This window comes from Pseudomonas sp. NFX15, assembly GCF_049132105.1.
In the GTDB taxonomy this organism is placed as follows: Bacteria; Pseudomonadota; Gammaproteobacteria; order Pseudomonadales; family Pseudomonadaceae; genus Aquipseudomonas.
Map to the genome: position 1 here is coordinate 1 of NZ_JAFMPV010000040.1, position 46,557 is coordinate 46,557.

Genomic DNA, 46,557 nt, shown 5'->3' on the forward strand with positions numbered 1-46,557 from the left:
GCTCGCGATGGTGTGTCAGCCACATAGGTGTTGACTGACACTCCATCGCGAGCAGGCTCGCTCCCACACAAAGCTCCCCGCCACAGTTTGAATGTTCAAGTGCTCAAGTAACGCCCGATCAGCGCGATCCCGCTGACCAGCACCAGCCACGTCACCAGACGCACGAACGCTTCGCGGGACAGGCGCATGGTCAACCTCCGTCCCGCCCACAACCCCAACGCCATGGCAGGCAGCAGACAAACCGCCAGCACCAGCAACGGCCAATCGGCATACACACCAGCAATGGCAAACAGGCTCAAACGCACCACCGTGCTGCAACTGATCAGCGCACTTTGGGTCGCCCGGGCCGCCTCCTTGGGCAAACGACTGTTCAGGTAGATCGCATACAAAAACCCACCGCTGCCAAACAACGCACCGAACAGCCCTCCCACCGTGCCCATCGGCAGCGCCCACGCGGCAGACAGGTGCGCAGGACGGGTATTTATCCACAGGCTGTAAATCGCATAGGCGCTGATAAACAGCCCCATCAGCAACAGCAGCAGGTCGGACTTGAGGTTCAGCAGGAAAATCACCCCCAGCGTGCAGCCCACCGCCATGCACGGCAGCAACCGCAGCAGTTCCGGCTTGGCGACATCACGCCGTGAAGGCAACAGGTTGCCGAAAGCCGCTACGAAATCGAGCAACACCAGCAACGGCACTATTTTCGACAGCGGCATGAACAGAATCAGAATCGGCCCGGCCACCAGCGCGGTGCCAAAACCGGCGATGCCGAACACGATGTAGGCCAGGGCGATGGCGGCGCCGATGATCAGCCAGTCCATGGCGCTGAAGGGCCATTGGTTCAACAACTCAAACACACTCATCCCGATATCTTCCTTGATTGACCTACTGCCACTTTACCTCCTGTAGGAGCGAGCCTGCTCGCTCCTACCAGGGAATTGTGTTGAGTCGTGGAGATTGCCGGGCAAATGCCTTTAAACTGCGCCCCATGATTAAAGATCCCTTTTCCAGACTCGGCCTGGACCGTGAGGTCCTGACGGTCAGCCAGCTCAATGGCCGCGCGCGGGTGTTGCTCGAAGACGTGTTCAGCAACATCTGGGTCGAAGGCGAAATCTCCAACCTCGCCCGCCCGGCGTCGGGCCACGTGTATTTCACCCTCAAGGACAGCGGCGCCCAGGTGCGTTGCGCACTGTTTCGACAGAACGCCGCGCGGGTTCGCCAGGCGTTGAAGGACGGGCTCGCGGTCAAGGTGCGCGGCAAAGTCTCGCTGTTCGAGGGGCGCGGTGATTATCAGCTGATCCTCGATACCGTAGAGCCAGCGGGCGACGGCGCGTTGCGCCTGGCCTTCGATGCCTTGAAGGAAAAACTCAGCGCCGAAGGCCTGTTCAGTGCCGAACGCAAGGTGCCGTTGCCCGCGCATCCGCAGCGCATCGGCATCATCAGCTCGCCCACCGGAGCGGTGATCCGCGACATCATCAGCGTGTTCCGCCGCCGCGCACCGCAGATACAGCTGACCCTGATTCCCACTGCCGTACAGGGCCGCGAAGCGACCGCGCAGATTGTCCGCGCCCTGAAGCTGGCCGATGCCCGCGGTTTCGACGCGCTGATCCTGGCCCGAGGCGGTGGCTCGCTGGAGGACCTCTGGTGCTTCAACGAAGAAGCTGTTGCCCGTGCCGTAGACGCTTGCGTGACGCCGATTGTCAGTGCCGTCGGCCATGAAACCGACGTGTCGATCAGCGACTTCGTCGCCGACGTTCGCGCGCCGACACCCTCCGCCGCCGCCGAATTGCTCGCGCCGGACTCCAGCGACCTGGTGCGCCGGGTCGAAAGTCTGCACCGCCGTCTGGTGATGCGCATGCGTGACCGCTTGGTGCGCGACCGCCTGCGCCTGGAGGGCATTTCCCGACGTTTGCGTCACCCCGGCGAGCGCCTGCGCCAGCAAGCACAGCGCCTGGACGACCTGGACATGCGCATGCGCCGCGCCTTCGAGCGCAGCCTCAATACTCGTCGCGAACGCCTGATCCGCCTGGAAACCCGTTTGGCCGGGCAGCATCCGGGCCGGCAACTGGCAATGCTGCGCCAGCGCCTCGACAGCCTCGCCGAACGCCTGCCACGCGCCATCCGCGAAGGACTGAAGAACCGTCGCCTGCAATTGCACAGCCAGATGCAGACGCTGCATGTGGTCAGCCCGCTGGCGACCCTCGGCCGTGGTTACAGCATTTTGCTGGACGAGCGCGGCAATGCGATCCGCAACGCCGCGCAGACCCACACCGGCCAGCGCCTGAAGGCCAAGCTGGGTGAAGGTGAACTGCAAGTGCGCGTCGAAGACAATCACCTGACGCCTGTCACCCTCTCTTTACTGGATTGATCCATGCCGCGTTTTCTCGCTCCACTGCTGTTGCTGTGCCTGACCCTCAACGCCCACGCCGACAGTTTCATCACCCGAGCCTTGAACAAACCCGTGCCGGGCGGCGTTGCCGTGGTGGACCTGGGCGCGTCCGCACAAGCGCCAAAAGCCACGTATCAAGGCAAACCCGTTTTGGTCGTGAAAGAACAGAACAACTGGCTGGCCATCGTCGGCCTGCCGCTGACGGTCGGGCCCGGGGCCCAATCGGTCAGTAGCAGCGGTCGCACGCTGAATTTTACGGTTGGCAACAAGAAATACCCGGAGCAGCACATCACCCTGAAAAACACGCAGCAGGTCAATCCAGACCAACAGAACCTCAAGCGCATCGAACGTGAACTGGCCGAGCAAATCGCCGCCTATCGCAGCTTCAGCCCGAACACGCCAAGCAATCTGCTGCTGGACAAACCGGTGAATGGGCCGCTGTCGAGCAAGTTCGGTGTGCGACGCTTTTTCAACGGTGAAGAACGCAATCCCCACTCTGGCCTGGACTTCGCCGTGCCAGCCGGCACGCCGATCAAGACCCCGGCCGCCGGCAAGGTGATCCTGATCGGTAACTACTTCTTCAACGGCAACACAGTGTTCGTCGACCACGGCCAGGGCTTTATCAGCATGTTCTGTCACCTGTCGAAAATCGACGTGAAGGTCGGGCAGCAACTGGCGCGGGGCGGTGTGGTTGGCAAAGTCGGCGCGACGGGGCGAGCGACCGGGCCGCACATGCACTGGAACGTCAGCCTGAACGATGCGCGGGTTGATCCGGCGATTTTCATTGGTGCGTTCCAACCCTGAGTCCTCGCCGAGGCTGATGGCCCCTTCAGGAGCAGGCTCGCTCCTGCAAGGGATTGCACTGAACCGGTAGGAGCGGGCTTGCCCGCGAAAGGGCCATTCCAGGCACCAGAAACCTTTGGCCATGGCGTCTACCCAATTGCGCCCCTCTCAAACCTCGCGCAAACAACACAATCAACAAAACCATTTTCAGCAATAAAATCGCGAGAAACACCCGCACACGAGTATTCCTCTCAATTTTTTTCGACTGCTTGCCAACCTCCCCCCTCGCGGTTAGGGTTGAAGGCATGAAAACCTCTCACACCCTCATTCAGCTCCGGCAGCACCGCAGCCTGTGCCTCGTCAGTGCACGACTGCCAGGTTGAATCGTGGTGCCTCGTCCTCAGCGTCAATCCAAGCACTTTTGATCCACCGGCAGGCCGCCTTTTTTCGGCCCACACAATAAGGATTTCCCGATGAGCATGCTCAAAGACCCGTCTTCGAAATACCGCGCGTTCCCGACCATCGACATCCCGGACCGCACCTGGCCATCGAAAACCATCACCGCCGCGCCGATCTGGTGCAGTTCCGACCTGCGCGACGGCAACCAGTCGTTGATCGAGCCGATGGACGCGGTCAAGAAGCTGCGTTTCTGGAAAACCCTGGTGCAGGTTGGCGTGAAGGAAATCGAAGCCTCGTTCCCGGCCGCTTCGCAAACCGACTTCGACTTCGTCCGTACCCTGATCGAAGACAATCACATCCCGGACGACACCACCATCCAGGTGCTGACCCAGGGCCGTGAAGACCTGATCGAGCGTACCTTCGAATCCCTGCGCGGGGCGAAGAAAGCCATCGTTCACCTGTACAACGCGACCTCCCCTTCCTTCCGCCGTATTGTCTTCAACCAGGACAAGGCCGGGATCAAGGAAATTGCCGTCAGCGCGGCCAAGCTGTTCGTCAAATACGCGGCCATGCAGCCGGACACCGAGTGGACCTTCGAGTACTCGCCAGAGACTTTCAGCGCCACTGAAATGGAGTTCGCCAAGGAAGTCTGCGACGCGGTGATCGAGGTCTGGAACCCGACGCCTGAGCACAAGATGATCCTCAACCTGCCGGCCACCGTCGAATGCGCGACTCCGAACATCTACGCCGACCAGATCGAATGGTTCGGCCGTCACATCAACCGCCGTGACAGCGTGATCATCAGCCTGCATACCCACAATGACCGTGGCACTGGTGTTGCCGCCACTGAACTGGGCCTGATGGCTGGCGCCGACCGTGTCGAAGGTTGCCTGTTCGGCAACGGCGAGCGTACCGGTAACGTTGACCTGGTGACCGTGGCCCTGAACATGTACACCCAGGGCCTGGACCCGCAACTGGACTTCTCCGACATCGACGGCGTACGCAAAGTCGTCGAAGAGTGCAACCAGATCCAGGTGCACCCGCGTCACCCGTACGTCGGCGACCTGGTACATACCGCGTTCTCCGGCTCGCACCAGGATGCAATCCGCAAGGGCTTCGCCCAGCAGAAATCCGATGCCCTGTGGGAAGTGCCTTACTTGCCGATCGACCCGGCCGACATCGGCCGCAGCTACGAAGCGGTCATCCGCGTCAACAGCCAGTCGGGCAAGGGCGGTATCGCCTACCTGCTGGAGCAGGAATACGGCATCAGCCTGCCGCGCCGCATGCAGATCGAGTTTAGCCAGGTCGTGCAACGTGAAACCGACCGTCTCGGACTGGAAATGACTGCCCAGCAAATCCACGCGTTGCTGCACAGCGAATACCTGCAAGCCAACACCCCGTACGCGCTGGTCAGCCATCGCCTGCAGGAAGAAAACGGCAACAGCGCCGTGGAAGTCGAAGTGGCCAGCAAAGGCCAGGGCGAGACCAACCTGCACTGGCGCGGCAAGGGCAACGGCGCCCTCGAAGCCCTGGTGGCCGGCTTGCCGGTACCGGTGGAAATCATGGACTACAACGAACACGCCATCGGCGCGGGCACCAATGCCAAGGCCGCGGCCTACATTGAGCTGCGAGTGAACGGTGAACGTGCGGTGCATGGCGTCGGTATCGACGAAAACATCACAACCGCCAGCTTCAAGGCCCTGTTCAGCGCGCTGAACCGCTCGCTGAGCCAGCCGGAAGCAAAAGCGGCGTAAGCGGTAGGCCGAAATGCAAAAGGCCCCAAGGTGCGAACCTTGGGGCCTTTTTGTTTGCCTTCCATTTTTGTGTCGCCTGTCAGTACCTCATCGCGAGTAGGCTCGCTCCTACAGTGACCGTGCTCACACCGATCCAATGTAGGAGCGAGCCTGCTCGCGAAAGCGGTCTGTCAGGCAACAAAAAGCTCAGGTGAATTCAAAGGTGTCGGCATCCAGATTCGCCGGAAACCGCTGCCGATACGCCGCCAGTTCCGCCGCCTCCAGCGTCACCATGAACACCCCGTCCGCCTCGCCAGCGCTGAGCAGCGTCTCGCCCTGGAAATCCAGCACCTGGCTGTCACCGGTGTACGCAAAGCCCTTGCCATCCGTGCCGATGCGATTGACCGCCGCTACATAACACAGGTTCTCGATTGCCCGTGCAGGCAACAAACGATTCCAGTGTTGGCGTCGAGCCCCCGGCCAGTTCGCGGTGTACAGCAGCAAGTCGGTATCTTGGGCATCGCGGCTCCACACCGGGAAGCGCAAGTCGTAGCAAATCAGCGGCCGCACGCGCCAGCCCTTGAGCTCGAACTGCACCTGGCGTTCACCCGGGGTGTAGTGGTTGTGCTCACCGGCCATGCGAAACAGGTGGCGCTTGTCGTAGTGCCACACTTCACCATCCGGGCGCGCCCACAGCAGGCGATTGCGATGACTGCCATCGGCGGCCTGAACGATTACGCTGCCGGTGATGACGGCATCGAGCTTTGCAGCCTGCACGCGCAACCATTTACTGGTCGGCCCGTTTTCCGCTTCCGCAAGCGATTCGGACTCCATGGAAAAACCGGTGGTGAACATCTCGGGCAGGATGATCAGGTCGGCGCCACGAGCCTGTTCCAGCAAGGGTTCGAAATGCTCCAGGTTGGCCTGACGGTCGTGCCAGGCCAATGTGGTCTGGATCAGCGCCACCTTCAGATTGGGCAATGCACTCAGATCACGCATAGTTTTTCCGCTGCTTCACGCAGGGTCTCCTCACGCTTGGCAAAGCACAGCCGCACCAGGCGCTGGCCTTGTGGCGGCGTCTGGTAGAACACCGAAATCGGGATACTGGCCACGCCATGCTCGCGGGTCATCCACAGGGACATCTCGACGTCATTGAGGTCCGGGCGAATCTGCGAGTAATCGAGCAACTGGAAATAAGTGCCGGTCACCCGGGTGAAACTGAAACGCGACGGCGTCAGCAGGTCGCAGAACAGGTCACGCTTGGCCTGATAGAAATCCGGCAGTTCTTCGACGTGCTCAGGGTGCTCGGCCATGTAATCAGCCAAGGCGTATTGCAGCGGTGTCACGCCACAAAAATTCACGTACTGGTGCACCTTGCGCAACTCCGCCGTCAGGGCCGGCGGCGCGACCACGTAGCCGGTTTTCCAGCCGGTGACGTGGTAGGTCTTGCCGAACGAACTGACCACGAAGGCGCGCTGATACAGCTCTTCATGGGCCAGCACGCTGACGTGGGGCACGCCGTCATACACCAGGTGTTCATAGACTTCGTCGCTGATCACATAGATATCGCGATCACGGATCAAGGCTGCCAACTGGTCAAGTTCGGCACGGCTGATCAGCGCACCACTGGGGTTGTGCGGAGCGTTGAGAATGATCATCCGCGTGCGCGGACTCAATGCCTGGGCCAGCTTCTCGAAGTCGATGCTGAAATCATTCAGGCCCAGTTGCACATGCACGCAACGACCGCCGGCCAGCTCGACCGAGGGTTCGTAGCTGTCGTATGCCGGGTCAAACACGATGACTTCGTCACCGCCGTGGATAACCGCCTGGATGGCGCAGAAAATCGCCTCTGTCGCGCCCGGGGTGACTGTCACTTCCGTATCCACATTCACCTGCACGCCATAACTGCGAGCAATTTTCGCCGCAATCTGTTGGCGCAACACCGGCAACCCGGTCATGGGCGAATATTGGTTATGGCCACTGGCGATATGTCGGCCGACCGCATCGCACAAGGCTTGCGGGGCCGCGAAATCGGGAAAACCCTGGGACAGGTTGATTGCCCCGGTTTGCGCCGCGAGTTGAGACATCTGAGTGAAGATAGTGATGCCGACATTCGGCAGCTTACTGGTGATCATCGGTGATTCCCTGCTCTACACCCGGCTCTACGACGGCGCGGGAGAGCCCGAGGATAGCCCATCCGGCGCCCATAAAAAAAGGGCGCATAAAGCACCCTTTCTTCAACTCGATCCCACAGGGAATCCGGCAAGGCCTTGGATCAACCAAAGCTGCTTCTATTTTTTGTCGCGGCGTTTTTTGTCGGCCTTTTTGTGGTGCGACATCATGCGACGCTTCTTGTTGACCTGGCGGTCGGTCAGCGTGGTTTTCTTGCCTTCGAACGGGTTCTCGCCGCCCTTGAACTCGATGCGGATCGGCGTACCGACCAGCTTCAGCACACGGCGGTAAGTGTTCTCGAGGTAACGCACGTAAGACTTCGGCACCTTCTCGATCTGGTTACCGTGAATCACGATGATCGGCGGGTTCGCGCCACCCAGGTGCGCATAACGCAGCTTGATCCGGCGGCTGTTGACCATCGGCGGCTGGTGCTCGCTGACCGCATCTTCGAGAATCTGGGTCAGGCGGCTGGTCGGCCAGCGGGTGACCGCGGACTTGAACGAGTTCTGTACCGACGCGTAGAGGTTGCCCACGCCAGTGCCGTGCAGGGCCGAGATAAAGTGGATGTCGGCGTAGTCAACGAAGAACAGGCGACGTTGCAGCTCGACCTTCACGAAGTCGCGCTCGCTCGGTGTCATGCCGTCCCACTTGTTGATCGCGATGACCAGCGCACGACCCGACTCAATGGCGAAGCCCAACAGATTGAGGTCGTGATCCACCACGCCTTCGCGGGCGTCCATCACGAAGATGACGACGTTGGCGTCTTTGATCGCTTGCAGGGTTTTGACCACGGAGAACTTTTCGACTTCTTCGTGGATCTTGCCGCGCTTGCGCACACCGGCGGTGTCGATCAGCGTGTACTTCTCGTCGTTACGCTCGAACGGGATGTAGATACTGTCGCGGGTGGTGCCGGGCTGGTCGTAGACGATTACCCGGTCTTCACCGAGCATGCGGTTGACCAGGGTCGACTTGCCGACGTTCGGACGGCCGATGATGGCGATCTTGATCCCGTCTTTTTCGCTTGGGCCAGGAATTCGCTTGGCTTCCTCGCCTTCGGCGACGATTTCCTCCTCGCCTTCTTCCAGCTCATCGTCATCTTTCGGGAATTCACTCAGTGCCGCTTCCAGCAATTGGGTGATACCACGGCCGTGGGCGCCGGCGATCGGAATCGCGTGGCCCATGCCCAACGGGGCGAATTCGGCGCGGGCCATTTCCGGGTCGATGTTGTCGACCTTGTTGGCGACTACGTGGGAACGCTTGTTTCGTTTACGCAAATGCTCGGCGATCATCTGGTCGGCGGCGGTGAAACCGGCCTTGGCATCTACCAGGAACAGAACGACATCGGCTTCTTCAATGGCCAGCAGCGACTGCTCGGCCATTTTTTCGTCCATACCGTGCTCGTCACCGGAGATACCACCGGTGTCGATCAGAATGTAGGAACGCCCTTGCCACTTGGCCTCACCGTACTGGCGATCACGGGTCAGACCGGACAAGTCGCCAACGATGGCGTCACGAGTCCTGGTCAGGCGGTTGAACAAGGTGGATTTGCCGACGTTCGGTCGGCCCACCAGGGCGATTACGGGAACCATGCGGCTCTCCACTTCGTTATTTCAGAAAATACAAAAGCCGCTGCGAGGCAGCGGCTGGTGCTCGGGGCAATCACCGCGTGTTTTTTTGCAGGAGCGAGCTTGCTCGCGAAAAACGCATAGACACCGCGTTTATTCAGGGTGCCAACGTCATCGTTAACGTCCATCGCGAGCAGGCTCGCTCCTACAGTTTCACAAACAGTGAAGCTGCCTGGGGTGTTAACCCCAAGCATAGTTGTTACTTGATGGTCAGGGCTTCCAGTTTGCCGCTGTTGCCATACACATAAATCGTGTCACCCACCACCAGCGGACGGGCGCGCAGGCCGTCGCTGTCGATGCGCTCGCGACCGACGAAACGGCCGTCCACCTGACTCAACAGGTGCAGGTAACCTTCCAGGTCACCGACTGCAACGTAGCTGGAGAACACTTCCGGGGCCGACAGTTGACGACGGGCCAGCGAATCGTTGCTCCACAAGGCTGTGGTGGAACGCTCGTCGACGCTTTCAACGGTACCGGAAGACAGGCTCACGTAGACGTTGCCGAAACCTTGTGCAATACCGGCGTAGCTGGAGGCATCACGCTGCCACAGCTGACGGCCGCTTTGCAGGTCCAGCGCGGCAACACGGCCCTGGTAGCTGGCGACGTAGAGCGTCTCGCCCGACAGCAGCAAGCCACCGTCGATATCCACCACGCGCTCCAGCTCCGAACGACCTTGCGGGATCGCTACGCGCTGTTCCCATACCGGTACGCCGTTGGAAATATCCACGGCAACCACTTTACCGGTCGACAGGCCAGCCACCGCGAGACGGTTGGTCACGATCGGCGCACTGGTTCCACGCAAAGTCAGTACCGCAGGGGTACTGTCGTAGATCCAGCGACGGTTGCCGGTAGAGGCGTCCAAGCCGATCAGACGATCGTCCTGGGTTTGAACCACGACAACATCACCGTTGTTGGCCGGCGGTGCGAGGACTTCGCTGGACACACGAGCGCGCCACTTTTCTTCACCGTTGATCGCGTCCAGGGCAATGATTTCACCCTTGAGCGTACCAATCGTGACCAGACCGTAGCCAACGCCAACCGCGCCGGAAACAGGCAGATCGAGCGATTTCTTCCATTTGACGTCGCCCGTGTTGCGATCCATCGCCATCACCACACCGGTGACGTCGGCTGCGTAGATGGTCTCGCCATCGATCGCCGGAACCAGCATGTTGTAGGTTTCGCCCTGACCGTCACCGATCGAACGACTCCACTCTTTATGCAGAACCACTTCTTCCTTGAAGTCGACCAGTTCAGCCGGTGGCAACTCTTTCTTGCTGTTGCTGCTGCAACCCGCGGCCAACAAGGCCAGAGCCAGCAATGCTGCATGTTTCCAACGAATCACGTCACGCATCCCCTTTGGCCAGGTCGTCCAGCTTGATTTGTAGGCCACCGACCGCCGCTTCATCCGACAGTGCCGCCTTGGCTTTTTGATACGCTGCGCTCGCCTCGTCGGTACGACCCAACTGCACCAGCAGGTCGCCCTTGAGCTCTTCGCGCGTGGCCAGGAACGCCTTGTCGGCATCGCCATCGAGCAGCTTCAGCGCTTCGTCGGCCTTGTTCTGCGCACCCATTACTTGAGCCAGGCGCTGACGAGCGATTTCACCGAGCGCCGGGTTGGCCGGTTTGTCGACGATGGCTTTGAGCTCGCTGGCGGCGTCGTCCAGTTTGCCGCTGTCGACCGCCACCTTGGCGACGAACAGGCTGCCGTACTGCGCGTAGGCGCTGCCGCCGAACTCGCTGTTGAGCTTGCCAGCCAGGTCAGCGACACGGGCTGCATCAGGCTTGCCGTCAGGCGTCAGCGTGGTTTCCAGCAATTGCTGATAGAGCATCGACGCGCCTTGCGACTGGTTGCTCTGATACTTGTGGAACGCTTGCCAGCCGAACACGATGACCAGCGCCAACAGGCCGCCAGTGACCAGGGGCTTACCGTTGCGTGACCACCATTCCTTCAAATCCGCCAGCTGTTCGTCTTCGGTACTCGACACCCCAATACTCCTTAATTGCTAATTCGGCTGTTTAGACAGCTTCAACCCTGCACGACGCAGGTGGCCAGGTGAGCGGCAAGCGCATCCCAGGCAATGCTTTGTTGTTCGCCCTGGCCACGCAGGGGTTTGAAACCTACCACTTGCTGGGCCATTTCGTCGTCACCGAGGATCAGTGCATACAGCGCACCGCTCTTGTCGGCTTTCTTGAACTGGCTTTTGAAACTGCCGGCGCCGGCATTCACTTGCAGGCGCAGGTTTGGCAACTGGTCACGTACACGCTCGGCCAGGGTCAGGCCGGCGAGCTCAGCGGCTTCGCCGAAGGCGCAGAGGTACACGTCGACCTGACGGGAGATCTCTTGCGGGATCTGCTCCAGGGTTTCCAGCAGCAGTACCAGGCGCTCGATGCCCATGGCGAAACCTACGCCAGCGGTCGGCTTGCCGCCCATCTGCTCCACCAGGCCGTCGTAACGGCCACCGGCGCAGACAGTGCCCTGGGCGCCGAGCTTGTCGGTGACCCATTCGAATACGGTCTTGCTGTAGTAATCCAGCCCGCGAACCAGCTTCGGGTTGATCACGTAAGGAATACCGGCGGCATCCAGGCGAGCCTTGAGGCCCTCGAAGTGCACCCGGGACTCTTCGTCAAGGTAGTCGGCCATTTTCGGCGCATCGACCAATACCGCCTGGGTGTCGGCGTTCTTGGTATCAAGAACCCGCAGCGGGTTGGTTTTCAGGCGACGCTGGCTGTCTTCGTCGAGCTTGTCCATGTGCGCCGAGAGGTACTCGACCAGCGCTTCACGGTAGCGACCACGGGACTCGCTGGTGCCCAGGCTGTTGAGTTCGAGCTTGACCGCATCGCGGATGCCCAGCTCGCCCCACAGGCGCCAGGTCAGCACGATCAGCTCGGCGTCGATGTCCGGACCGTCAAGGTTGAACACCTCGACACCGATCTGGTGGAACTGGCGATAACGGCCTTTCTGCGGACGCTCGTGGCGGAACATCGGGCCGATGTACCAGAGTTTCTGGACCTGGCCGCCGCCGGTAATGCCGTGTTCCAGCACCGCACGCACACAGGCCGCCGTGCCTTCCGGGCGCAGGGTCAGGGAATCGCCGTTGCGATCGTCGAAGGTGTACATCTCTTTTTCGACGATGTCGGTCACTTCACCGATGGAACGCTTGAACAGCTCGGTGAACTCGACGATCGGCATGCGGATCTGCTTGTAACCGTAGTTATCCAGCAGGCGTGAAACAGTGCCTTCGAAGTGACGCCACAGGGGAGTCTGTTCGGGCAGGATGTCGTTCATGCCACGAATGGCTTGCAGAGACTTGCTCACTTTAAATCCTTAAATTCGTTCGGCGCGTCGTCGGGATCAGCCGCGCGCAATAACGGCAGCGTCAGCTTCGACCTTTTCGGCCGCTTTCTGACGGATCAAGCGTTCAAGCTCATCCACCAGATTGTCATTGGTCAGCTTCTGCGACGGCTTGCCGTCGATGTAAATCAGGTTCGGCGTGCCGCCGGTCAAGCCAATATGGGCTTCCTTGGCTTCACCCGGGCCGTTGACCACGCAACCGATGACCGCGACATCCAGCGGCACCAGCAGATCTTCGAGACGCCCTTCCAGCTCGTTCATGGTCTTGACCACATCGAAGTTCTGCCGCGAGCAGCTCGGGCAGGCAATGAAGTTGATGCCACGGGAACGCAGGTGCAGGGATTTGAGAATGTCGTAGCCGACTTTCACTTCCTCGACCGGGTCGGCCGCCAACGAGATGCGGATAGTATCGCCAATCCCTTCGGCGAGCAGCATACCGAGGCCCACGGCGGATTTCACCGTGCCGGAACGCAAACCACCGGCTTCGGTGATACCCAGGTGCAGCGGCTGGACGATCTCCTTGGCCAGCAGGCGGTAGGCTTCGACGGCCATGAACACGTCGGAGGCCTTCACGCTGACCTTGAAGTCCTGGAAATTCAGGCGTTCGAGGTGCTCGACGTGACGCAAGGCGGACTCGACCAGCGCGGCTGGGGTCGGCTCGCCGTATTTTTTTTGCAGGTCTTTTTCCAGGGAACCGGCGTTAACGCCGATGCGGATCGGGATCCCGCGGTCACGGGCGGCATCGACCACCGCACGCACACGGTCTTCGCGACCGATGTTGCCCGGGTTGATCCGCAGGCAATCGACACCGAGTTCGGCGACGCGCAAAGCGATCCGGTAGTCGAAGTGAATGTCGGCTACCAGTGGCACTTTGACCAGTTGCTTGATCTTGCCGAAGGCTTCGGCGGCGTCCATGTCCGGGACGGAAACCCGCACGATGTCGACGCCGGCCGCTTCCAAGCGATTGATTTGCGCAACCGTGGCCGCGACATCATTGGTGTCGCTGTTGGTCATGCTCTGCACAGCGATAGGCGCATCGCCGCCAACAGGCACGTTACCGACCCAGATCTTGCGGGATTCGCGACGCTTGATTGGAGATTCGCCGTGCATGACTTATTGACCCAACTTCAGGCGAGCAGTCTCGCCACTGGTGAACGGAGCAACATCGACCGACTGGCCGTTGTAGCTGACCTGTGCGCCACGGGCATAGCCCAGGCGCACGGCGAACGGCGGCTTGCCATTGACAGCCAGGCTGTCGCCTTTACGCTTGAGACCACTGAATAGCACCTTGCCGCCACCGTCGGTCACTTGAGTCCAGCAATCGGCGACGAACTGGATCTGCACCTGGCCCTGGCCGGCAGCCGGAGCCGCTGGCGCCTGGGCTGGAGCACTCGATGCAACCGGTGAAGTCATTACCGGAGCCGGCACGGCTGGAACGGCCGGGGCTGGCGTTGCCGGTGTCGCGACGACTGGCGCCGTGCTGTGAGCAGGTGCGGTCGGTGCGGGTGCCACGGGTGCAGCCGCCGGGGCCGCTGGCTGGGTTTCAGCCGGTGCCTGCTCCGGTGTTTCAGCTTGTGGCAACGCGAGGGCGGTGCTGGTTTCAGCCTGACCTTGCGCGACAGCCTGGTCTTCCGGCTCGTCCAGCGGATGAATCTGCGTCGTACCGTCAGCGCCTTCGACTTCAACGTGTTCCGGGGCCAGGCCAATCAGGTCCTTGTTGCGCATCGAGGTCTGGTCCTGCCACCAGACAAAGCCGCCACCGATGACCGCAATCAGCAACAACAGGCTGACGATACGCAAAATGGTGTGGGAAACCCGCACCGGCTCTTCGATTCGACCCAGGCTGTGGACGTTGCTGCCCTGGGAATCGGTACCGGTGGATTGGTCGAATTGCTGGACCAGCACGGCCTGGTCCATGCCCAGCAACTTGGCATAGGCGCGAATATAGCCACGGGCAAAGGTGTGCCCAGGCAGCTTGTCGAAAGCGCCGGCTTCCAGATTGCTCAGGGAGGTGGTGGTGAGGTTGAGCTTGAGGGCCACTTCGGCCAGCGACCAGCCATTGCTTTCGCGAGCCTGGCGCAAAGTTTCACCGGGGTTAACGCGATTCGCTGCTACAACTTCGGGATGCGCCGCTTTCATCATTGCTCCGACAGGTATTGCTGATATTCCGGCGTACCGGGATAGAGTCTTTTTAGTTGCAGGCCTTTACTGGCTGCCTTGTCGCGATCTTCAAACACGGTTGCCAGCCGAACGCCGAGCAATAGACTACGTGCATTTTGCTCGGCAAGCAGGCTAAAACGATCGTAGTACTCACGCGCGGGCACATAATGCCTGTCTTCGTAAGACAACTCAGCCATTTCCAGCAATGCGCGCGGTTGTTGACGGTTCAGTCGCAGGGCTTTTTCCAGTTGCTGCTGGGCCAGGTCACGCTCGCCGAGCATCGAAGCGGTCATGCCCAGGTTCTCGAACACTCGCGAACGCTCAGGATACAGGCTATCGGCGGCGGCTTGTTCGAAGCGTTCGTAGGCTTGCTTGTAACGTTTTTGCTCGAAAAGAAAACTGCCGTAGTTATTGAGGATCCGCGCATCGCCGGGTTGCGCAGACAGCGCCTTGCGAAAATGTTCGTCGGCCAACTCCGGCTCCATCTCGGCCTGGAACACCAGGCCCAGCGCCGCATTGGCATCCGGGTCGGCGGCGTCCAGTTCCAGCGCCTTTCTCAGCGGGACCTTGGCGCGCTCGGTCATGCCCTGCTGCAAGTACCCGATCCCCAACTGAACGTATGCCTGCCGCGCTTCATCACGGCCCTTGCTGGTCTTCATCGGGTTGTAGTCACCCGAAAGCACGCAGCCAGCACACAGACTGGCCAACAGCAAAAGCAGCGCGAAGCGCAGGGGCATAGAGATCCTCTCTTAATTGTTGTTCGCAGCGCTCGAAGCGGCATCGCTGTCGGCGTTCAATTCACGCACGGCGATGTAACGTTCGCTGCGACGGGTGCGATCCAGCACCTGCCCTACCAATTGACCACAGGCAGCGTCGATGTCTTCACCACGGGTGGTACGGACAGTGACGTTGAAACCGGCGTGATGAAGCTGATCCTGGAAACGACGAATGGCGTTGTTGCTAGGACGCTCGTACCCCGAATGCGGGAACGGGTTGAACGGGATCAGGTTGATCTTGCACGGGACATTCTTGAGCAACTCGATCATCTCCACAGCGTGCTCAACCTTGTCGTTGATGTCCTTGAGCAAGGTGTATTCGATGGTCAGCACGCGCTTTTCGCCAAGACTCGACATATAGCGCTGGCACGACTCGAGCAGCATCTTAAGCGGATACTTCTTGTTGATCGGCACCAATTGGTTACGCAATGCGTCATTCGGTGCGTGCAGGGACAACGCCAGGGAGACGTCGATGTGCTTGGAGAGCTCATCGATCATCGGCACCACGCCGGAGGTCGACAGGGTCACACGGCGCTTGGAAATGCCGTAGCCCAGGTCGTCCATCATCAAGTGCATGGCCGCGACGACGTTGTCGAAGTTCAGCAGCGGCTCACCCATGCCCATCATCACCACGTTGGTGATGGCACGGTCGACGGTTGCCGGGACGCTGCCAAAGGATTTGTTGGCAATCCACACCTGGCCGATGACTTCGGCGGCGGTGAGGTTGCTGTTGAAGCCTTGCTTGCCGGTGGAGCAGAAACTGCAATCCAGGGCACAGCCTGCCTGGGACGAAACGCACAAGGTGCCACGTTTGCCCTGGGGAATGTACACGGTCTCGACGCAGCTGCCGGACGCCACGCGCACCACCCATTTACGGGTGCCGTCGCTGGAGATGTCCTCGCTGACCACTTCCGGACCACGGACCTCAGCAACAGCCTTGAGCTTTTCGCGCAAGGCCTTGCTGACGTTCGTCATGGCGTCGAAATCATCGACACCAAAGTGGTGAATCCATTTCATTACCTGACCGGCACGGAAACGCTTCTCCCCGATTGAGTCGAAGAATTTTTCCATTTCCAGCTGAGTCAGACCCAGCAGGTTAGTTTTTACAGTCGATGTAGTCATGGATTCACCTTCACTCTTAAGCCAATGCTTAGCGAGTGGTTACTTCAGTAGCTGCGAAGAAGTACGAGATTTCGCGAGCGGCAGCGGCTTCGGAGTCCGAACCGTGTACAGCGTTGGCGTCGATGGAGTCAGCGAAGTCAGCGCGGATGGTGCCGGCAGCAGCTTCTTTAGGGTTGGTAGCGCCCATCAGCTCACGGTTCAGAGCGATAGCGTTTTCGCCTTCCAGAACCTGAACGACAACCGGACCGGAGATCATGAAAGCAACCAGGTCGCCGAAGAAACCACGAGCGCTGTGCTCAGCGTAGAAGCCTTCAGCTTCAGCTTTGGACAGTTGCTTGAGTTTCGAAGCTACAACGCGCAGGCCAGCTTTTTCGAAACGAGTGGTGATCTCGCCGATAACGTTTTTTGCAACTGCGTCAGGCTTGATGATGGAGAAAGTACGTTGAACAGCCATGGTGTAACTCCAGAAACGGTAATTTACGAAAAATTAAACCCGCGAATTATACGCGGGTTCTCGGGTATTGCCTAACCTGCGGCGTGGCTCAGTCGCGTTCTTCGATCCAGTGGGCCTGAATGGCCTCCAGGATCTTTTCGCCACAATGCTCAGGCTTGTCGTCGAACTCGGGCAATTCCATCACCCATTTGCGCAGATCGACGAAGTTGACCGACATAGGGTCCACGTCGGGCTTGCTGTCGGCTAGCTGGATCGCGATCTCCAGCACATCAGTCCACTTGAGTTTCATGACAATTCCTTGAATCAGTGCGGTGCTTCGGCGGCGTGGTTGAGCGAATACTTCGGAATCTCGACGGTCAGGTCTTCAGTACCGACCTTGGCCTGGCAGCCCAGGCGGGACTCACGCTCAAGGCCCCAGGCCTTATCAAGGTAGTCTTCTTCCAGTTCGTCGGCCTCTTCCAGCGAGTCGAATCCCTCGCGGATGATGCAGTGGCAAGTGGTGCAGGCGCAGACGCCGCCACAGGCACTTTCCATCTCGATGTGATGTTCGTGGGCCAGTTCGAGGATAGAGGTACCGGTCTCGGCCTCAACAACCATGCCATCAGGGCAGAACTTCTCGTGTGGCAGAAAAATGACCTGCGGCATCGTTATTCCTCAATCTCATTCAGGTTGCGGCCCGCCAGCGCGGCTTTCACGGTCGAATCCATGCGACGGGCGGCAAAAGCGTCGGTCACTTGCGACAGACGCTTGGTCTGCTGCTCGATGGCGTAGCCATCGGTACCTTTCATCAGTTCGATCAGTTCCTGCACCTGCAGGTCGATGACCATGCGCTCTTCGGCATCGAGCAAACGCTCACCATCAGCCTCCAGAGCACCTTGCACCGCCTCGACCAGGCGCTGCGCATCGACCTGCTGCTCACGCAGTACGCGGGCAACCTTGTCGTCATTGGCGTGCTGGAACGAATCCTTGAGCATCTTGGCGATTTCGCCGTCGGTCAGGCCGTAGGACGGCTTGACCTGAATGCTGGCTTCAACGCCCGAACCCAGTTCGCGAGCGGAAACGCTGAGCAGACCATCGGCATCGACCTGGAAGGTCACGCGAATCTTCGCCGCACCCGCCACCATGGCCGGAATGCCGCGCAATTCAAAGCGTGCCAGGGAGCGGCAGTCGCTGATCAGTTCGCGCTCGCCCTGCAACACATGGATGGCCATGGCCGACTGGCCGTCTTTATACGTGGTGAAATCCTGGGCGCGGGCGACGGGGATGGTGGTATTGCGCGGAATCACCTTTTCCATCAGGCCGCCCATGGTTTCCAGCCCCAGGGACAACGGAATCACGTCCAGCAACAACAGCTCGCCGCCATCACGCTTGTTGCCAGCCAGGGTATCGGCCTGGATCGCAGCACCAATGGCCACCACTTGATCCGGATCGATTTCAGTCAGCGGCTGACGACCGAAGGCTTGGGCAACGGCTTCGCGAACGCGAGGCACGCGGGTCGAACCACCCACCATGACCACGGCATGCACGTCTTCCAGTTCGATGCCGGAATCACGCACCGCGCGGCGACAGGCTTTCAGGCTGCGAGCAACCATCGGCTCGATCAGCGCATCGAAAGCTTCGCGAGTCAGCTCGGCTTTCCAGTCGCCGTGTGCCACTTCGACCGACGAAGCATGGGTCAGCGCTTCCTTGGCAGCGCAGGCCGTTTGTAGCAATTGACGCTGCGCACCCGGATCGAGGTTGGCGGACAGGCCGGCGCCCTCGATGATCCAGCCAGCAATGGCGTGGTCGAAGTCATCGCCGCCCAGGGCGCTGTCGCCGCCGGTAGCCAGGACTTCGAAGACACCGCCGGTCAGGCGCAGAATCGAAATATCAAAAGTGCCGCCGCCCAGGTCGTAGATCGCGACCAGGCCTTCGGCGTGCTGATCCAGACCGTAAGCCACAGCGGCAGCAGTCGGCTCGTTGAGCAGACGCAGCACGTTCAGGCCGGCCAGCTTGGCCGCGTCCTTGGTGGCTTGACGCTGGGCGTCGTCGAAATAGGCCGGAACGGTGATCACCGCCCCCACCAGCTCGCCGCCCAAGGTCGCTTCAGCGCGCTGACGCAGGACCTTGAGGATGTCGGCAGAGACTTCGACCGGGCTTTTCGGACCCTGGATCGTGTCGATGAACGGCATGTGCGACTCGCCACCGACAAAGCGGTACGGCAGTTGGTCGCCCAATTGCTTGACGTCGGACAGACCACGACCCATCAAGCGCTTGACCGACAGCACCGTGTTCAAGGGATCGGTAGCGGCCGCCAGCTTGGCGGATTCGCCCACCTCGACGCGATCGGCGTGGTAGCGCACGGCAGACGGCAGGATGACCCGCCCTTCTGCGTCGGCAAGCGGCTCGCAAAGACCACTGCGCAATGCAGCGACCAGCGAATTGGTAGTGCCCAAGTCGATCCCCACAGCCAGGCGACGCTGGTGTGGTTGAGGACTTTGGCCGGGTTCGGCGATCTGCAGTAGGGCCATCGTTATCAGGACTTATCTGTATATCAGGCGTGCGACCGGAGCGGCACTGGGTTAATCGTCGAGGCGCTCTTCTAACTGGCGCACTTCGTAGGTGAGCTTGTCGAGGAACTGCATGCGCCGCATCAGGCGTTCGGCCTTTTCGCGTTGCGCGGCATCGTTCCAGCAAGCTGCGAAGCTTTGGTTCAGCTCATCTTGGGCAGCCTTCAGGCGACGCTTGAAGACGGCAACGCCCTTGAGGTCGGCGCTGTCTTGCAGGTCTTCGAGCTCTTCACGCAGCTCCATCTGCTGCAGAAGGAACTCCGGATCATGCACCGTGACCTCCAGCGGCAGCTCGCCACCATTCAAGGCGAGCAGGTAACGCGCGCGCTTGGGTGGGTTCTTGAGCGTCTGGTAGGCCTCGTTGAGGCTCGCCGATTGCTCTAGCGCCAGCCGTTGCTCACGCTCGGAAGCGTCGGCAAAGCGGTCCGGATGAACACTGCGCGCCAACTCACGGTAGCGCGTAGCCAGCTGGTCGAGGTCCAGATCGAAACTCGGTTGCAGCTCGAATAAAGCGAAATGACAAGGAGTACCCACGACAAGCCTCAGATGTTGAAGCTTTCGCCGCAGCCACATTCACCGCGTACGTTGGGGTTGTTGAACTTGAAGCCTTCGTTCAACCCTTCCTTGACGAAATCGAGCTCGGTGCCGTCCAGGTAGGCCAGGCTTTTCGGGTCGATAATCACTTTCTCGCCGTGACTTTCGAACACCTGGTCCTCTGCAACCACCTCGTCGACAAACTCCAGCACGTAGGCAAGGCCGGAACAGCCCGTGGTGCGAACACCCAGACGAATCCCTTCACCTTTGCCGCGCCCGTCGAGGGAGCGCCGCACGTGTCGAGCAGCCGCTTCTGTCATGCTGATAGCCATCGGTGACTCCTTACTCGTCGCCAAAACTCGAAAATCAGATCAAGCCTTTCTTCTGCTTGTAGTCGCGAACGGCGGCCTTGATGGCGTCTTCAGCGAGTACCGAGCAATGGATTTTCACTGGCGGCAGGGCCAGTTCTTCAGCCAGCTGGGTGTTCTTGATGGTTTCCGCTTCGTCCAGGGTCTTGCCCTTCATCCACTCGGTGGCGAGGGAGCTGGAAGCGATGGCCGAACCGCAGCCGTAGGTCTTGAACTTGGCATCTTCGATGATGCCGGCTTCGTTGACCTTGATCTGCAGGCGCATCACGTCGCCGCACGCCGGAGCGCCAACCATGCCGGTGCCGACATCAGGATCTTGCGCATCCATCTTGCCGACGTTGCGCGGGTTTTCGTAGTGGTCGATGACCTTTTCGCTGTAAGCCATGATTCTCAATCCTCACTCATCAGGGCCGCTCTTGAAGCCCTGTAGTTGCGCTGCGTGTACCGCCGCGCCGCTACAGGAACTGTATCCGGCGGCTTCTATAGTTAGTGTGCCGCCCACTCGATCTTCGAGATATCGACGCCGTCTTTGTACATGTCCCACAGCGGCGACAGAGCGCGCAGCTTGGTTACGGCCTCGCAGACTTTCTGCGCGGCGTAGTCGATTTCTTCTTCGGTAGTGAAGCGGCCGAAGGTGAAGCGGATCGAGCTGTGTGCCAGTTCGTCGTTGCGGCCCAGGGCGCGCAATACGTACGAAGGCTCAAGCGACGCCGAGGTGCAGGCCGAACCGGACGAAACCGCCAGATCCTTGAGCGCCATGATCAGCGACTCGCCTTCAACGTAGTTGAAGCTCAGGTTCAGGTTGTGCGGAACGCGGGCGGTCAGGCTGCCGTTGACGTACAGCTCTTCCAGGTGCTCGACCTGCTTGTAGAAACGGTCGCTCAAGGCCTTGATGCGCACGTTCTCGGCAGCCATGTCTTCCTTGGCCACACGGAAGGCTTCGCCCATGCCAACGATCTGGTGCGTCGCCAGGGTGCCAGACCGCATGCCGCGTTCGTGGCCGCCACCGTGCATGGTCGCTTCGATGCGTACGCGAGGCTTGCGGCTCACGTACAGCGCGCCGATGCCTTTAGGGCCGTAAGTCTTGTGGGCTGAGAACGACATCATGTCGACCTTCAGTTTCGACAGGTCGATATCGACCTTGCCGGTGGACTGAGCGGCGTCGACGTGGAACAGGATGCCCTTGGCGCGGAGCATTTCGCCGATGGCGGCGATGTCGTTGACGGTGCCGATTTCGTTGTTCACGTGCATGACCGACACCAGGATGGTGTCGTCACGCAGTTCGGCTTCGATCATTTCAGGCGTAACCAGGCCATCGGTACGCGGCTCGATGTAGGTCACTTCGAAACCTTCACGTTCCAGTTGGCGCATGGTGTCGAGGACAGCCTTGTGCTCAATCTTGGTGGTGATCAGGTGCTTGCCCTTGGTGGCATAGAAATGCGCCGCACCCTTGATCGCCAGGTTGTCGGACTCGGTGGCACCGGAGGTCCAGACGATCTCACGCGGGTCGGCGTTGACCAGATCGGCCACCTGACGACGGGCGTTTTCGACGGACTCCTCGGCTTTCCAGCCGAACACGTGGGAACGGGACGCCGGGTTACCGAAGTTTCCGTCGACCAGCAGGCATTCACTCATTTTTTGCGCAACACGCGGATCAACCGGGGTGGTCGCAGAGTAATCAAGGTAAATCGGCAATTTCATGGACTATCTCCTAAATCAGGCTGGCTGGCGTGCCGCTAGCTCTTCGGCTGTCATTCGACGGCGGACGCTTCAATCTTGTCCAGGCGTGGCACCTTGCTGTTGCAACGGCGCTGGTCCTGACGCTGGGCTACTTCTTGTACCTCACGGCGAGTCACAAGATCAGCCAAGCTGATACCGCTCAGAAATTCGTGAATCTGCAGGCTAAGGTCGCACCACAAGTGGTGAGTCAGGCAAGTGTCACCGGAATGGCAATCACCCTGCCCCTGGCATTTGGTGGCATCAACCGATTCGTTCACCGCATCGATCACCTGGGCGACCTGGATGCCCTGCATGTCGCGGGACAATTGGTAGCCGCCGCCCGGACCGCGCACACTGGACACCAGGTTGCTGCGGCGCAGCTTGGCGAATAGCTGTTCGAGGTAGGACAGGGAGATGCCTTGGCGCTCGGAGATATCGGCCAGAGACACGGGCCCGTGCTGCGCGTGCAACGCCAGGTCTAGCATGGCGGTCACGGCGTATCGGCCTTTTGTAGTCAGTCGCATGGACAATTACCACGGAGTTCGGAATGGGGCGAGTATGCAATTCCCGAGTATTTAAGTCAACTATAAGACCTAGTGCTTTAGTCGGGTTTACCCGCAAAAGAGCGGCCGCATCATAGCAAAGGCTGGCTGCAAACAGCCAGTAGTACCGAGTGATCGTTCATCGCGAGCAGGCTCGCTCCTACAAGGGAATACATTTCGAATGTAGGAGTGAGCCTGCTCGCGAAACGGACTGACGAGGTCTAGCTGACCTGGCTCTGATCCTTGTCCTTCACACAAGCGAAGTCTTCTTCGCGCAGTTCAGGCAGATCTTTGGCACAGTAATTACTGCCCAGATCCTTCAGCGCCCCGCACATCCCCTCCAACCGCCCATCGACTGCTTGCAGATGATCGAGCAACTGGTTAATGGCGCGCGCTACCGGGTCAGGCATGTCTTCCGTCACGCCGTAGGCATCAAAACCGATCTTCTCGGCCATGGCCTTGCGCTTGGCATCCAGCTCAACATCAGGCTTGACGATGATCCGCCCCGGAATCCCCACCACAGTGGCGCCCGGTGGCACTTCCTTGGTCACAACGGCATTGGAACCGACTTTGGCCCCGGCACCGACAGTGAACGGACCGAGCACCTTCGCGCCCGCGCCAACCACGACGCCATCACCCAGCGTCGGGTGGCGCTTGCCCTTATTCCAACTGGTGCCACCCAGGGTCACACCCTGATAAATAGTCACGTCATCGCCGATCTCGGCAGTTTCACCAATCACGATGCCCATGCCATGGTCGATGAAGAACCGACGCCCCACCCTGGCACCCGGATGAATCTCGATCCCGGTCAACCAGCGGCCGAAATTCGATACCAGCCGCGCCAGCCACTTCAGGTCCGCCCGCCACAACATCGCCGACAAACGGTGTATCCAGATGGCGTGCATACCCGGGTAGCAAGTCAGGACTTCAAAAGCGTTACGCGCCGCCGGGTCTCGGTGGAATACGCTCTGGATATCTTCACGCAAACGCTCGAACATCATTAATCCTTCCGCTTAAGAAGCTCACCACGGGCCGCTTTTTGGGTTTCCGTGAGAATGCCACGCAATATATTCATTTCCGCCCGACTGACCGAGCTGCGTCCGTACAACCGGCGCAGGCGCGCCATCAAGTGCCGCGGCTTTTCCGGATCGAGAAATTCGATGGCCACCAGGGTTTGCTCCAGGTGCTCATAGAATCGTTCCAGCTCGTCCATGGTCGCCAGCTCAGCGCTTTTGACCGAAGCCACTTCTTCTTTCTCGACCTTGCTTGGCTGCCCTTGGGCCGCCAGCCAGGACATGCGCACTTCATAACTCAACACCTGCACCGCCGCCCCCAGGTTCAGCGAACTGAACTCAGGGTCGGATGGGATGTGCACATGATAATGACATCGCTGGAGTTCGTCGTTGGTCAGGCCGGAATCTTCACGACCGAACACCAGGGCGATTTCTGCACCTTGCCCGGCTTCCTCGACCACTTTCGCACCGCATTCGCGGGGATCGAGCAGCGGCCATGGAATCCGCCGGTCGCGGGCACTGGTGCCGAGTACCAGGTTGCAGCCGACCAAGGCATCTTCCAAGGTGGCGACGACTTGCGCGTTTTCAAGGATATCCCCGGCACCGGACGCGCGAGCATCGGCTTCGTGATGCGGGAACAGACGAGGCTCGACCAGCACCAGCCGCGACAGCCCCATGTTTTTCATGGCCCGCGCAGTCCCGCCGATATTGCCCGGATGACTGGTATTGACCAGGACGACACGAATGTTTTGCAACAAGGGAGGCGCTCTCGAACACTTAAATAGGGAGCAGAATCTTACAGTTCATCCTACCGTTAAGCTATGAAAGCGAACGTTGACCTTCACCTGTAGAAACTTTCTGATAGAATGCCCGGCTTTCTTTAACAACCTTAGGTGACACATCCATGCAGCCCATGCTGAATATCGCGCTGCGCGCCGCCCGCAGCGCCAGTGAATTGATCTTCCGCTCCATCGAGCGCCTGGATACCATCAAGGTCGACGAAAAAGACGCCAAGGATTACGTATCCGAGGTGGATCGCGCCGCCGAACAGAAAATCATCGACGCCCTGCGCAAGGCGTACCCGAACCACTCGATCCTGGGTGAAGAGACCGGCATGCACGCCGGCACCGGCATCGAAGGCGAAGAGTACCTGTGGATCATCGATCCGCTGGATGGCACCACCAACTTCCTGCGCGGCATTCCTCACTTCGCTGTCAGCATCGCCTGCAAATACCGTGGCCGCCTGGAACACGCTGTTGTTCTGGACCCGGTTCGCCAGGAAGAATTCACCGCCAGCCGTGGTCGCGGCGCTCAACTGAACGGTCGTCGCCTGCGCGTCAGCGGTCGCACCAGCCTGGACGGCGCCCTGCTGGGTACCGGCTTCCCGTTCCGTGACGACCAGATGGACAACCTCGACAACTACCTGGGCATGTTCCGCGCTCTGGTCGGCCAGACTGCCGGCATCCGCCGCGCAGGTTCGGCAAGCCTGGACCTGGCCTACGTGGCCGCCGGCCGTTTCGACGCGTTCTGGGAGTCGGGCCTGTCCGAGTGGGACATGGCAGCAGGCGCCCTGCTGATTCAGGAAGCTGGCGGTTTGGTGAGCGACTTCACCGGCGGTCACGACTTCCTTGAGAAAGGCCACGTCGTTGCCGGCAACACCAAATGCTTCAAGGCAGTATTGACGGCGATCCAGCCGCACCTGCCAGCTTCGCTGAAGCGCTAAGCTTCCAGCGGCAGAAAAAAGCACCCCGCAGGGTGCTTTTTTTTTAGCGCTGTATCAGTAGATCACTGACCCGGTTCATTCTGGGACAAGATCAACTTGCCTTCTTTATCCACCGGAATCTGGTTGCCCGGATCACGATCCATGCGCACCTTGCCTTCCTTGCCATCCAGCGAATAACGAACGTCGTAACCCACGACCTTGTCGCTGATGTCATTCACGGTGCTGCAGCGCCGTTGCATCGTGGTGGTGGTATCACGCTCCTGCATGCCTTCCTGCACTTTGTTGCCGGCGTAACCACCGCCTACCGCACCGGCGACCGTGGCGAGCTTCTTGCCGTTACCACCGCCAACCATGTTGCCCAGCAAACCACCGCCGACGGCGCCGACGACCGTGCCGAGGATCTGGTGCTGATCTTTTACCGGCGCTTGCCGGGTTACAGCGACGTCCTTGCACACTTCACGTGGAGTCTTGATTTGTGTCTTGACCGGCTCAACGGCGAGCACTTGCGCGTACTCAGGACCGTTATTTTTAACCAGGCTGTAGGTGGCCACAGCACCCCCGGCAGTTACACCGACAGCACCCAGTACCGCACCAACCAGCATCGACTTGTTCACATGAACCTCCTGACCATCACATGCGGAACGTGCCCGCGCTTCTCCCAGCCTTGGAGCACAAAAAAAGGCGCGAGTTCAACTCGCGCCTTTTTTGGACTACATCAGTGGGGAAAATTTCCCTCAAGGACGGTCGTCAACTTCCTTCTCGGTGTTGGCCGGAGGAATCAGATCCTCAGTGCTCAGGTTCAGCCAGATCAGTACCACGTTGGCGATGTAGATCGACGAGTAAGTACCCGCCAGAACACCGATGAACAGCGCGATGGAGAAGCCGAACAGGTTGTCACCGCCAAAGAACAACAGCGCCGAAATCGCCAGCAAGGTCGAGATCGACGTCGCCATGGTCCGCAGCAGGGTTTGCGTGGTCGAGATGTTGATGTTCTCGATCAGGCTGGCCTTGCGCAGTACACGGAAGTTCTCACGAACCCGGTCAAATACCACGATGGTGTCGTTGAGCGAGTAACCGATGATTGCCAGCACCGCCGCCAGCACCGTCAGGTCGAAGGTGATCTGGAAGAACGACAGGATACCGATGGTCACGATCACGTCGTGGATCAGGGACACGATCGCACCGACCGCGAACTTCCACTGAAAGCGGAACGCCAGGTAAATCAGGATGCCGCCCAGCGCCATGAGCATGCCGAGGCCGCCCTGGTCGCGCAGTTCTTCACCCACCTGCGGACCGACGAACTCGACACGCTTGACGGTCGCCGGGTTGTCGCCGCCGACCTTCTGCAAGGCATCGGCCACCTGATGACCCAGTTGCGGGTCTTCGCCAGGCATGCGCACCAGCAGGTCAGTGGTCGCACCAAAGCTCTGCACGATGGCTTCGTGGTAGCCCGACGAAGTCAGCTGCTCACGCACTTTGGTGACGTCGGCTGGACGCTCGTAGGTCAGCTCGATGAGCGTACCGCCGGTGAAGTCCAGGCCCCAGTTCATGCCCTTGTGGAAGACGCTGAAAATGGCCAGCGCGGTAAGGAACAATGTGACGCCGAACGCAAAGTTGCGAACGCCCATGAAGTTGATTGTACGTAACATGGCAGCCCCTTAAATCCACAACTTCTTGAAGTCACGACCGCCGAAGATCAGGTTGACCATCGCGCGGGTCACCATGATGGCCGTGAACATCGAGGTAAAGATCCCGAGGGACATGGTCACTGCGAAGCCCTTCACCGGGCCGGTGCCCATGGCAAAGAGGATGCCGCCGACCAGCAAGGTGGTCAGGTTGGCGTCGAGAATCGCGGTGAATGCCCGGCCGAAGCCTTCATTGATTGCACGCTGCACGGTCATGCCGGCGGCGATCTCTTCACGAATCCGCGAGAAGATCAGCACGTTGGCGTCGACCGCCATACCCATGGTCAACACGATACCGGCGATACCCGGCAGGGTCAGCGTTGCACCCAGCAGCGACATCAGGGCCAGCAGCATCACCATGTTCACCGCCAGCGCGACGGTGGCGATCAGGCCGAAGAAGCGGTAGATGGCCATGATGAACAGCGACACGAACAGCATGCCCCACAGCGACGCATCGATACCCTTGGTGATGTTGTCAGCACCCAGGCTCGGGCCAATGGTGCGCTCTTCAGCGAAGTACATCGGTGCGGCCAGACCACCGGCGCGCAGCAGCAGCGCCAGTTCGGACGACTCGCCCTGACCGTTCAGGCCAGTGATGCGGAACTGAGCACCCAGCGGCGACTGGATGGTCGCCAGACTGATGATTTTCTTCTCTTCCTTGAAGCTCTGAACCGGCACGTCTTTCTCGACGCCATCAACCACTTGCTTGGTGTAAGTGGTGACCGGACGCTGCTCGATGAAGATCACCGCCATGCTGCGACCGACGTTCGAACGGGTCGCACGGTTCATCAGCTCGCCCCCGTGACCGTCCAGACGGATGTTCACTTCCGGCGTACCGTGCTCACCGAAACCAGCCTTGGCGTCGGTTACCTGGTCACCGGTGATGATCAGGCCACGCTCGATCTGGGCAGGTGGACGCTTGCCTTCACGGAACTCGAAAGTTTCGGAAGTGGCTTTCGAAGCACCCGGCTCTGCGGCCAGACGGAACTCAAGGTTGGCCGTCTTGCCGAGGATACGCTTGGCTTCTGCGGTGTCCTGAACGCCTGGTAGCTCAACCACGATGCGGTTGGCGCCCTGGCGCTGAACGATGGGTTCGGCAACACCCAGCTCGTTGACGCGGTTACGGACCGTGGTCAAGTTCTGCTTGATGGAGTATTCACGGATTTCCGCCAGCTTGGCCGGGGTCATCGCCAGACGCAGCACCGGCTGGCCATTGAGGTCCGCCGGAACAATGTCGAAATCGTTGAAGTTCTTGCGGACGATCGCACGAGCCTGTTCGCGGGTTGCTTCATCGGAGAAGCCCAGCTGAATGGCACCGTTAAGCTGCGGCAGACTGCGATAGCGCAGCTTCTCTTTACGCAGCAAGCTCTTGACGTCGCCTTCGTAGACTTTCAGGCGTGCGTCGAGGGCTTTGTCCATGTCCACTTCCAGCAGGAAGTGCACACCACCGGACAAGTCCAGGCCCAGCTTCATCGGGTGCGCGCCGAGGTTGCGCAGCCATTGCGGGGTGGTTTGTGCCAGGTTCAACGCAACGACGTAGTCATCACCCAACGTCTTGCGCACAACGTCCTTGGCCGGCAGCTGGTCTTCAGCCTTGGTCAGGCGAATCAGACCGCCCTTGCCGTTGGCAGCCAGGGTGGCAGCCTTGACGTTGATCCCGGACTCGCGCAGCGCCGTGCCGACACGATCCAGATCCGCCTGATTGACCAGCAGCGCAGTGCTTGCACCGCTGACCTGAATGGCCGGGTCATCAGGGTAAAGATTGGGAGCGGAATAAATCAGACCGATCGCCAGCACCGCCAGGATCAGAATGTATTTCCACAGAGGGTATTTGTTCAGCATCACGCCGCCCGCTTATGACGCGGGGCGCCTTGCGCGCCCCGTCGATTGAGTATGAAGTTGAAACTTAGATCGCTTTGAGCGTGCCTTTTGGCAGCGTGGCAGCGATGGCGCCTTTCTGGAATTTCATTTCGACGGTGTCGGAAACTTCCAGAACAACGAAATCGTCTGCAACTTTGGTGATCTTGCCGGCGATGCCGCCAGTGGTCACAACTTCGTCGCCTTTCTGCAGGCTGCTCAGCAGGTTTTTCTGCTCTTTGGCGCGCTTGGCCTGTGGACGCCAGATCATCAGGTAGAAGATGACCAGGAAGCCGACCAGGAAAATCCACTCGAAACCGCCGCCCATTGGGCCGGCAGCAGCAGGTGCAGCGGCGTCAGCCATGGCGTTAGAGATAAAAAAGCTCATTTAGCACTCCAGTTGCAAATGTTGAATCTTGGGGTCAGAAAACTCAGTCCAAAGGCGGCACGGGTAGCCCGCGTTTGGCGTAGAAGGCATCGACAAAGGCGGCCAATGTACCCTGTTGAATAGCCTCGCGCAAACCAGCCATAAGCACTTGATAATGACGCAAGTTATGGATGGTATTGAGCATGCTCCCCAGCATTTCGCCGCACTTGTCCAGGTGATGCAGGTAAGCGCGGGAGAAGTTCTGGCAGGTATAGCAATCGCAGGTCGGATCGAGCGGCGAATCATCATGGCGATGGAACGCGTTTCGGATCTTCAGCACGCCGGTATCGATGAACAGATGCCCATTGCGGGCATTACGGGTTGGCATCACGCAATCGAACATGTCCACACCGCGGCGCACACCCTCAACCAAGTCTTCCGGTTTGCCAACGCCCATAAGGTAACGAGGTTTGTCAGCCGGCATCATCCCCGGCAGATAATCCAGCACCTTGATCATCTCGTGCTTGGGCTCGCCCACCGACAGACCGCCAATGGCCAGGCCGTCAAAACCGATCTGGTCCAAGCCCTCCAGGGAGCGCATGCGCAGGTCCTGGTGCATGCCGCCCTGCACGATGCCGAACAGCGCGGCCGTGTTCTCGCCATGGGCTTCTTTCGAACGCTTGGCCCAACGCAGGGACAACTCCATGGAAATGCGCGCGACGTCTTCATCCGCCGGGTACGGCGTGCATTCGTCGAAGATCATCACGATGTCGGAACCCAGGTCACGCTGGACCTGCATCGACTCTTCCGGGCCCATGAACACTTTCGCGCCGTCGACCGGGGAGGCGAAGGTCACGCCCTCCTCCTTGATCTTGCGCATCGCGCCCAGGCTGAACACCTGGAAACCGCCGGAGTCGGTCAGGATCGGGCCTTTCCACTGCATGAAATCGTGCAGGTCGCCGTGCTTCTTGATCACTTCCGTGCCCGGGCGCAGCCACAGGTGGAAGGTGTTGCCCAGAATGATTTCAGCGCCGGTCGCCTCGATATCCCGTGGCAGCATGCCCTTGACCGTGCCGTAGGTGCCCACCGGCATGAAGGCCGGGGTCTCGACGGTACCGCGCGGGAAGGTCAAACGACCGCGACGAGCCTTGCCATCAGTGGCCAGCAGCTCGAAAGACATACGACAGGTGCGACTCATACTGTTTCCTCTGGGCCCGATTCTTTAGGGGCAGTCGGCGCAGGATTACGCGTGATGAACATCGCATCACCGTAGCTGAAAAAGCGGTAACCGTTCTCCACCGCGGCCTTGTAGGCCGCCATGGTCTCGGGGTAACCGGCGAACGCCGAAACCAGCATCAACAGCGTGGATTCGGGCAAATGGAAGTTGGTGACCAGGGCATCGACCACATGAAACGGCCGGCCCGGAAAGATGAAAATGTCGGTGTCGCCACTGAACGGCTTGAGCACGCCATCGCGCGCGGCGCTTTCCAGGGAACGCACGCTGGTGGTCCCCACGGCCACCACACGGCCACCGCGAGCGCGGCAAGCGGCCACGGCATCGACCACGTCCTGGCCGACTTCCAGCCATTCAGTGTGCATGTGGTGGTCTTCAAGCTTCTCGACGCGCACCGGTTGGAAAGTGCCAGCGCCAACGTGCAGGGTCACGAACGCGGTCTCGACGCCTTTGGCGGCAATCGCCTCCAGCAGCACCTGATCGAAATGCAGCCCCGCCGTCGGCGCCGCCACCGCGCCCAAACGCTCGGCGTAGACGGTCTGGTAACGCTCGCGGTCGGCGCCCTCATCCGGGCGGTCTATATAAGGAGGCAGCGGCATGTGCCCGACGCGGTCGAGCAGCGGCAACACTTCTTCAGTGAACCCAAGCTCGAACAACGCATCGTGGCGCGCCAGCATCTCGGCCTCGCCACCACCGTCGATGAGGATCTTCGACCCAGGTTTGGGCGACTTGCTGGAACGCACGTGGGCCAGCACGCGATGACTGTCGAGCACCCGTTCCACCAGGATTTCCAGCTTGCCACCGGAAGCCTTCTGGCCAAACAGCCGCGCCGGAATCACCCGGGTATTGTTGAACACCATCAAGTCGCCGGGGCGCAAATGCTCCAGCAAATCAGTGAATTGACGGTGTGCCAGGGCGCCGCTGACCCCATCGAGGGTCAACAGGCGACTGTTGCGACGCTCGGCCAAAGGGTGGCGGGCGATCAGCGAATCAGGGAGTTCAAAAGTAAAGTCAGCAACGCGCATGATGGGGTGTCGTCTAGCAGGGCCCGGAAGTCTAGCCGAAATAGTGAAAATTCTCTATGTACCTGATTGACCGGCGGTAATCTCATCTCTATACTCCGCGGCCATTGAGCCCTGATGGCGGAATTGGTAGACGCGGCGGATTCAAAATCCGTTTTCGAAAGGAGTGGGAGTTCGAGTCTCCCTCGGGGCACCAAAATTAAGAAAGGTCTTGCTTAGCAAGGCCTTTTTTTTCGTCTGTAGAAAAGCACCTGACACCCCACCGACCTGTAGGAGCCGGCTTGCTGGCGATGCTTTTGCTCCTGCTTTTCTCTTCCACGCCACCCGCACCGCCGGAACATTTCACAAGGATTCCCCCCATGGAATTGCACCTGGAAACCGTCGCCCTCTTCTCCCTCAAACTGGCTTATGAGTCGGAAGGTTCAAGCCCGATTTTGCGGGATGATTTGGTGATGGGGGATTACCAGCGGGATGTGTTTGAGTTGCTGGTGCGGCGGGGGGATGTTGAGGCGATTCAGGTGAAGGTGGATGAGTGTGTGGGGTTGGCGTTGGAGGCTGTTGGGGGTGTGGATAAGCCATTGGGGCGGGAGTTGGGGAGGTTGGCGGGTGAGGTTTCCAATGCTCAGACGATGGAACAAATTGATGCTCCGCTTATCGCGCTCAAGGGTTATCTGAAAGACATCCTCTGACTCATTGAGTCTCACGCAAGCCTGCCCTTGATAGGTTCCAAAATCCGCAAGGGAATGCCCCAACCACGCTCCATGCCGCAATTACCGACAACACCAGAGCCCCAAGAAAGGCATCGGCTGCGCCTCAGCTACTATTACTTTACGCGCCTCAGTCATCACGATACTGTCTGCCATAGCAAATCGCCATAGTGTTGCCTGCCTTACAGAACTACGCTGGCAGATTGATAAGGACAGTGATGACTCCGATCACTACAAAATGATATTTCAATGTAGTCATGAGTGGTAGGTTTATGGAAGAACTTGATGTTGGGCGCTTTCTATCTGTCGCTAAAGCAGATTTAGAATCATGCCTAGATGTAGTTGAGCACAGCGAGTTAATTGGCGAAATCTCTGCAAACATGCGCATACATCACATGCGGTTTGACGGCAATGGTCGCCCAGCAATAAAAGCGCTGGCAGAGGCGCTTTATCAATACATCATCGAATATTGTATATCTTGTAAGAATAGACCAGAACAACTGAACACGAGACAAGCAGCCAAACTTACCAAAGAAGCTAGAGAACTTTTTCGACACCCAAATATTACATCCACCACTCCCGACACTAGTGGAGAGGCTGGAGAAGCTCTATTATTTTTTCTGAGCGAGGCCATACTCGAAGCTCCACAAGTCGTAGCCAAAATGGAGCTTAAAACCAATCGTAGAGATGAAGTTAAAGGCTCTGATGGCATCCACATGAAGTGGAATAAGGCTGATGAGATAGTAGACTTTTACTTTGGCGAGTCAAAGATGTATCAAGATGTGAGTCGCGCGGTGACTGCTGCACTTGATAGCGTGGACGGTTTTCATGATGGAAAAATGTACAAGCATGAATTCAACATGGTCACAAAGCACTTTAAGTATGCAGATGAAAAAATTCGCGAATCCGTGGCTGACCTGATCAAGTACGGAGAGCCGGGCCCAGGAGTTAGACTCAATCACGCTTGCTTAATAGGCTACGACTGGCCTGAATATCGCGGAGACCCTACTGCAAGCACGAAAAAAAACATTGAAGACTTCCGAACCAAGCTACTAAAAGACAGCAGCCGACTGGCTAAAATACTCAACACAAAATTCGAAAAGTTCGAAAAAAAACACCTAAGATTTGAAGTATTCTTCATTCCTTTTCCTTCAGTGCAAGAATTTCGTAACGCCTTCAATGAGGCTCTAGACTGATGAACCTCTCAGAAAAAGAATTCCTCTTCCCGCTAACTAAACTTTACCGTAGTAGCGCGCTGGGCTTATTCTCCCAGCAAAGCGAGCAAAATGACATTTTATCTGAACTTGACTGCAATCGTTTAATTGGACTTGCATCGGCACTTTCGACATCAGATCTTAGTGACGACATAAATCTGTCGTATGAAATCATTACAAGACTTTTAGAAAAATATTCAGAAACCCTACCTAAAATCAACGGGGCAGCCGATCTAATTTTTTCACGAATAGGTAATTTCCCAGGAAGATCACTTCTGCGTACAAGATATACGAATGGAAATAGCCCAGAGATCCCCTTTAGTCTTTCATTGGAAAGGCTTGCTAGAGAGGCAGAAAACTCTGTCAGCAACGAAACGTTACTAACGAACTTCCAATACAAACTCTATTCTTCTTTGAGTGGGGAGCGCTCCTTAAGCGTCTCCGCGCCAACCTCCGCTGGGAAGTCATTCGTCCTGAATATGGACCTCATGCGGAGACTTTCCTCTCAATCTGACAAATGCATTGTATACATCGTACCCACAAGAGCTCTCATCTCAGAAGTAACCTCCAGGATCAGATCTACCGTACGCAATCAAGGAATAAATGACGTAATCATCCGATCAGCTCCCTTTCCATTAGAAAAACATCTTAGATCAAAGAGCGTAGTATACGTACTAACTCAAGAGCGCCTTCTAAGCTTGCTAAAACCTGAGAATGATGTAATTCGAATCGATTCAATATTCGTTGACGAAGCGCATGAGATACACAAGGGCAAAAGAGGCATTGTATTACAAAACGCTGTAGATCTAACCTTAAGACGATATCCCGGCGCGTCAATATTTTTCGCAAGCCCACTCATAAAAAACCCAGGCTACTTCCTCAATCTATTTAACAGATTGGATAACGGTTATTTTTTTACTGAGCAAATATCCCCAGTATCACAAAATATAATTTTAGTCTCCCAGGTAGCTAGGAAGCCAAAACATGCGAACTTTCAATTACTTGCTCGTTTTGGCACTATTGACGTAGGCAATTATGACCTCGGAATAACGTTTCGCCCCCCGATCTTACAACGAAGATCGGCGTTCGCAAAAATTATAACCAAACAAAACGAATCGACAATCATATTCTCAAACGGGCCTGCTGACGCGGAGGATCTAGCCAGGTCGTTAGCCAAATCACTAAAAGAAATAGAAATCTCCGAAGAAATTAAAGACTTTATATCTTTTATAAAAACCGAAATTCACGAAGAACACCCATTAATTATAACCTTACCAAGAGGGGTTGCCTTTCATTATGGCGACTTACCTTCCATTATTAGATCAGGTGTAGAAAACCTGTTCAAATCAGGTGAAATCAAATATATATGCAGCACTAGCACGCTTTTACAAGGGGTAAACCTTCCGGCTAAACACATTGTTATTGAGAACCCTAAAAGCGGTTCCGCTCCAATGCATCGCCCCGACTTCTTGAACCTCGCGGGCCGAGCAGGGAGACTCCTCAAAGAGTTTCATGGAAACGTTTGGTGCCTAACACCTGATCTATGGGAAGAACCGTCATACACTGGAGATGGATTACAGGAAATCCAATCTTCCATGTCAAAAATAATGGAGGATGGAGGAACATTAATCCACGACCTAATGAACGGCAAAGTTGTTAATGAAAACCGAAAAGAGTTAGCCGAGGCGGGACTAGGAAGACTTTTTCATGAAAGCCAAGAGAGTACGGCGGCGGAAATCGTCAAGAAATACGAATCTACCAACAACTCAATCGAACTGACCAAAACATTAAGCATTGTAGAATCGCTTGAAATAAGCCTTCCTTCACGCATTCTCGACACTCATCGAGCCTTGAGACCTGATCATCTTCAAGCCTTATACAATCGATTTATGGAGGAAATTGACGTTAGCGAACTTGTGCTTATTTCACCTTATGAAAAGGGTGGAAAATCGCGCATGGACAAAGCTATAGAACTAATATGCGAAGCATTTGACTGGCAACTCAGTGAATTGCAACGTCTATGGTACGGCGGACTAGCTCACAAATGGATAACAGGAATTCCTATTAGTCAATTAATCAGAGATCGCGTTATTAGAGTTCGCAAAGAGGACCCAATGGCAAAGGCCTCCCCGATAATAAGAACCGTACTTTCTGTAATCGAGAAAAAAGTCAGGTTTAGCCTAGTTAAATATTTCAGTGCATATGAAGACATACTACATCAGGCAATGATCGATAGATGCCACCCAGAACAAACAATCAAAATAGCCCCCTACCACACCTTCTTGGAATTCGGTTCATGCGATAAAGTAAACCTGAGTTTAATGGCTCTAGGTTTTTCTAGATTCACTGCTCTTCGCCTAAAAGGCAGACTCAACTGGGCAGATTCTTCAGAGCCCGAAGACTATCTTGAAATACTAATAAAACAAGACATTTCAAAACTAGGCCTTCCAAAAATGTGCCAGCATGAGATTGAAGATATTCTAGGGCTAAAACAGGGATAATGCAGCGTCATAGAGAAAAAGAAAAAAGAAAAAAGAAAAAAGAAAAAAGAAAAAAGAGGCCAGATTTATTTTAAAGGAAGTAAATCTTCTCTCTTTTTCTTTTTTTCTAAATTTCAAGACAAGCAATTTTGCGACATAATTTTACTTGCGGCATGATTTTAATTTGCCATCCCAATATGATGGCGTGTTATTTATATATTAACGACAAAAAACCAATATGCAGTTCTGCATCCCCCATCAATACAGAGAATGACTTAGTGGCTTGGAACTCAGAAAATGGTGTTTGGCAAACACCTACACAATTGTGGAACGTTGAATCAGACATTCCAGAAAACGCCCCTGAAAACTGGCTTAGCAAAGCTGGCGGAGACTATTACATTGGAATGTCATTTCACATTTCTCCATTTACTATTATTGACGGAGATGGGGTCTTACCACCCAACCTTAAATATCAGCCGTCTGACTTTTACTTATCCCGAACTCACGACCCATATAACAGCTGGGGCGTTAATGCAATTAAAAGAAAATTTCTGAAAACCGACCCCATGAATTTCTGGAGTTGGCTTCCAGGAATCACCGTCTATGACCGTAATACAAAATATAGTTTACCAGCAGAAGACCTCAGCGCCTATGCCGGCACTGAGTGGGCAGACAATGACGCTAGAGTATTTCATGGACTGCATGATGACGAACTAAGAGACAAACTCATAACCAAATATATTCAGGCAATAAATGATATCACTGGCCCACGCTTTTCAGGCTGGCCATTCGGTCAGCGACAACTTAAAGATGCCGCTTTCATTTGGATTCATCACCAGAGCAAAGAAATTCATCGTATTTTGCTTGCCTCATCAATACAGTCTGGCGATAAATTCTCTTACTTCAATAAAAATCTATATGATCCAGGAGATCAATTGGGCTCTTGGGCTAACGCCCCAAGCTCTTGGGATTGCAGGCAACCATTAAGATCTTTATACAAATCAAAATTATTAAGCGCTGATGGTTTCCATGAGATCGCTCTAGTAGCTGCTATTTCTGCAGTCGAAACAGCATTTTTTGAGATCGTCTTATACCTAGAAGGTGGAGATGTTCAAGGAGCAAAATCAAAGATAACAAGCCATACATTTAGAAATCGTGCAAAGATATTAATTTCGTCTTATGGCTACACACTCCCAAACTCTATTTATACCGATCTAACTAAAGCCTACAAAGTCAGGAATTCGATTGCGCACGAACTAGCAAATCAAACACAGGAAAACATCTCCGACCACATTAAAAATTTAGAAAATGTAATAATCTGGTATTATAATATTTAACCCAACCAAACATATAATACCAAGACTAATCGCAACACAAAACCACAAAGAAGCTGGCAGTTTTATATTCACCCAAACAATAATTCCGCCCCACTTTCAACCGGAGAAAACCCAATGGAGAGTTGAGGTGCGTCTGAAGTTTGCGCTGGAGAAACAGGGAGCTCCCCTTACACCACACCCAATATTCCCCCTACCTTTTATACGTCACCGGAAACCAGTTCCAACTGAATCGATTTTAGCGACTCAGCGCTGCTAAGTGCAACACAAGAAAATGCTTTCATTTGCAATTCTTCGAGCTGATTCTGTATTCGTTCGCAGCGCTTTAAATTCTCAGAAGCGTACTTCCTGCGCCGTAAGGTTTTCAAATTAAGATTAATAATAAAGATCGAAGACATCACACCTGACATTGCCGCGCTGATGGCTACCCCAGCATCTCCCCGAACAGCATGCCATCCATGATCAAACATAGCGACACCAAACCCCATTAACTCAAGCGACAACTCTGCGACTTCAAATGTATAGTCTGTCGCCGTTTGCAATAAATCAAAGGAGTCTCTAGAACACTGCGCTTTTTCATTTGCATCCGTAGACTTGTCTCGTTGCACTCGCAATGCGACGACCCGTTCAAAATCCTTTGCATCCTGCTCAAATAAAAACCTAAGCCTTGGCTCTATATCAGAAATTACTTTCCTTGAAATAAACTCAAAAGTTTTATGCGCATTGATACAATCGTCTTTTCTCAAGCTTATGCTGCATACCGTCACCACCATCTTCGCGGCAAGTATACTAAGAAGTGCGGCCGCGCTGCCTGAACCAGGCGAGGCTTTCCCGCTACCAAAATCATTTAATAACTGACCTGCAGGCCTTTCTAGAAGGTCAAAGCCCCCTATAGGCACTTCAATATACTCTTGCTTCATAATCCGCCCTTGGACTAAACCACCAATTGAAAATACTAAGTTCAATAAGCAGCTTTTTTAAATTCGTACAGAAATTTAGCAAAACACAAAACTTCCTAACCTCTTCGCTAGGCCCTGGTCCTTGCTAATGCATCTGCGTCAACGTTCTCACTTCAACCATAAATCCCATACGCCTCTATCAATCTAGTCAATAGACGCGAGCAGTGGCGCGAAGCTACTATTTTGACATCTTTCCGTCTAGTGCAATTGAGGTCGGTCACATTTCGATTCTCGGATAGTTTTCGCCCAAGGTTGCAGGATATACGCCCGCACGATACCCTCCCACCGTCGCTGCCAATTCAGCGACCGGGTGTGGTAACCCGAGTTATTCAAGGCGCTACAGCGCCCCAATCACGTCATCAGGCGCTTTTTTTATGCCTGCGGCGTGAGTTATGGCGGCTGTGCGTGGGACGCCCTCGGGCGTGCCGGTTTCCTTGATTCCCGGTTTACCACCCTGCGCACAGCTGTCACCCATTCGTGTGGTAACGAACGTGGCAGCTCCTCATATCAAGGAGTTGGATAATGCGCAGTATCAATCCGTTTGAAATTTGGCTTTCCCCTCTACGCAATTCCCAATCGCGTAACGCCCTCCCCCATTGCCTCTCCAATCCTCGGAGGTGACCAATGACTGAACAAACTGAACTCAAAACTATCGGCCTGACGCCCGCGATCTACTGTGCGGATCAAGCGCTGTTTCATGTCACTCGCGGGGTTCCTCTCGGCGATGCGTTAGCCATGGCCTCCGATTTTCTGTTCCTGGCTAAGACGCTCACTGAAGATGCTGCTTATGCCAGAGACACTGACCGTCATGCTTGGGCTGCGCATTATCTGACTTCGATGAGTAAGGCGTTGGTGGATGATGCGGTGAAGGTGCTGACGCGGGATCGGACTTGTGCGCCGGTATCCAAGCGGGCGGGGGCGAAGGCTGAAGGTTAGTGTTTGAAGCCTGTGGGGGGGGTGGCTTGCGATGGTGGCAGTTGATTCAGCATTTATGTTGTTTGGGCTGGCGCTATCGCGAGCAGGCTCGCTCCCACAGGGATTGCGGTGAGCTGACAGGCATTGTTTGGCCCCTGTGGGTGTGTGGACTGTGATTGCGGTGCACCATCAGCATTGATGGTGGCTGAGCTGGCACGTTCGCGAGCAGGCTCGCTCAGGGGGTGAACCTGTCTGGAGGGTAATAACCGCGAATTTTTCGGGGTTTGCGTCGAAGCCAGTTAGATCCCGAACAGTTTTCGAGGAAAGCCAGTTTCATCTGGAAACCCCATCGCCTTGAAAGTGCAGCCGGGCATAGCAGGCTTGCGATCGATCAGATCCGCAACATCGTTGATCCAGGTCGAAGCGGGGGCGATCTTCTGTAGCAAAAACCATGTGACCGCAATTAACCCGTACAGCCGCTTCAGCGCGTGCTGATCCAGCCCCAACGGCTGAAAATACGGTTCCACGGGGACCGATAACGGGTTAGCCGAAGCCTGATTCCAGATGCGGGTATGGTGAGCACAGCGGTTGCGCAAATGGCTGATCTGCTGCATCCACCGGCTGAGCATCTTGGCGTTGTTCAAACCGAGGCGTGCGAGTATTAGATTCTGATATTTGCTGGTGAGCAGTTCGAAGAACTCCGAAAGATCGCCGAAATCCCAAGCTTCCACGGCGACCCAAACAGGAATGGACTTACCGGCTCGCAAGTGCCACTGAATGCAGTCCTCCTTACTCCGCGCAATATGAGACCGCTGTTTCAGACTCCAATCTGTCCACTTGTTCCGCGCATTACCACGGCTGTCCGTATACGGCTGGGTCCATTTGTGCAGAATGAATTTCACATTGGTGTAGGCCATCGGGTCGTGATACCCAACCTCGTGAGCCGTTATGGTCTTGAGGTGGACCTCCAGACGCTCGACTGCATCCAGCATGAGCATTCGCAATCGTTTATCGAACTGGTAAAGGTCTACGATCGCATCGAAAGAGGTGGCCGCTTGGAAAGTGTCCAGACGAAGAGGCTTGCCCGCGACCGGGCAGACTTCTTGCTGAAGGCCGTTCATTTTGAATTCCCGCGCCGGGTACCAGAATCCGCTGAGTCGGTAATACCCTAGCTGCGCGAGCTTGCGTTCTGCACGTGACGGGTCATCGATTTGCACCCCCCTGCTGGTCAGGAGCGCAACCATGTCAGGATACGTAAGGAATGGCTTCGGAGGGGCTGGATTAGGCAACTTCCATGTTCCATAAACAAGAAGGCCCGAACGTAATGCCGGACTGAGCCAGCACCAGAGGATCGGGCGCGATTGGGATCAATGCTGCCGTAGCCTAATGACTATGTCAACGTCGACATCACATAAAACATGGTAACGCCAGGGTCCATGCGGGATTCGACGGTGTGTTACAAGCTATATCTAACTCCTACAGCAGCCTGAACAGAGCACTGCGGTTGTCCTCAGGCCATTGCGAAATAGCAGAAGGAGCTGCTCATTGTTTAGCGGCGATGATTAAGGCGCTGGTCGGTGATGCGATGAAGTGCTGACGCGGGTCCGGACTTTTGCGTCGACCTCTAAGCAGGGCATTCAGCAAGGAATTTGGATACCTTGCGCTTTTGCGAGCAAGCTCGCTCCTACAAGGAGCAACGGAATGGATCGGCGGATCTGCTCCGTAGAATCGCCCACGATTCTGATGCTTCTTCTCATCTGCAATGCTTGCTATACATCAGACATCGACAAGCCCTCCGGGCATTAGGCCGGCGTGTGAACGCCCTTTGCGGCACTCAACTAGACTTAATGGATGGTCGTGGACAGAACCGGGCACGTCGCTCTGGTACAGATGGCTTGAAGTGCGCGTGGCAATCTGGTGCTTATGGCCTATTAGAGGTGCGGCAAAGACCGCGCCGAGCACTACACGATGCCCTGGCCACCGGCCTGAAAAACCACGACTCCCCGACGTGGTATGAGCGCCGCAGCCAACACTTTCGGATAACCGACTACCCTCTGTGTGTCCGTGACCGTGAGGATTGCTGAATGTCTGATGAGAGCTTGCACCTGCCTGTGGTCAACACGCTGCTGGAACGCCACAAAAGCTTCCCGGGTGCGCTATTGCCCATTCTTCATGATATTCAGGAGCGCATCGGTTATATCCCCGATAATGCCGTCCCCGAGATTGCCCATGCCCTGAATTTGAGCCTAGCCGAGGTTCGTGGGGTGATCAGTTTTTATCATGACTTCCGGACTGCGCCGCCGGCGCGGCATATCCTGCGGTTGTGCCGCGCCGAGTCGTGCCAGAGCCGGGGGGCGGAGCAGCTGGCGGCGCAGTTGCGTGAGCGTCTGCAATTGGACGATCACGGCAGCAGCGCCGATGGCAACATCAGTTTGCGGCCGGTGTATTGCCTGGGTGCTTGCGCGTGTTCGCCGGCCCTGGAACTGGATGGCCGGGTGCATGCGCGGCTCAATCCGGAACGGCTGGACGCGTTGCTCGACGCTTGTCGGGAGGACGCGTAATGCCGATGCTTTCGCTGTCCTGTGATTCGCTGGCCCGCGCGGTGGGTGCCGAAGAAGTGGCGGTGGCGTTGATCACGCAATCCTGGGATCACGATTTTGCCCTGGAGTTGCAGCGCACCAGTTCACGCGGCCTGTATTGGCTTGAACCGCTGCTGGAAGTGGACACCCCGGAGGGTCGAATCGGCTTCGGCCCGATGACGGCGGCCGATGTGCCGTCGGTGCTGGATGCCCTGAAACGCGACCCGTCCGCTCATCCGCTGGCCTTGGGCCTGGTCGAAGAATTGCCTTGGCTGAAGACGCAACAACGCCTGCTGTTCGCCCGCGCCGGCATTACCCGGCCGCTGTCGCTGTACGACTACCATGCCCACGGCGGTTTCGACGGTTTGAAAAGGGCCATCGCCCTGGGCGGCGAGCAAACCGCGACGGTGGTGTTCGATTCGGGGCTGCGTGGCCGGGGTGGCGCGGCGTTTCCGGCCGGGATCAAGTGGCGCACGGTGCGCGAAACGCAGGCGGCGCGTAAATACATCGTGTGCAATGCCGACGAAGGCGACTCTGGAACCTTTGCCGACCGTATGTTGATGGAGGGCGACCCCTTCCTGCTGATCGAAGGCATGGCGATTGCAGGTCTGTGCGTCGGGGCCAGCCATGGCTACATCTATGTGCGCTCGGAATATCCAGATGCCGTGGCCACGCTGCGCCAGGCACTGCACATGGCCCGGGCCGCCGGTTACCTGGGCTTTGATGTCTTGGGCACTGGCCAGTCTTTCGATCTGGAAGTGCGTGTGGGTGCCGGCGCCTACATTTGCGGTGAGGAAACCGCGCTGCTGGACTCCCTCGAAGGCAAGCGCGGGATCGTTCGTGCCAAGCCGCCGATTCCGGCGTTGCAGGGTTTGTTCGGCCAGCCGACGCTGGTGCACAACGTGCTGACCCTGGCTTCGGTGCCATTGATCCTGGCCAAGGGTGCGCAGTTTTATCGCGAATACGGCATGCGCCGCTCCCTCGGCACCATGCCCTTCCAGTTGGCGGGCAATGTGCGTCGCGGCGGGTTGGTAGAGCGGGCCTTTGGCCTGACCCTGCGAGAGCTGGTGGAAGACTACGGCGGCGGGACCGCCAGTGGCCGGCCGCTGAAGGCCGCGCAGGTCGGCGGTCCGCTCGGCGCCTGGGTGCCGCCCTCGCAATTCGATACGCCGCTGGATTACGAAGCCTTCACCGCCATCGGCGCAATGCTCGGTCACGGCGGCGTGGTGGTGGCGGACGACACCGTGGACATGGCCCGGATGGCGCGCTTCGCCATGCAGTTCTGCGCCGAGGAATCCTGTGGCAAATGCACGCCGTGCCGCATCGGTTCGACCCGGGGCGTCGAGGTGATCGACCGACTGTTGGCCGCGCCGGACCAGGTCAGTCGTGAAGCACAGGTGATCGTCCTCAAGGACCTGTGCGACACCCTGCAATACGGTTCGCTCTGCGCGTTGGGCGGCATGACGTCTTACCCCGTGGCCAGCGCCCTCAAGCACTTCCCTGCCGACTTCGGTCTGCACGCCTCGGAGGCCGAGCAATGATCACTCTCTTCGACCCTAAAACCGATATCGACCTGGGCACGCCGGCTCGCGACAGCCAGGTGCAAGTCACCCTGAACATCGATGGCCGCAGCATCAGCGTGCCCGAAGGCACCTCGGTGATGCGTGCCGCCGCGCTGCTCGGCACCAGCATCCCCAAGCTCTGCGCCACCGACAGCCTGCAAGCCTTCGGCTCGTGCCGTATGTGCCTGGTGGAAATCGACGGCATGCGCGGTTATCCGGCGTCCTGCACCACGCCGGTCAGCGAAGGCATGAGCGTGCGCACCCAGACGCCCAAGCTCGCGACGCTGCGACGCAACGTCATGGAGTTGTACATTTCCGATCACCCGCTGGACTGCCTGACCTGCGCAGCCAATGGCAATTGCGAGCTGCAAACCGTGGCGGGCCAGGTCAACCTGCGAGAGGTGCGCTACGGCTATCAAGGCGACAACCACCTGGCCGATGTGAAGGACACGTCCAACCCCTACTTCGACTACGACCCGGCCAAGTGCATCGTTTGCAACCGCTGCGTGCGCGCCTGCGAGGAAACCCAGGGCACCTTTGCCCTGACCATTACCGGTCGCGGGTTTGAATCCCGTGTATCCGCCGCCGGTGGTGACAATTTCCTCGATTCGGAATGCGTGTCCTGCGGCGCCTGTGTGCAGGCCTGCCCTACTGCGACGCTGATCGAAAAAAACGTGGTGGAACTGGGTCAGCCGGAACGCAGTGTTATCACCACCTGTGCCTATTGTGGCGTGGGCTGCTCGTTCCGCGCCGAGATGAAGGGCGACACGCTGGTGCGCATGGTGCCGGACAAGAACGGCCAGGCCAACCACGGCCACTCCTGCGTCAAGGGGCGTTTTGCCTGGGGCTATGCGACCAACCCGGACCGCATCACCCAGCCGATGATCCGCCAGCACATCAACGACCCGTGGCAGGAAGTCAGCTGGGATGAGGCGGTGACCTACGCCGCCAGCGAGTTCCGCCGCTTGCAGCAAACCTACGGCCGCGACTCCATCGGTGGGATCACCTCCAGCCGCTGCACCAACGAAGAAACTTATCTGGTGCAGAAGCTGGTGCGCGCTGCCTTCGGCAACAACAACGTCGACACCTGCGCGCGGGTCTGTCACTCGCCGACCGGTTACGGCTTGAAGCAAACCCTGGGCGAATCTGCCGGCACCCAGAGCTTTGATTCGGTGATGCAGGCCGATGTGATCCTGGTCATGGGCGCCAACCCCAGCGACGCCCACCCGGTGTTCGCCTCACAGCTCAAACGCCGCTTGCGTGAAGGTGCGCGGCTGATCGTCATCGATCCACGGCGCATCGATCTGGTGGACACGGTGCATGCCCGCGCCGAATTTCACCTGGCCCTGCGTCCCGGCACCAACGTGGCCATGCTCAATGCCTTGGCCCATGTGATTGTCACCGAAGGCTTGCTTAACCAGGCCTTTATCGACGCCCGTTGCGAAGGGAGCGACTTCGCGATCTGGAGTGAATTTGTCAGCCGTGCGCAGAACTCACCGCAAGTGCTTGGCCCGATCTGCGGTGTACCGGCTGCCGACATCTGCGCCGCTGCTCGTTTGTATGCCACCGGTGGCAACGCGGCGATCTACTACGGCCTCGGCGTCACCGAACACAGTCAGGGCAGCACCGCGGTGATGGGCATTGCCAACCTCGCCATGGCCACCGGCAACATCGGCCGCGAAGGTGTGGGCGTGAACCCATTGCGCGGGCAAAACAATGTGCAGGGTTCCTGCGACATGGGCTCCTTTCCGCACGAGTTGCCCGGTTACCGGCACATCTCCAACGAAGTCGTGCGCACGCAATTCGAACAAGCGTGGAACGTCACCCTGCAACCCGAGCCGGGGCTGCGCATTCCCAATATGTTCGAGTCGGCCCTGGCCGGCAGCTTCAAGGGTTTGTATTGCCAAGGTGAGGACATCGCCCAAAGCGACCCGAATACTCAGCACGTCACGGCGGCTCTCTCAGCGATGGAGTGCGTGGTGGTGCAGGACATTTTCCTCAACGAAACCGCCAAGTTCGCCCACGTGTTTTTGCCGGGCAGTTCGTTCCTGGAAAAGGACGGCACCTTCACCAACGCCGAGCGGCGCATCTCGCGGGTACGCAAGGTCATGGAGCCGCTGGGCGGCAAGGCCGACTGGGAGGGCACGGTGGCGTTGGCCAACGCCTTGGGCTACCCGATGAATTACCAGCACCCGTCGCAGATCATGGATGAAATCGCCAGCCTCACCCCGACCTTCACCAACGTCAGCTACGCGGAACTGGATCGCCACGGCAGCCTGCAATGGCCATGTAACGCGGCAGCGCCGGACGGCACGCCGACCATGCACATCGAGCAGTTCGTTCGTGGCAAGGGGCGCTTCATGCTCACCGGTTACGTGCCGACCGAAGAGAAGGTCAACGCTCGTTATCCACTGCTGCTGACCACCGGGCGCATCCTCAGCCAGTACAACGTCGGCGCCCAGACCCGGCGTACGGAGAACGTTGCCTGGCATGACGAGGATCGCCTGGAAATCCATCCGACCGATGCCGAGAGCCGTGGGATCAACGAAGGTGATTGGGTCGGCATCGGCAGCCGCGCCGGGCAGACCGTGCTGCGTGCGCGGATCACCGAACGGGTCGCGTCGGGCGTGGTGTACACCACGTTCCACTTCCCGGAATCGGGGGCCAACGTGATTACCACCGACAACTCCGACTGGGCCACCAACTGTCCCGAGTACAAGGTCACGGCCGTGGAGGTCAGCCGCGTTTATCACCCTTCTGAGTGGCAGAAGCGCTTCCAGGCATTCAGTGATGAACAACATCGCCTGCTGAAGGAACGTCGACACCCCGAGCAAGCCGAGGTGCGCAAATGAGCACGGACAACCTGATCAAGATGGCCAACCAGATCGCCCAGTACTTTGCCACGCAACCGGATCAGGAGCAGGCGGTGCTCAGCGTGCGCAACCACCTGCAAATGTTCTGGGCGCCGAGCATGCGCAAGGCGTTGCTGGCCTGGCAGACCGAGCATCACGGGGCGGACTTGCATCCGTTGGTGCAGGCGGCAGTGAAAGGGGCGGGTTGGGAGGCTTAGCCCGCCGAAAGAAAAAACTGTAGGAGCGAGCCTGAAGTGGTCCAGTTTTTTTAGACCATTCTGTAGGAGTATTACGCCGCTAGCGTTTCAAAGATGGCTGGCGGCAGGTTGTTCGAGGCGGTGTGACAGCGTCTGTGGTTGTAATGAGCGATAAAGTCC

The 46,557-nt window shown here is 57.6% G+C and carries 43 protein-coding genes and 1 tRNA gene; 14 read left to right on the forward strand and 30 right to left on the reverse strand.

From position 1 onward, the window contains the following. Positions 1 to 95: 95 nt before the first annotated feature. Entirely contained in the window at positions 96 to 863 is a 768-nt protein-coding gene (locus J1D76_RS26230; RefSeq protein WP_421141228.1) for a sulfite exporter TauE/SafE family protein, read from the reverse strand. A 125-nt stretch (positions 864 to 988) separates the two neighbouring features. Here J1D76_RS26230 and xseA point away from each other — a divergent pair, with 125 nt between their 5' ends. The 3 genes from xseA to leuA all read left to right on the forward strand — a co-directional run bounded on the left by xseA (position 989) and on the right by leuA (position 5,325). Further along, complete coding sequence (xseA, locus tag J1D76_RS26235) at positions 989 to 2,368, forward strand: exodeoxyribonuclease VII large subunit (protein WP_421141229.1); 1,380 nt, start codon at positions 989 to 991, stop codon at positions 2,366 to 2,368. Between the two features lie 3 nt (positions 2,369 to 2,371). Continuing rightward, entirely contained in the window at positions 2,372 to 3,193 is an 822-nt protein-coding gene (locus tag J1D76_RS26240; protein WP_421141230.1) for a peptidoglycan DD-metalloendopeptidase family protein, read from the forward strand. 452 nt (positions 3,194 to 3,645) lie between these two features. After that, positions 3,646 to 5,325 (forward strand): 2-isopropylmalate synthase, encoded by a 1,680-nt coding sequence (gene leuA, locus J1D76_RS26245; RefSeq protein WP_421141231.1) that lies wholly within the window; start codon positions 3,646 to 3,648, stop codon positions 5,323 to 5,325. Between the two features lie 186 nt (positions 5,326 to 5,511). Here the strand turns inward: leuA and J1D76_RS26250 are convergent, their stop codons facing one another. From J1D76_RS26250 to trmJ, 21 genes are all read right to left on the reverse strand, one after another. Beyond that, positions 5,512 to 6,303, reverse strand: a complete 792-nt coding sequence (locus J1D76_RS26250) for an amidohydrolase (protein ID WP_421141232.1) — start codon at positions 6,301 to 6,303, stop codon at positions 5,512 to 5,514. Beyond that, positions 6,291 to 7,439 (reverse strand): pyridoxal phosphate-dependent aminotransferase, encoded by a 1,149-nt coding sequence (locus tag J1D76_RS26255; RefSeq protein ID WP_421141234.1) that lies wholly within the window; start codon positions 7,437 to 7,439, stop codon positions 6,291 to 6,293. Before J1D76_RS26255 ends, J1D76_RS26250 begins: the two co-directional genes overlap by 13 nt. Positions 7,440 to 7,595: 156 nt before the next feature. Next, entirely contained in the window at positions 7,596 to 9,065 is a 1,470-nt protein-coding gene (gene der / locus J1D76_RS26260; protein WP_421141235.1) for a ribosome biogenesis GTPase Der, read from the reverse strand. A 235-nt stretch (positions 9,066 to 9,300) separates the two neighbouring features. Beyond that, positions 9,301 to 10,452, reverse strand: coding sequence for an outer membrane protein assembly factor BamB (gene bamB, locus J1D76_RS26265; protein ID WP_421141236.1), 1,152 nt, complete (start codon positions 10,450 to 10,452; stop codon positions 9,301 to 9,303). Then, positions 10,445 to 11,086 (reverse strand): YfgM family protein, encoded by a 642-nt coding sequence (locus J1D76_RS26270; RefSeq protein WP_421141237.1) that lies wholly within the window; start codon positions 11,084 to 11,086, stop codon positions 10,445 to 10,447. Before J1D76_RS26270 ends, bamB begins: the two co-directional genes overlap by 8 nt. A gap of 41 nt (positions 11,087 to 11,127) precedes the next feature. Next, complete coding sequence (gene hisS, locus J1D76_RS26275) at positions 11,128 to 12,417, reverse strand: histidine--tRNA ligase (RefSeq protein WP_413420832.1); 1,290 nt, start codon at positions 12,415 to 12,417, stop codon at positions 11,128 to 11,130. A 36-nt stretch (positions 12,418 to 12,453) separates the two neighbouring features. Beyond that, entirely contained in the window at positions 12,454 to 13,563 is a 1,110-nt protein-coding gene (gene ispG / locus J1D76_RS26280) for a flavodoxin-dependent (E)-4-hydroxy-3-methylbut-2-enyl-diphosphate synthase (RefSeq protein WP_003185136.1), read from the reverse strand. A 3-nt stretch (positions 13,564 to 13,566) separates the two neighbouring features. Continuing rightward, positions 13,567 to 14,592, reverse strand: a complete 1,026-nt coding sequence (locus tag J1D76_RS26285) for a RodZ domain-containing protein (RefSeq protein WP_421141238.1) — start codon at positions 14,590 to 14,592, stop codon at positions 13,567 to 13,569. After that, complete coding sequence (pilW, locus tag J1D76_RS26290; RefSeq protein ID WP_421141240.1) at positions 14,592 to 15,350, reverse strand: type IV pilus biogenesis/stability protein PilW; 759 nt, start codon at positions 15,348 to 15,350, stop codon at positions 14,592 to 14,594. The genes J1D76_RS26285 and pilW overlap by 1 nt, the downstream gene beginning before the upstream one ends. 12 nt (positions 15,351 to 15,362) lie before the next feature. Continuing rightward, on the reverse strand, positions 15,363 to 16,511 hold the full coding sequence (rlmN, locus tag J1D76_RS26295) for a 23S rRNA (adenine(2503)-C(2))-methyltransferase RlmN (RefSeq protein WP_421141241.1): 1,149 nt from the start codon (positions 16,509 to 16,511) through the stop codon (positions 15,363 to 15,365). Positions 16,512 to 16,539: 28 nt separating this feature from the next. After that, entirely contained in the window at positions 16,540 to 16,965 is a 426-nt protein-coding gene (gene ndk, locus J1D76_RS26300) for a nucleoside-diphosphate kinase (protein WP_007916882.1), read from the reverse strand. An 88-nt stretch (positions 16,966 to 17,053) separates the two neighbouring features. After that, positions 17,054 to 17,254: a Fe-S cluster assembly protein IscX gene (gene iscX / locus J1D76_RS26305; RefSeq protein ID WP_421141243.1), complete on the reverse strand. Its 201-nt coding sequence runs from the start codon at positions 17,252 to 17,254 to the stop codon at positions 17,054 to 17,056. A 14-nt stretch (positions 17,255 to 17,268) separates the two neighbouring features. Next, the gene (fdx, locus tag J1D76_RS26310) at positions 17,269 to 17,610 is read right to left on the reverse strand and encodes an ISC system 2Fe-2S type ferredoxin (protein ID WP_421141244.1); all 342 of its coding nucleotides are present in this window, start codon (positions 17,608 to 17,610) and stop codon (positions 17,269 to 17,271) included. Positions 17,611 to 17,612: 2 nt separating this feature from the next. Continuing rightward, on the reverse strand, positions 17,613 to 19,475 hold the full coding sequence (hscA, locus tag J1D76_RS26315) for a Fe-S protein assembly chaperone HscA (RefSeq protein WP_421141246.1): 1,863 nt from the start codon (positions 19,473 to 19,475) through the stop codon (positions 17,613 to 17,615). 51 nt (positions 19,476 to 19,526) lie between these two features. Beyond that, on the reverse strand, positions 19,527 to 20,048 hold the full coding sequence (gene hscB, locus J1D76_RS26320; protein ID WP_110660597.1) for a co-chaperone HscB: 522 nt from the start codon (positions 20,046 to 20,048) through the stop codon (positions 19,527 to 19,529). Between the two features lie 8 nt (positions 20,049 to 20,056). Beyond that, positions 20,057 to 20,380 carry an iron-sulfur cluster assembly protein IscA gene (gene iscA, locus J1D76_RS26325; RefSeq protein WP_003227904.1) on the reverse strand — a complete coding sequence of 108 codons (324 nt, stop codon included), beginning with the start codon at positions 20,378 to 20,380 and terminating at the stop codon, positions 20,057 to 20,059. Positions 20,381 to 20,414: 34 nt separating this feature from the next. Next, complete coding sequence (gene iscU / locus J1D76_RS26330) at positions 20,415 to 20,801, reverse strand: Fe-S cluster assembly scaffold IscU (protein WP_150798805.1); 387 nt, start codon at positions 20,799 to 20,801, stop codon at positions 20,415 to 20,417. A 101-nt stretch (positions 20,802 to 20,902) separates the two neighbouring features. After that, on the reverse strand, positions 20,903 to 22,117 hold the full coding sequence (locus J1D76_RS26335) for an IscS subfamily cysteine desulfurase (protein ID WP_421141248.1): 1,215 nt from the start codon (positions 22,115 to 22,117) through the stop codon (positions 20,903 to 20,905). 50 nt (positions 22,118 to 22,167) lie between these two features. Then, the gene (gene iscR, locus J1D76_RS26340; RefSeq protein WP_007982741.1) at positions 22,168 to 22,659 is read right to left on the reverse strand and encodes a Fe-S cluster assembly transcriptional regulator IscR; all 492 of its coding nucleotides are present in this window, start codon (positions 22,657 to 22,659) and stop codon (positions 22,168 to 22,170) included. A gap of 239 nt (positions 22,660 to 22,898) precedes the next feature. Further along, the gene (gene cysE / locus J1D76_RS26345) at positions 22,899 to 23,675 is read right to left on the reverse strand and encodes a serine O-acetyltransferase (protein WP_421141250.1); all 777 of its coding nucleotides are present in this window, start codon (positions 23,673 to 23,675) and stop codon (positions 22,899 to 22,901) included. Positions 23,676 to 23,677: 2 nt separating this feature from the next. After that, positions 23,678 to 24,448 (reverse strand): tRNA (cytosine(32)/uridine(32)-2'-O)-methyltransferase TrmJ, encoded by a 771-nt coding sequence (trmJ, locus tag J1D76_RS26350; RefSeq protein ID WP_150769545.1) that lies wholly within the window; start codon positions 24,446 to 24,448, stop codon positions 23,678 to 23,680. A 146-nt stretch (positions 24,449 to 24,594) separates the two neighbouring features. On the opposite strand from trmJ, the gene suhB reads away from it, so the two are divergent. Next, entirely contained in the window at positions 24,595 to 25,413 is an 819-nt protein-coding gene (gene suhB / locus J1D76_RS26355) for an inositol-phosphate phosphatase (RefSeq protein WP_008053258.1), read from the forward strand. Between the two features lie 62 nt (positions 25,414 to 25,475). Here the strand turns inward: suhB and J1D76_RS26360 are convergent, their stop codons facing one another. The 6 genes from J1D76_RS26360 to queA all read right to left on the reverse strand — a co-directional run bounded on the left by J1D76_RS26360 (position 25,476) and on the right by queA (position 31,581). After that, entirely contained in the window at positions 25,476 to 26,027 is a 552-nt protein-coding gene (locus J1D76_RS26360) for a glycine zipper 2TM domain-containing protein (protein WP_421141251.1), read from the reverse strand. A gap of 120 nt (positions 26,028 to 26,147) precedes the next feature. Further along, positions 26,148 to 27,062, reverse strand: coding sequence for a protein translocase subunit SecF (gene secF, locus J1D76_RS26365; protein WP_421141252.1), 915 nt, complete (start codon positions 27,060 to 27,062; stop codon positions 26,148 to 26,150). Between the two features lie 9 nt (positions 27,063 to 27,071). Then, complete coding sequence (gene secD, locus J1D76_RS26370) at positions 27,072 to 28,940, reverse strand: protein translocase subunit SecD (RefSeq protein ID WP_421141253.1); 1,869 nt, start codon at positions 28,938 to 28,940, stop codon at positions 27,072 to 27,074. A gap of 64 nt (positions 28,941 to 29,004) precedes the next feature. Continuing rightward, entirely contained in the window at positions 29,005 to 29,343 is a 339-nt protein-coding gene (gene yajC / locus J1D76_RS26375) for a preprotein translocase subunit YajC (protein WP_007916913.1), read from the reverse strand. 43 nt (positions 29,344 to 29,386) lie between these two features. Then, positions 29,387 to 30,502 carry a tRNA guanosine(34) transglycosylase Tgt gene (tgt, locus tag J1D76_RS26380; RefSeq protein WP_160387208.1) on the reverse strand — a complete coding sequence of 372 codons (1,116 nt, stop codon included), beginning with the start codon at positions 30,500 to 30,502 and terminating at the stop codon, positions 29,387 to 29,389. Between the two features lie 14 nt (positions 30,503 to 30,516). Next, positions 30,517 to 31,581: a tRNA preQ1(34) S-adenosylmethionine ribosyltransferase-isomerase QueA gene (gene queA, locus J1D76_RS26385; RefSeq protein WP_421141255.1), complete on the reverse strand. Its 1,065-nt coding sequence runs from the start codon at positions 31,579 to 31,581 to the stop codon at positions 30,517 to 30,519. A 108-nt stretch (positions 31,582 to 31,689) separates the two neighbouring features. On the opposite strand from queA, the gene J1D76_RS26390 reads away from it, so the two are divergent. The 5 genes from J1D76_RS26390 to J1D76_RS26410 all read left to right on the forward strand — a co-directional run bounded on the left by J1D76_RS26390 (position 31,690) and on the right by J1D76_RS26410 (position 37,316). Beyond that, positions 31,690 to 31,774: transfer RNA gene (locus J1D76_RS26390), tRNA-Leu, on the forward strand. A gap of 163 nt (positions 31,775 to 31,937) precedes the next feature. Further along, a complete protein-coding gene (locus J1D76_RS26395; protein ID WP_421141257.1) occupies positions 31,938 to 32,267 on the forward strand; it encodes a hypothetical protein in 330 nt (109 codons plus the stop codon). Positions 32,268 to 32,557: 290 nt separating this feature from the next. Then, positions 32,558 to 33,481, forward strand: a complete 924-nt coding sequence (locus J1D76_RS26400; protein WP_421141258.1) for a DUF1837 domain-containing protein — start codon at positions 32,558 to 32,560, stop codon at positions 33,479 to 33,481. Further along, positions 33,481 to 36,000, forward strand: coding sequence for a DEAD/DEAH box helicase (locus J1D76_RS26405; protein ID WP_421141259.1), 2,520 nt, complete (start codon positions 33,481 to 33,483; stop codon positions 35,998 to 36,000). The genes J1D76_RS26400 and J1D76_RS26405 overlap by 1 nt, the downstream gene beginning before the upstream one ends. 257 nt (positions 36,001 to 36,257) lie before the next feature. Beyond that, entirely contained in the window at positions 36,258 to 37,316 is a 1,059-nt protein-coding gene (locus J1D76_RS26410) for a hypothetical protein (RefSeq protein ID WP_421141260.1), read from the forward strand. A gap of 197 nt (positions 37,317 to 37,513) precedes the next feature. Here J1D76_RS26410 and J1D76_RS26415 read toward each other — a convergent pair whose 3' ends face one another. Next, entirely contained in the window at positions 37,514 to 38,233 is a 720-nt protein-coding gene (locus J1D76_RS26415) for a cyclodeaminase/cyclohydrolase family protein (RefSeq protein WP_421141262.1), read from the reverse strand. Between the two features lie 663 nt (positions 38,234 to 38,896). Here J1D76_RS26415 and J1D76_RS26420 point away from each other — a divergent pair. Next, positions 38,897 to 39,208 (forward strand): DUF3077 domain-containing protein, encoded by a 312-nt coding sequence (locus J1D76_RS26420; RefSeq protein ID WP_421141263.1) that lies wholly within the window; start codon positions 38,897 to 38,899, stop codon positions 39,206 to 39,208. Between the two features lie 278 nt (positions 39,209 to 39,486). On the opposite strand, the gene J1D76_RS26425 is transcribed toward J1D76_RS26420, so the two are convergent. Further along, positions 39,487 to 40,431 carry an Abi family protein gene (locus J1D76_RS26425; RefSeq protein ID WP_421141264.1) on the reverse strand — a complete coding sequence of 315 codons (945 nt, stop codon included), beginning with the start codon at positions 40,429 to 40,431 and terminating at the stop codon, positions 39,487 to 39,489. An 840-nt stretch (positions 40,432 to 41,271) separates the two neighbouring features. On the opposite strand from J1D76_RS26425, the gene J1D76_RS26430 reads away from it, so the two are divergent. The 4 genes from J1D76_RS26430 to J1D76_RS26445 are packed head-to-tail and all read left to right on the forward strand — an operon-like array spanning position 41,272 to position 46,398. Continuing rightward, positions 41,272 to 41,748: a formate dehydrogenase subunit gamma gene (locus tag J1D76_RS26430; protein WP_421141265.1), complete on the forward strand. Its 477-nt coding sequence runs from the start codon at positions 41,272 to 41,274 to the stop codon at positions 41,746 to 41,748. Then, positions 41,748 to 43,307 carry a formate dehydrogenase beta subunit gene (locus J1D76_RS26435; protein ID WP_421141267.1) on the forward strand — a complete coding sequence of 520 codons (1,560 nt, stop codon included), beginning with the start codon at positions 41,748 to 41,750 and terminating at the stop codon, positions 43,305 to 43,307. The genes J1D76_RS26430 and J1D76_RS26435 overlap by 1 nt, the downstream gene beginning before the upstream one ends. Then, positions 43,304 to 46,180 (forward strand): formate dehydrogenase subunit alpha, encoded by a 2,877-nt coding sequence (gene fdhF, locus J1D76_RS26440; RefSeq protein WP_421141268.1) that lies wholly within the window; start codon positions 43,304 to 43,306, stop codon positions 46,178 to 46,180. Before J1D76_RS26435 ends, fdhF begins: the two co-directional genes overlap by 4 nt. Further along, positions 46,177 to 46,398 (forward strand): formate dehydrogenase subunit delta, encoded by a 222-nt coding sequence (locus tag J1D76_RS26445; protein ID WP_421141269.1) that lies wholly within the window; start codon positions 46,177 to 46,179, stop codon positions 46,396 to 46,398. Before fdhF ends, J1D76_RS26445 begins: the two co-directional genes overlap by 4 nt. The last annotated feature ends 159 nt before the right edge of the window (positions 46,399 to 46,557 follow it).

Bases quoted from the DNA above. Each gene is read 5' to 3' on its own strand.
- iscX (WP_421141243.1), bottom strand. From the start codon at position 17,254: ATGAAACTCAAGTGGACTGATGTGCTGGAGATCGCGATCCAGCTAGCC.
- xseA (WP_421141229.1), top strand. From the start codon at position 989: ATGATTAAAGATCCCTTTTCCAGACTCGGCCTGGACCGTGAGGTCCTG.
- J1D76_RS26415 (WP_421141262.1), bottom strand. From the start codon at position 38,233: ATGAAGCAAGAGTATATTGAAGTGCCTATAGGGGGCTTTGACCTTCTA.
- yajC (WP_007916913.1), bottom strand. From the start codon at position 29,343: ATGAGCTTTTTTATCTCTAACGCCATGGCTGACGCCGCTGCACCTGCT.
- J1D76_RS26395 (WP_421141257.1), top strand. From the start codon at position 31,938: ATGGAATTGCACCTGGAAACCGTCGCCCTCTTCTCCCTCAAACTGGCT.
- J1D76_RS26420 (WP_421141263.1), top strand. From the start codon at position 38,897: ATGACTGAACAAACTGAACTCAAAACTATCGGCCTGACGCCCGCGATC.
- suhB (WP_008053258.1), top strand. From the start codon at position 24,595: ATGCAGCCCATGCTGAATATCGCGCTGCGCGCCGCCCGCAGCGCCAGT.
- ndk (WP_007916882.1), bottom strand. From the start codon at position 16,965: ATGGCTGTTCAACGTACTTTCTCCATCATCAAGCCTGACGCAGTTGCA.
- iscR (WP_007982741.1), bottom strand. From the start codon at position 22,659: ATGCGACTGACTACAAAAGGCCGATACGCCGTGACCGCCATGCTAGAC.
- fdx (WP_421141244.1), bottom strand. From the start codon at position 17,610: ATGCCGCAGGTCATTTTTCTGCCACACGAGAAGTTCTGCCCTGATGGC.
- ispG (WP_003185136.1), bottom strand. From the start codon at position 13,563: ATGCACGGCGAATCTCCAATCAAGCGTCGCGAATCCCGCAAGATCTGG.
- tgt (WP_160387208.1), bottom strand. From the start codon at position 30,502: ATGTCTTTCGAGCTGCTGGCCACTGATGGCAAGGCTCGTCGCGGTCGT.
- iscU (WP_150798805.1), bottom strand. From the start codon at position 20,801: ATGGCTTACAGCGAAAAGGTCATCGACCACTACGAAAACCCGCGCAAC.
- der (WP_421141235.1), bottom strand. From the start codon at position 9,065: ATGGTTCCCGTAATCGCCCTGGTGGGCCGACCGAACGTCGGCAAATCC.
- J1D76_RS26430 (WP_421141265.1), top strand. From the start codon at position 41,272: ATGTCTGATGAGAGCTTGCACCTGCCTGTGGTCAACACGCTGCTGGAA.
- secF (WP_421141252.1), bottom strand. From the start codon at position 27,062: ATGTTACGTACAATCAACTTCATGGGCGTTCGCAACTTTGCGTTCGGC.
- J1D76_RS26255 (WP_421141234.1), bottom strand. From the start codon at position 7,439: ATGATCACCAGTAAGCTGCCGAATGTCGGCATCACTATCTTCACTCAG.
- secD (WP_421141253.1), bottom strand. From the start codon at position 28,940: ATGCTGAACAAATACCCTCTGTGGAAATACATTCTGATCCTGGCGGTG.
- iscA (WP_003227904.1), bottom strand. From the start codon at position 20,380: ATGGCTATCAGCATGACAGAAGCGGCTGCTCGACACGTGCGGCGCTCC.
- J1D76_RS26250 (WP_421141232.1), bottom strand. From the start codon at position 6,303: ATGCGTGATCTGAGTGCATTGCCCAATCTGAAGGTGGCGCTGATCCAG.
- fdhF (WP_421141268.1), top strand. From the start codon at position 43,304: ATGATCACTCTCTTCGACCCTAAAACCGATATCGACCTGGGCACGCCG.
- J1D76_RS26400 (WP_421141258.1), top strand. From the start codon at position 32,558: ATGGAAGAACTTGATGTTGGGCGCTTTCTATCTGTCGCTAAAGCAGAT.
- J1D76_RS26335 (WP_421141248.1), bottom strand. From the start codon at position 22,117: ATGAAATTGCCGATTTACCTTGATTACTCTGCGACCACCCCGGTTGAT.
- leuA (WP_421141231.1), top strand. From the start codon at position 3,646: ATGAGCATGCTCAAAGACCCGTCTTCGAAATACCGCGCGTTCCCGACC.
- J1D76_RS26240 (WP_421141230.1), top strand. From the start codon at position 2,372: ATGCCGCGTTTTCTCGCTCCACTGCTGTTGCTGTGCCTGACCCTCAAC.
- cysE (WP_421141250.1), bottom strand. From the start codon at position 23,675: ATGTTCGAGCGTTTGCGTGAAGATATCCAGAGCGTATTCCACCGAGAC.
- J1D76_RS26445 (WP_421141269.1), top strand. From the start codon at position 46,177: ATGAGCACGGACAACCTGATCAAGATGGCCAACCAGATCGCCCAGTAC.
- queA (WP_421141255.1), bottom strand. From the start codon at position 31,581: ATGCGCGTTGCTGACTTTACTTTTGAACTCCCTGATTCGCTGATCGCC.
- J1D76_RS26435 (WP_421141267.1), top strand. From the start codon at position 41,748: ATGCCGATGCTTTCGCTGTCCTGTGATTCGCTGGCCCGCGCGGTGGGT.
- J1D76_RS26405 (WP_421141259.1), top strand. From the start codon at position 33,481: ATGAACCTCTCAGAAAAAGAATTCCTCTTCCCGCTAACTAAACTTTAC.
- J1D76_RS26230 (WP_421141228.1), bottom strand. From the start codon at position 863: ATGAGTGTGTTTGAGTTGTTGAACCAATGGCCCTTCAGCGCCATGGAC.
- hscA (WP_421141246.1), bottom strand. From the start codon at position 19,475: ATGGCCCTACTGCAGATCGCCGAACCCGGCCAAAGTCCTCAACCACAC.
- J1D76_RS26285 (WP_421141238.1), bottom strand. From the start codon at position 14,592: ATGAAAGCGGCGCATCCCGAAGTTGTAGCAGCGAATCGCGTTAACCCC.
- J1D76_RS26425 (WP_421141264.1), bottom strand. From the start codon at position 40,431: ATGGTTGCGCTCCTGACCAGCAGGGGGGTGCAAATCGATGACCCGTCA.
- bamB (WP_421141236.1), bottom strand. From the start codon at position 10,452: ATGCGTGACGTGATTCGTTGGAAACATGCAGCATTGCTGGCTCTGGCC.
- pilW (WP_421141240.1), bottom strand. From the start codon at position 15,350: ATGCCCCTGCGCTTCGCGCTGCTTTTGCTGTTGGCCAGTCTGTGTGCT.
- rlmN (WP_421141241.1), bottom strand. From the start codon at position 16,511: ATGACTACATCGACTGTAAAAACTAACCTGCTGGGTCTGACTCAGCTG.